The organism is Streptomyces sp. NPDC048523 (assembly GCF_043199815.1).
In the GTDB taxonomy this organism is placed as follows: Bacteria; Actinomycetota; Actinomycetes; order Streptomycetales; family Streptomycetaceae; genus Streptomyces.
Genome location: NZ_JBICWQ010000005.1, coordinates 1 through 57,095 on the forward strand (window position 1 = coordinate 1; position 57,095 = coordinate 57,095).

The window sequence follows — 57,095 nt, forward strand, 5'->3', positions numbered from 1 at the left end:
GCTTTCCAGGTTCCCGCTCTCGCGTTTCCCTTTCCGGCGGTTCCGACTCTATCAGATCCTTTCGGGCCTGATTCCCAGTCAGGGGGCTTGTCTTCCTGGCTGTTGGGCCGTTCCGACGTCGCAAACCTTAGCGGACTCTCGCTGCGGTCCCAAATCGAGGAGCCGCACCCAAATCGAATTGAATTCGGGCACACCGAATTCATCCCGGCTGGGAGATCGTTCTGATGGTTTGAGTGGCCGCTCTCGCGGCGGAGGCGCTACCGCAGAACCGTTACGGCCCCGTGGCAACCCGAAGAACTCTACGGATCCGCCAGGGGGCTGTCAAGCACCCTCTGTCAAGATCTTTTCAGTCGAGGTCGCTGAGTCGCCCGCCGGCGTCCGGCTGTGCGTGCTCCACCCTACGCAGGAGCCGGGTGAGAACGTCCCCGAGGGTGTTGCGCTCCTCCGCGGACAGGTCCTGGAGCAGGTCCTCCTCGAAGACCGTGGCGAGGCGCATCGCGTCCAGCCACTTCTCGCGGCCCTCGGCGGTCAGCTCCACGATCACCCGCACGCGGTTGGACTCGTCCCGCTCCCGGGTCACCAGTCCCTCGGCGAGCATGCGGTCGATCCGGTGGGTCATCGCCGCCGGCGTGAGGCCGAGGCGCTTGGCGAGGTCGCTGGGGCCCAACTGATAGGGGGACCCGGAGAGCACGAGCGCCTTGAGGACCTCCCACTCGGCGTTGCTGATGCCGAGGGCGGCGGTCTGACGGCCGTAGGCGACGTTCATACGGCGGTTCAGCCGGGAGAGCGCCGAGACGATCTGCTCGACCTGGGGGTCGAGGTCCTTGAACTCGCGCTGGTAGGCGGCGATCTGCTCTTCGAGCGTCGGCTCGGGGGCGCCGGGAGTCTCGGCCATGGCCGAAGTATGGCACGCAGCTGCTTTGCCTCGAAGTCCTTCAGTATGTACTCTTCAACTTCGAACTTTAGCTTTGAAGTCTTCACTCCTAACTAGTGAGAGAGGTGAACGTGACCAGGGCGAGGGGCGCAGCGATGCGTCGGATCCACGTGGGCAACGCGCTCAGCGCGTTCGGGCTCGGTTTCACCGTCCCCTACCTGTACGTCTATGTGGCGCAGGTGCGGGGCCTTGGGGCCATGACGGCGGGGCTGGTCCTCGCTGTCTTCGCCGTGGCGGCGTTGATCGTGCTGCCGTTCGCCGGACGGGCCATCGTCGGACGGGGCCCGCTGCCGGTGCTGCTCACCGCTCTGGTGACGGCCGCGGTCGGATCGCTGAGCCTCGGGCTCGCGGGCCACGCCTCCACCGTGCTGCTGTCCGCGGCCGCGCTCGGGGCGGGCCAGGCCGTGATGCAGCCGGCGCTGGCGACGATGATCGTGGACTGCTCCACCTCGGAGACCCGGTCGCGGGCCTTCGCGACGCAGTTCTTCCTGCAGAACCTCGGGCTCGGCGTCGGCGGTCTCATCGGCGGGCACCTCGTCGACACGTCGAGCGCGGCGTCCTTCACTGTGCTGTTCGCGATCGAGGCGGCGATGTTCCTGCTGCTGGTGGTCGTGATGGCGACCCTGCGGCTGCCGCACGCGCCGCGCATGGAGGCCGCGCCCACCCGGTCCGCCAAGGGCAGCTGGAAGCAGTTGCTCGGCAACCGGGCCATGGTGCAGCTGTGCGTGCTGGGCTTCGTGCTGTTCTTCGCCTGCTACGGACAGTTCGAGTCGGGCCTGAGCGCGTACGGCGTAGAGGCGGCCGGTATCTCCACGTCCGCGCTGGGCACTGCTCTGGCCGCCAATACCGCGATGATCGTGGTCGCGCAGTTCGCCGTGCTGAGGTTCGTCGAGCGGCGGCGGCGGTCCCGGGTGATCGCCCTGGTCGGACTCATCTGGGCCGTGGCATGGGTCACCGCCGGCTACGCCGGGCTCGGACACGGCAGCCCGGAGATGGCCACGGCCGCCTTCGTCTCGACGTACGCCTTGTTCGGACTGGGCGAGGCGATGCTGTCGCCGACGGTGGCGCCGCTGGTCGCCGATCTGGCGCCGGAGGGGATGGCGGGCCAGTACAACTCCGCCTTCGCCCTGGTGAAGCAGCTCGCCCTGGCCGTCGGTCCGGCGGTCGGCGGCCCGATGGGAGCCTCGCTGCACACGCCGTACATCGTGACGTTCCTGCTGTTCTCGCTGGGCATCACGTACCTGGCCGTTCGGCTGGGCAGGCAGCTGACCCCCGTACAGAACCAGCCGTCACTGAGCCGGAGCCGGGTGGTGGCCCAGGGTGGGAAGCGGCCGGAGTCCATCAGCGCCTGACCTGCACGGCGCTAGCCCTTCGGCAACACGAACTCGCACCACACCGCCTTTCCGCCCCCCGGCGTCCGCCGGGACCCCCAGTTCGACGCGATGGTCGCCACGATGGCGATCCCGCGGCCGGACTCGTCACCGGGTTCCGCGCGTCGGCGCCGGGGCAGGTGGTCGTCCCCGTCCGTGACCTCGACGATCAGTCGCCGGTCGGTGCGGCGCAGTCGTAGCCGCATGGGCGGGATTCCGTGCTGGAGCGAGTTGGCGACCAGTTCGCTCACGGCCAGCACACCCAGGTCGTGCAGCTCGACCGGGAACCGCCAGCTCGTCAGCACGCCGGAGGCGAACGCACGCGCGCGTGGAGCCGCCTCGACGCCGCCCAGCAGTTCCAGCGCGGCGTTGCGGAAGAGCTCGCTGTCGGGGCCCGTGTGGGCCGGGTGCTGGAGGACCATGACGGCCACGTCGTCGTCGTGTTCCGCTGTGACGCCGGCCGAGCGGATCAGTCGGTCGCACATCACCTGGGGGGTGCCGGTGGCGCCGGCCAGGGCGCGTTCCAGGGCCGCGATGCCCTCGTCGAGGTCTTCGTTGCGGCGTTCGACCAGGCCGTCCGTGTACAGGACGGCCGTGGAACCGGGACCGAGCGGGATGGAGCCCGAGGCGTGCATCCAGCCGCCGGTGCCGAGCGGCGGGCCGGTGGGTTCGTCGGCGCGCAGGACGACGCCGCTCTCGTCGCGGACCAGGATGGGCAGGTGCCCGGCCGAGGCGTAGACCAGCTTGCCCTCGTTCGGGTCGTGGATGGCGTAGACGCAGGTGGCGATCTGGTTGGCGTCGATCTCCATGGCGAGGCCGTCCAGGAGCTGGAGGATCTCGTGCGGCGGGAGGTCCAGGCGGGCGTAGGCCCTGACCGCCGTGCGGAGTTGGCCCATGACGGCTGCCGCGCGCACCCCGCGGCCCATGACGTCGCCGATGACCAGGGCCGTACGGCCGCCGCCGAGGGTGATGACGTCGTACCAGTCGCCGCCGACCGCGGCCTCCGTGCCGCCGGGGTGGTAGGTGGCGGCGACGCGCAGGTCGTCGGGTTCTTCGAGTTCCTGGGGGAGCAGGCTGCGCTGGAGGGTGACGGCGGTCTCGCGCTGGCGGCGCTCGCTGGCTCTGAGGCGCTCGGCGGCCTCGGCGTGGTCGGTGACGTCGGTCGCGAAGACGAGCACACCGCCGCCGCCACCGCCGCTGTTTCCTTCCGTCACCGGAGTGCAGGTGAAGGTGTAGGAGCGGCCGTCGGGGGCCTTGCGGGACTTGACCGTGCGCGGTTTGCCGCTGCGCAGGACCTGGTCGAGGAGAGGGAGGAGGCCGAGCTCGTGGAGCTCCGGGAGGGCTTCGCGGGCCGGTTCGCCGATGGGGCGCAGGCCGAAGGCGATCACGTAGGCGTCGTTGACGTAGGCGAGGCGGTGGTCGGGGCCGTGGACCAGGGCGACGAGGGCGGGGACACGGTCGAGGACTGCGCGTACGGGCAGTTCGTCCACGGCGGGGGCCGGCACGGTCAGTTGCTCGGCGCGGGCGGCGGGGACGGCGCCCTCGCTCAGGCGGTCATCGGTGACCAGGTCGTCGGTCCGCGCTGCGGCGCGGCGCTGCGTTCCGGGGAGGCGGGCGCTCCAGCGCGTGAAGTTCACGAATCCTTGCCTCGTGTCGTCGTCTTCGGCGTCTTCGGGCCGGCGCCGGGCCCGGCCGGGGGGCTGGGGGCGGCAGCCCGAGGGTGCAGCACGGTGGGAAAACCTCTGGGTTCGAGGGGCGGGCGGCTGCCCGTCCGAAGTCGGGCACCAGTCTGGCAGGGTGACCGACCCGGTCGACATCGGTCAGACGCCGGGGCGGTCCATGGAGTTCCTCGGTCCGGTCAGGACGACCCCTTCGGGTCGTTCGTCGGGTCGTGAGGATGCTTTCCACCGGCCGCGAGTTCGAACTCCGCTCGGGGATGTTCGAGTGAACCGAGAGAGACGATCTCCCTCTTGAAGAGTCCCGACAGGGTCCATTCGGCCAGGACCCGGGCCTTGCGGTTGAAGGTGGGGACCCTGCTGAGGTGGTAGACGCGGTGCATGAACCAGGCAGGGTAGCCCTTCAGTTTGCGTCCGTAGACGTACGCGACACCCTTGTGGAGGCCCAGGGAGGCCACCGAGCCGACGTACTTGTGGGAGTACGTCTCCAGGGGCTCGCCCCGCAGCGCGTGCGCGATGTTGTCGCCGAGGACCTTCGCCTGGCGTACGGCGTGCTGGGCGTTGGGGGCGGTCTCCGCGCCGGGCTCCTCGGCGGTGACGTCGGGGACGGCGGCCGCGTCTCCGGCCGCCCACGCGTGCGTGGTGCCCTCAACGGTGAGCTGGGGGGTGCATTTCAGCCGACCTCGCTCATTGAGCGGGAGGTCGGTGGCGGCGAGGAGCGGGCTGGGTTTCACGCCGGCGGTCCACACGACCGTACGGGTGGGAAAGCGGTTGCCGTCGCTGAGGACGGCGACGCGGTCCACGCAGGACTCCAGGCGGGTGTTCAGCCGTACGTCGATGTTGCGGCGGCGCAGTTGGCTGACCGTGTAGCGGCCCATGTCCTCGCCGACCTCGGGAAGGATGCGGTCGGAGGCCTCGACGAGGATCCACTTCATGTCCTCGGGGAGGACGTTGTGGTAGTAGCGCGCGGTGTAGCGGGCCATGTCCTCCAGCTCGCCGAGCGCCTCCACGCCCGCGTAGCCGCCGCCGACGAAGACGAAGGTGAGGGCCGCGTCGCGGATCGCGGGGTCGCGGGTGGAGGAGGCGATGTCCATCTGTTCGATGACGTGGTTGCGCAGGCCGATGGCCTCCTCGACCGTCTTGAACCCGATGCCGTGGTCGGCGAGTCCGGGGATCGGCAGGGTGCGCGCGATGGAACCCGGGGCGAGGACGAGTTCGTGGTACGCCAGCTGCTCGCCGCCCGTGTGCTCCTCCTCGGTGGCGAGGGTGGTGACGAAGGCCGTGCGTTTGGCGTGGTCGATCGCGGTGACCTCGCCGACGACGACGCGGCAGCGGTCGAGGACGCGGCGCAGCGGTACGACGACGTGGCGTGGGGAGATGTTTCCTGCGGCCGCTTCGGGCAGGAACGGTTGATAGGTCATGTACGGGTCGGGGGCGACGATGGTGATCTCGACTTCGCCCCGGTCGAGTTCCCGTTTCAGCTTGCGCTGCAGACGCAGAGCCGTGTACATCCCGACGTAGCCACCGCCGACAACCAGAATGCGCGCACGTTCCTTCACCATCCCATGACGCACCCGTCGCTTGAGTTTGTCCACAGCCTCGACAATTTGTGTGACCGGAAGTCGTCGGTGTGCCGGGCGGGCCCCCTCGCCGGAGGGCGCGGAGTATTCGCAGGTCAATGGGTGTGCGCCGGGCGGGCGGAGGGGGTGCAATCGGGGCGTTTGGCACCCGTACTCCGATCGGGGGGCGCTCCGTGCGGAACCTGCCCCTTCTGAATTGACCCCCACTCAACTATGTTCGTGTGTCGACGGGGTGTAGGGGGATGCGCTCCGGGTCCGCGACGGGCGGACTCGCGAAACGGGCTTGTTCCGCACGCTCCGGCTTTCGATGGCGGGGAGAGTCTCCGGGGGGAGACGTCATTACCGGGGGATTATTTATGCACATTCAGGACTCTCATTGGTCCACCGCGTCCACCATCGCACCCGGTGGCGGGGCGATGGGCGGCGCGATGGGTTCGGCGATGAGCGCGGCGGGCAACGGACGGGACGGATCGCGTTCGGCCCCGCTGCGCGTGGACGCACAGCGCAACCTGGAACACGTACTGCGCGCGGCGCGCGAGGTCTTCGGCGAGCTGGGTTACGGCGCGCCGATGGAGGACGTGGCGCGGCGCGCCCGGGTCGGTGTCGGCACGGTGTACCGGCGCTTCCCGAGCAAGGACGTCCTGGTCCGGCGGATAGCCGAGGAGGAGACCTCCCGGCTGACCGACCAGGCACGGGCGGCGCTCGGTCAGGAGGACGAGCCGTGGTCGGCACTGTCGCGCTTCCTGCGCACGTCGGTCGCGTCCGGTGCCGGGCGGCTGCTGCCGCCGCAGGTGCTGCGCGTCGGGGTCGCCGACGAGGTGTCCGACGGCTACGACGGGACGCGGGTGCCGCAGCAGCGGACGACGCCGGGCTCCGGCGAGCTGCGGCTGGTCTCGGAGGAGGCCCCGCTGATCGCCGCCGACGACGACGCCGGGGCGGCGGCGCTGCTGGAGGTCGTGGGCCAGCTCGTGGACCGGGCGCGGGCGGCCGGTGCGCTGCGCACCGACGTGTCGGTGTCGGACGTCCTGCTGGTGATCGCGACCGCGGCACCCTCGCTGCCGGACGCGGCGCAGCAGGCGGCGGCCTCGGCGCGGTTGCTGGACATCCTGCTGGAGGGGCTGCGGTCCCGACCGGTGTGACTCGAACGGGTGACAGCGGGGTGCGGTCGGCTGCCGACCGCACCCCGTACCGTTCCGGCGTCTTCCGAGTGCGTGATCCAACTCCCGCGGCGGCCGCGACAGTTGAGTCTTCCCCATATCGGTGATGCTCAGTACTGCCGTGCGGGAAGTCCCCACGGACGAGTGGATGCGCCGCACGCAGGGCACTGACCAAAAGCCAATATGGCACTCTGACCCGGTGTTGGGACTGGTTGGGCCGGCGGCGGGGGCATTCCGCGATGAGCGTTGACGGGCGGAACGAACCCCTCGGTGAGGGTGACGGGGAAGCCGGAGGCACCCCGCAGGTGCCGGGCCAGGGCGGCCGCGCGGGCATCCCGCAGGGTGGCATCCCGGCCCAGGGTGGCGAACCCGTCGAGGGCACCGTCCCCGCGCAGCGCGACCGGCGCGAGGACGGCGGTGTCCTGCCGCCGCCCCCGCAGATGCCACCGTCCGACGCCGGCCTCATCGAGCGGCTGCGCGCCGGCGACGACACGGCCTACGAGGCGCTCTACCGGCGCCACGCGGACGCGGTGCGCCGCTACGCCCGCACCTGCTGCCGCGACGGCCACACCGCGGACGACCTCACGGCCGAGGTCTTCGCCCGCGTCCTCCAGGCCGTACGCCGCGGCCACGGTCCCGAGCACGCCGTACGCGCCTATCTGCTCACCAGTGTCCGCCGCGTCGCCGCCGACTGGACGAAGTCGGCGAAGCGCGAGCAACTCGTCGACGACTTCGCGGTGTTCGCCGCCCAGGCCGCGCGCACCTCGGAGGTCTCCGACGACGACACCGTGGACCTCGGCGCCGACGTACACGCGATGCGCGTGGCCGAGCAGTCCATGGCCATGCAGGCCTTCCGGTCGCTGCCCGAGCGCTGGCAGGCCGTGCTGTGGCACACCGAGGTCGAGGACGAGTCGCCGAGCGAGGTCGCCACCCTCTTCGGGCTCGACGCCAACGGCACGCGCGTGCTGGCCAGCCGGGCCCGCGAGGGCCTCAAGCAGGCCTACCTCCAGGCCCACGTCAGCGCGAGCCTCGCCGGCGACGAGGAGTGTGCCCGCTACGCCGACCGGCTCGGCGCCTACGCCCGTGGCGGGCTGCGGACCCGTGCCGAACGGGGTCTGCGCAAGCACCTGGAGGAGTGCGCCAAGTGCCGGCTGGCCGCGGGCCAGATCAAGGAAGTCGCCGGTGGCATCCCCGCCGTCGTACCGATCGCGGTCATCGGCTGGTTCGGGGCCGCCGGGTACGCCAAGGCCGCCGGGCTCATCGCGGGCGGCGCCGGGGCCGGAGCGGCTGGTGTCGCGGGCGCGGCCGCCGCGGCGAGCGGGGGCTCCTCGGGCGGGGCGGGCGCAGGCGGCGCCGCGGCCTCGGAGGGGCTCGGCGCACCGGTGAAGGCCGGCATCGCGGCCGGTGTGGTCGCCGTGGCCGCCGCCGCGGTGGCGCTCGCGCTGATCGGCGACGACAGCCCGGCCAGGAAACCGGATGCCAAGCCGCCGGCATCGGCACCGGTGGTCGAACCGGCCAACCCCTCGCCCAGGCCTTCCCCGAACAGGCCCGACCCCCCGGTGGTCCCGGTCGCGGCGGTCGCAGCATCCCCGACCCCGCCACCGACACCGACTTCGACACCAACAGCGACCCCCACGCCCACACCGCCCACGAAGGGCACCCCGGCTCCTACGCCGACCCCCACCCCGCAACCGACACCGCCCCCGAAGCCCACCCCCACTCCCACCCCCACACCGCCGCCGACTCCCCCGGCTCCCGCCCCGCCGGCCGTCTACCAGTGGAGCGAGCTGGCCTACAACGTCTCGGGCGACGGCAGCGAGCCCGAGATGCGGATCGGCGAGAGCAGCTGGGTGTGGCAGCGCTACGGCGTCTCGATCGCCGACCGGACGTACGCCCACGGCGTGACCGTGCACGGCCGCTCCTCCGTCACGATCGACCTCAACCGCACCTGCTCCTCCTACGACGCGATGGCCGGCGTCGACGACATGACGCTGGGCCTCGGCAAGGTCTCCTTCTCCGTGTACGCCGACGGGGTCCGGCTGTGGAGGTCCGGGCTGGTCGAGGGCGGTGACCCGGCCGTGCCCGTCCATGTGAACCTCGCCGGGCACAGGACCGTACGGCTGGTGGTCGAGCCGCACAGCCCCTTCGACGACCTGACGCTCGCGGACTGGGCGGAGTCGAGGTTCAGGTGTTCATGAGGCGCCGCGCCCGCGCCACCTCGTCGAGCTCGGCGAGGGCCTCGTCCGGGGTGAGAGCCGTGCCCCGGGCGTGTTCCGCCGCGTAGCGCACGGGGCCGAGGCCGGTACGGGCGTCGGCCTGGGCGCGCTCCACCTCCACGCACTCGGGGTGGGGACGCGGGTAGCCGCCGCGCCACCGCTCGGCGGCGGCGATCAGCCGGACCGCGCGCGAGAGGTCGCCGAGGTCGCAGAGCAGGACCGCCGCGCCGTCCACGAGTGTCGCCACGACCATGTCGGAACACCGCTTCTCGATCGCCTCCCGGACGGTGTCCGCCACCAGGGGCAGGCCATGGGCCGGGCCCGACTCGGCGGCCGTCACCATCGCGGCGATCGACTTCACCATTACCGCGAACTGGGGCGGCGAGGCGGACTGGCCGACCTGCTCGCGCACCGCGTCGACCAACTCACGCGCGCGGGCGGTGTCCTTGTCCTCCAGGGCGATGTGAGCCCGCATCATCCTGACGAACGCCCGGGTCTCCGGGACGCCGTACAGGTCGCCGGCGGCGCTCGCCTCGTCCAGGGTGGTCAGCGCGGTGGCGCGGTCGCCCATGCGGTAGGCGACCTCGGCGAGCCGGGCGACGAGGAACGGCGTCTCGGCGTACGCCCCCACCTCGTGGGCGAGGCGCAGTGACTCCTCGTACTCCTCCTTGGCCTCGGCCGAGCGGCCGCGGGCCATGGCCGCCTCGCCGGCCGCACTGCAGACCTGTGCGCGAAGCCAGCGGTCGCCCACGCGGCGGCTCAGCATCCGGAGTTCCGCCAGGTCGTCGTCCACACCGGCCATGCCGCCCGGGGAGTCGACCACGAGGTGGGTGCGGAACATCAGGGCGACGGCGACGGCCCAGCCGTCGCCGTGGGTCCGGCAGTGGGCGACGCAGGTGTCCATCATGGGGCGGATGTCCACCGGATCCTTCAGCGTGAGGCTGATCATGGGCCAGACGATGCCGGGGAGTCGGGCCGCGTCGGGGCCGCCCTGCGCGAAGTGGTTCTGGACGAGTTCCACATAGCGGTGGAGGCGGGGGTCCGGGTCGCCGTCCATGGACTCTGTCTCGGACTTGAGGAAGAGATGGAGCATGCGCAGGTTCATCCGCAGGCGGTGTGCCGGGTGGTGCGTCTCGGTGTCCGCGGTGGCGAGATATGCGTCGACCGGATCCTCGGCCTCACGGTCGGACGTTGTCGGGTGCGGGTCCTTCAGGGCGGCCCCCCTGTCCAGGGCGGCCCCGAGGCGCAGGACGCCTTCCACCCAGGTCACGCCCTCGCGGCGGTAGTTGCGCAGCCACCAGAACCAGCCCATGCCGAGCGCGAGAGCAGCGGCCTGCGTCTCGTCGCCCGCGCCGAGCGTGCGGTCGAAGGCCGCGCGGATGTTGTCCAGCTCGGTCTCCAGGCGGGAGATCCACGGGAGTTGCCCGGCCGAACGCAGCTGTGGTTCCGCCTCCTCGACGAGGGCACGCGCCCACGCGCGGTGCCGGAGCTCGGCGGCGGCGCGCAGCTCGGGGCACTCGGCGGCGCGCTCCACGGCGTACTCGTGGATGGTCTCCAGCATGCGGTAGCGCATGCCGTCCGAGCCGTCGCGCTCGCTCGGGGTGGCCACGATCAGGGACTTGTCCACGAGTGCGCCGAGGAGCTCGGCGGCCGGCCCGGTGCACACCGCCTCCGCCGCCTCCAGCTCCCAGCCGCCCGCGAACACCGACACCTCGCGCAGCAGGGTTCGCTCCGGCTCGTCGAGCAGGTCCCAGGACCAGTCGACGACGGCCCGCAGGGTCTGCTGGCGGGGCAGCACGGTACGACTGCCGGAAGTGAGCAGCCGGAAGCGGTCGTCGAGCCGGTCGGCGATCTGACGAGGGGTCAGTACCCGTAGCCGGGCGGCGGCGAGCTCGATACCGAGGGGCAGCCCGTCGAGACGCCGGCAGATCTCGGCGACGGCCTCCTTGTCGGCGAGCACGGCGTCCGTGTCGGGGCGGACGGCGGCGGCGCGCTCGGCGAAGAGACGGTGGGCCTGGTCGGGCAGGAGGGGCTCGACCGGGCGCACGGACTCGCCCGGCACGCCCAGGGGTTCACGGCTGGTGGCGAGAACGGTGAGCCCCGGGCAGCGGGTGAGGAGGGTCTCCGCGAGGTGGGCCGCCGCCTCGATGACATGTTCGCAGTTGTCAAGGATCAGGAGTTGGCTGCGCGGGGCGCAGTACTCGACGAGCAGGCCGAGCGGGTCGTCCTGCGGGGCCGTCAGCTCGGTGGTCATGAGCACGGTCTCGCGCAGACCGAGCGCGCTGACCACCGCGCCGGGCACCGCCTCCGGCCGGTCGAGCGGGGCGAGCTCGACGAGCCACGCCTGCGGGAGCCCGGCGGCGGCTTCCTCGGCGAGACGGGTCTTTCCGGATCCGCCCGGTCCGGTGAGGGTGACGAGGCGGGCCCTGTGCAATTCGGAACGGATGGCGTCGAGCTCGGGTTCCCGGCCCACGAAAGAGGTAAGACGCGGACGGATGTTGCCGGTGCGTTCGGCGCGGGGGTGGGTGAGAGGGACCGTGAGCAGCTCGCGGTGCAGATCTCGCAACTGCGGGCCCGGATCGGTGCCGAGGCCGTCGGCGAGGGCGCGGCGGGCGCGCTCGTAGGCGGCGAGGGCATCGGCACCCCGGCCGCTGTCGCGCAGGGCGCGGATGAGCAGAACGTGCAGCGGTTCGTCGTACGGATGCGCTCCGGTCAGCTCCTTCAGCTCCGGTAGGACGTCCTGGGCCCGGCCGAGCAGCAGATCCGCCTCGATGCGGGCCCGGATGGCCTCCGTGCGCAGGGCCTCGGGGCGGGTCGCGGCGGTGCGGTCGGGGAGGTCGGCGAGGGCGTCACCGCGCCACAGGGCCAGGGCGGCGGTGAGTTCCCGGCCGGCCGTGAGCGCGTCGCCGCGTGCCAGGGCTGCGGTTCCTCGCCGTACGAGCTGTTCGAAGACATACAGATCCACGTCGTCCTCGCCGGCGGCCAGCCGGTACCCACCCGGGCCGGACACGATTGCGTCCCTGCCGACGGTACGACGCAGCCGTCCGACGAGAGCCTGGAGCGCGGCCGGGGCGTCCTGCGGCGGCTCCTCACCCCACACCTCGTCGATCAGCGTCTCGACGCTCGCGGCACGGCCGGGGCGCAGGGCGAGGGCGGCGAGCAGGGCACGAAGACGCCGGCCACCGAGGGGTATGACGGTGCCGTCGTCGTCCGTTGCCTGGGTGACCCCCAGAATCCTGTACCGCACCGGTTCATTGTCACCGGGTTCAGGGGGATGGCTGTGCCTTTTACCCAGGGTGCCGGGTCAGGTTGTCGGGCGGCTGCGGGCCCGTGGGGGCTGGTCGCGCAGTTCCCCGCACCCCTAGGGGGTCGCAGTCACCTGCGCCAGGAGGGACACCCTCTGCCCCGGAGCCAAGCGGGCCGCCGCAGGCATCCAGGGGCGCGGGGAACTGCGCAAAAACGCCCGCCCCCACCGAGCCCGCGGACGAACACCGCTCAACCGCCGGAGGCCCCCGCCCCCAACGCCCCCCGCTGCGGCCGAATCCCCGCCGGCACCGCACGCGCGCGTGCCGGGGTTCCCGTCCAGCACGTGCCCCGGCGGGCCAGCAGCCGTCCCAGCCACAGCTCCAGGGAGACCAGGTCCGCCAGCCCGTCCAACGGCAGCGGTTCGCCCTCCGCCGCCGCGCGGAGCGCCTTGCGGACCACCCGGGCCTCCACCAGCCCCGCCTGCGCCAGCAGCGGCGTGCTGAACAGGGACATCAAGGAGTCCGCCGCCACCCGCAGCCCCGTACGGGTCGCCGCGGCCGTGGAGGCGTGGGACGGGGCGCCCCAGCCCGGCGGGAGGTCGGAGACACCGGCGCCCTCCAGGACCGTACGGAGGATCTCCGCACGGGCCCCCGGCCGGACCCGCAGCGCCTCGGGCAGGGCCCGGCAGGCCCGCACCACCTGGTTGTCCAGGAACGGCGCGTGCAGCCGCTGGGAGCGAATCTCCACGGCCTGCTCCAGGACGCGCAGATCGGACGCGGAACGCGCGAGCGCCGCACGCGCGCGGAAGTCGCCGGGATGCTGCCCCGGACCCACCCCGGACCGGTGCGTGGCCCCCTGCAGGCGAACCGATACTTCAGCCAGCGCCTCACCGGTCAGCCACCGCGCCGCAGGACCCGGTCTGGCCCAGGTGAGCGCGGCGAGAGAGGCCCCCACCGCGCCCCCGGGCTCGTCGAAACGCTGGTGCATGAGCCGGTCGGCCAGCATCTCCAGACCGACCCGGTACGGCGTACGGGCCAGTCGCCGCGCGGCGCCGTACACACGCGCGGGGACGAGCACCGAACCGTCCGCCTTGGTCAGGGCGGCCACCGGCCGGACCAGATGGCGCCGCTTGCGGTCCATCAGCAGGTCCGCGAGGCGTGCCGGATGCGCGTCGAGCACCTGCCGGGCCCCGTACCCCGTGAAGTGGTCGGCGCTGCCCGCGGCCAGCCGGGCACGGTGCCGTGCGGCCGTCACCAGGCACGGCCCGGGCTCGTCGGTCAGGGGTCCGTCCAGTTCGGCGTACGGAAGCGTCTCCTCGCCACCGGTCACCACCACGTGGTGCAGCCGGGGGTTCGCCGCGAGCGTCCCCGCCCGCTCCAGCTCGGCCTCCCGGCCGCCCACGGCGAGGTCGTTGAAGGTGACCGCGAGCAGCCGCTCGCCGGCCCCGGTGCCGTGTCCGAGGACGGTCCCCGGCATGCCCGGAAGCCCGGCGGCCAGCAGGGCGAGCGTGCCCGACGCGGGCCCCCCGGACAGGTCGGCCCCGATCCCCGGTACGGGCATCCCGCGCGCGGCACGGCGTTCGGCGGGCCCCATGCCGGGCACCGGGCCGGGGTCGATGTCGGGCACGTGCCGGGGCGCGGACAGCCGGGCCCGCACGGCCTCGACGAGCGCGTCCCGCACCGCGTCGACCGCGCTGTCCGCGTCGGCGGTGGGCGCGGCGACCGCGAGGGAGGCGACCGGCTCGTAGCCGGCGATCTCGCGGGCGCCGTTGCGCAGGATCAGGGCGTGCCCCGGCGGAATGCGCCGTACGCCCTCGTAGGGCGTGGAGTCGTGGAGCGCGGCCGGTACGTCGGGGGCGGCGAGCAGCGCGGCGAGGTGCCCGAAGTCGAGGTTGGCCTCGATGAGGTCGGCGAGGGGCAGGGCTGCGGTCGCGTAGGCGGTACCGCCGGCCCAGGGCGTGTGGAACACCGGCCGGGCGCCCGCCAGGTCGCCGCCCACGGTGATCCGGCGGCCCACCTGGACCACCGCCGTGTACGCCCCCGACCAGGCCGTCAGATGCCGAAGTGCCCCTCCGCGCGCGGCGAGCAGTCCGATCCGCAGCTGCTCGTCGGAGGCTCCGCAGGTGCCGAGGACCGCGATCCGGGTCTGCGGGTCGACCGTGAGCACGCGCACCTCGTCGGGGCGCCAGTCGCCGACCGCCCACAGCGGATCCGGGTCACCCCACAGCAGGTGGGAACCCACCGGGTGCACGGTCTCGCCGTCGCTGCCGGTCGCCCCCGCCGCACCGATCTGGGACACGCCCGCGGCGGTGCTGCTCCATCCCACCAACCACCGCATCGACGCCTCCACAGGCTGTGGACAACCAGTGCACCGTTCGAACCGGTCACCATGCTGCCATGAAGGAAGCGTGCCGGAGGGCCGGTGGAGCCGCTTGGGATGCGGGGAACGCGCCCCCGGGAACACCCGCGTACGCCTGCGAACACCCGCACGGGGCAAGGGGAGTGCGACGCGAATGCGCCCCCGATACGCTCCCCAAAAACGCCTAACGCGCCCTCAACTGCCATGGTAGGAGGGCTGACAGCCCACAGGAACGGGGTCGATTTTCGGCCAAATCGGCGGCATCGAAGCAGGCTTGCGCACGCTCCGTACACGTCCGCGCGCCGCACGACAGGCGCGCAGCCCGGGAGACGCCACTTCGCCCCCCGGGCCGGTCCGCCGCCCGCGGGGATGTAGGCGGCGGTGTCCCCCAGCCCACTGGATCCAGTACAGCGGGCCGACCCACGCAGCATCCATGGAAGCGCTCCCCCGGTGGCCGGAGAAGAGCGCACGGACAGGCGCACGGCCACACAACGGGAGCACGACGCAACTGCGCGTATCGGACCCGTACTTCAGTACGGACCACAATCCCGCCATCCGGAACAATGCCCCTTAACGCTTGGGATGCGGCGAACTACGCTGGGTTTACGAATGCCGCGTGGTTATGCCAGCGCGGCAGCCGTCTGTGTCGAGGGGTGGCGCATGTCCAGGGAGCAACGCGGGCCGAACGAAAAACTCGGCGCCGTTCTCGCCCTCGCGGGAATCAGCAACGCAGGACTCGCGCGTCGCGTCAACGATCTTGGCGCTCAACGCGGGTTGACTCTTCGCTACGACAAGACGTCGGTGGCGCGCTGGGTGTCGAAGGGGATGGTGCCACAGGGCGCTGCGCCGCACCTCATCGCCGCCGCCATCGGCCAGAAACTCGGCCGCCCGGTGCCGCTCCACGAGATCGGCCTGGCGGACGCGGATCCCGCGCCGGAGGTGGGCCTCGCCTTCCCCAGGGACGTCGGACAGGCCGTCAGGTCGGCCACGGAGCTCTACCGTCTCGACCTCGCCGGCCGCCGGTCCGGCGCGGGCGGCATCTGGCAGTCCCTCGCCGGTTCCTTCGCGGTGAGCGCATACGCAACGCCCGCCTCACGGTGGCTGATAACCCCGGCCGACAGCTCGGTCGCGCGCGAGGTGAACCACTCCGAGGGCTCCGGCGCACCGCTCAAAGTCGGCCACAGCGATGTGCAGAAGCTGCGGGAGGCCGCCGAGGACGCCAGGCGCTGGGACTCCAAGTACGGGGGCGGCGACTGGCGTTCCTCCATGGTGCCCGAGTGCTTACGGGTGGAGGCGGCACCGCTGCTGCTCGGCGCGTACACCGACGAGGTGGGCCGGGCCCTGTTCGGCGCCTCCGCCGAACTGACCCGGCTCGCGGGCTGGATGGCTTTCGACACGGGACAGCAGGAGGCCGCGCAGCGGTACTACATCCAGGCGCTGCGGCTGGCCCGCGCGGCCGCCGACGTCCCCCTCGGGGGCTATGTACTGGCGTCGATGTCGTTGCAGGCGACCTACCGGGGCTTCGGCGACGAGGGCGTCGATCTCGCGCAGGCCGCGCTGGAGCGCAACCGGGGGCTGGCGACCGCCCGCACCATGAGCTTCTTCCGGCTCGTCGAGGCACGGGCACACGCGCGTGCGGGTGACGCCGCCGCGGCCGGGGCGGCGCTCAAGGCGGCCGAGGGGTGGCTGGAGCGGTCCCGGGACGGGGACAACGATCCGTCGTGGCTGGGCTTCTACTCGTACGACCGCTTCGCCGCCGACGCGGCCGAGTGCTACCGCGACCTGAAGGCACCGCGTCAGGTCCGCCGCTTCACGGAGCAGGCGCTGTCGAAGCCGACGGAGGAGTTCGTACGCTCGCACGGGCTGCGGCTCGTCGTCTCCGCGGTCGCCGAGCTCGAGTCGGGCAACCTGGACGCGGCGTGCGAGCAGGGCGTGCGGGCGGTGGAGGTCGCGGGGCGCATCTCCTCGGCCCGTACCACCGAGTACGTGAAGGACCTTCTGCACCGGCTGGAGCCGTACGGGGACGAGCCCCGGGTGGTGGAGCTCAGGGAGCGGGCCCGGCCGCTGCTGATGGCGCCGGCTTGAGCCCCGGACGGCGGCACCGCCCCCCGCGTTTGAAGTGACTGTCAGTGGTGCAGTGCACTATCGGGGGTGGGAGGTGGTGCAGGTGCTGTCCGGGATCGCTTACGACTGTGACGTGCTCGTGATCGGTGGGGGCATTGTCGGGTTGTCCACGGCGTATGCGATCACGCGTGGCGCGCCCGGCACTCGGGTCGTCGTGCTGGAGAAGGAGGCGGGGCCCGCTCGGCATCAGACCGGGCGCAACAGCGGGGTGATCCACAGCGGGATCTACTACCGGCCGGGCTCGCTCAAGGCGCGGTACGCGGTGCGGGGCGCCGCCGAGATGGTCAAGTTCTGCGCGGAGTACGGCATCGCTCACGCCGTCACCGGCAAGCTGATCGTCGCGACCGAGCGCAGTGAGCTGCCCCGGCTGCACGGGCTGGTGCAGCGCGGCCGGGAGAACGGCATTCCGGTGCGGGAACTGGGCGGCGCCCAGATCGCGGAGTACGAACCCGAGGTGGTGGGGCTCGCCGCGATACACGTCGGGACGACCGGGGTGTGCGACTTCGTCGGGGTCGCGCGGCAGCTGGCCGAGTCGTCGGGTGCGGAGATCCGGTACGGCGCCGAGGTGCGGCGGATCGACCGGCGCCCGGAGCTCGGGGTCGCCGTGCAGACGGTTGCGGGGGACGTCGTACGGGCGCGGGTGCTGGTGAACTGCGCCGGGCTGCACTGTGACGAGATCGCCCGGCTGACCGGGGATGAGCCGGGGATGCGGATCGTGCCGTTCCGGGGGGAGTACTACTCGCTGGCGCGGCCCGAGCTGGTGCGGGGGCTGGTGTATCCGGTGCCGGATCCGGCGTTTCCGTTCCTCGGGGTGCATCTCACGCGCGGGATCGACGGAGGGGTGCACATCGGGCCCAACGCGGTGCCGGCACTGGCCCGGGAGGGATACGACTGGGGGACCGTACGGCCCCGGGAGCTCGGCGCGACGCTGGCGTGGCCGGGGTCCTGGCGGATAGCCCGGCGGCACTGGCGCTACGGCACGGGGGAGCTGCGGCGGTCGGTGTCGCGGAGGGCGTTCACCACGGCGGTGCGGCGGCTGCTGCCCGCTGTCACGCCGGACGACCTGGTGCCTTCGGCGGCCGGGGTGCGGGCGCAGGCGGTCCTGCGGGACGGGACGCTGGTGGACGACTTCCTGATCCGTGAAGGGCCGCGGTCGGTACACGTCCTGAACGCACCCTCACCAGCGGCAACAGCGTCCCTCCCGATCGGCCGAGAGGTGGCCCGACGGGCCCTGGAGGCGCTGCGCTCGGCGTGACGGGGCCGGCGTGGCCCTCCGGACGTGACGGCCGGAACATCCCTGAGCCGCATTCCTCCCCGCGGTCACCGTAAAATCGACCCCACTGTGTCTGACTCCCTCAACGCCTCCGAAGCCCCCCGCTCCCGGCCCCCCGCCTCCGGCGAGTCCGTTCGGCATGTTTCCGGGGTGTCCGTGCGGCACAGCCGGGCCAAGGGGGAGCCACGGTTTCCCGATGGGCCCAGTGCTGATCCCGCGGGGTCGCACTTCGAGCGGCGGATCCGGAGTTTCCAGCCGCGGCGGAGCCGGGTGACGGCGGGGCAGGCGGACGCGTTGCAGCGGCTGTGGCCCACGTGGGGGCTCGACATCGACGGGCAGCACACGATCGACCTCGGTGAGATGTTCGGGAACGACCGTCCCGTCGTGCTGGAGATCGGGTTCGGGATGGGTGAGGCCACCGCGCAGATGGCCGCCGCCGACCCCGACACCAACATCCTCGCCGTCGACGTGCACACCCCGGGCCAGGGCAACCTGCTCAATCTCGCCGAGCAGCAGAAGCTGTCCAACATCCGGGTCGGCAACGGCGACGCCATCATCCTGCTGCGCGAGATGCTCGGCGAAGACTCGCTCGACGGACTGCGCGTGTACTTCCCCGACCCCTGGCCCAAGAAGCGACACCACAAACGGCGGCTGATCCAACCCGAGTTCCTGGACCTGGCCGCGACCCGCCTGCGGCCCGGCGCGCTGGTGCACTGCGCGACCGACTGGGAGCCGTACGCCGAACAGATGCTCGACGTACTCACCGCGCACCCGGCCTTCGAGAACACCCGGACCGGCGGCGGTTTCGCGGCGCGTCCGGAGTTCCGGCCGCTGACCCGTTTCGAGGGACAGGGACTGGAGAAGGGACATGTCGTGAACGACCTGCTGTTCCGCCGCGTACAGCACGGCGACCGACCCGACCGACCCGACCAGTCCCCCACCGGCGCCTGAGCATCCCGCCCCGCCTGCGGGCGGCGCCTCTGTCTCGTTAAGGTCGATGCCGTGGCCACCTTTCCCCCGTATCCGACGTACTCCGGTGACCCCACCGGTGGCGGTGCACTGCGGCATGCGCACTGGTGGCAGCGGAAGTGGGTGCGCTACGGCGCGCTCATCACCCTCCTCACCCTGTCCGGGCTCGTCATCCTCGCCCTGGTCCGTCAACAGACCGGTACCGAGGGGTTCCTGGTCGGCCTGGGGCTCGCCGTCCTGCCCGTACCGCTGCTCATAGCCGCGTTCCGCTGGCTCGACCGCGTCGCACCGGGGCCCTGGCGCAATCTGCTGTTCGCCTTCGCCTGGGGCGCCTGCGCGGCCGCGCTGATAGCGATCATCGCCAACAGCTTCGCGACGAAGTGGATAGCGACGGCGACCGCCGACCCGTCCGGCGCGGACACCCTCGGCGCGACCGTGATAGCGCCGATCGTCGAGGAGTCCGCCAAGGCCGCCGCCGTACTGCTCGTCTTCCTGTTCCGCAGACGGGACTTCACCGGGATCGTCGACGGCGTGGTGATAGCGGGGGTCACCGCCACCGGCTTCGCCTTCACCGAGAACATCCTCTACCTCGGCACCGCCTTCGGCACCGACCAGCTCACCGGTGACCGCGGCATCGCCTCGGTCACCGCCGCGACCTTCTTCGTGCGTGTCGTCATGTCGCCGTTCGCGCACCCCTTGTTCACCGTCCTGACCGGCATCGGCTTCGGCATCTCCGCGCTGTCGGCGGAACGCCAGCACGTACGGCGGGTTCTCGTCCCGCTGTCCGGACTGCTGCTCGCGATGGGCATGCACGCGACGTGGAACGGCTCGTCGACATTCGGGGAGTACGGCTTCTTCGCGGTGTACGCGATGTTCATGGTGCCGGCGTTCGCGCTGCTGACCTGGCTGGTCATCTGGACACGGCAGCGGGAGCTGAAGACCGTGCGCGAGGAGCTGCCCGCGTACGCCGTCGCCGGGTGGCTGACGCCGACCGAGCCCCATGTGCTGGGCTCGATGCGGGCGCGGCGGGTGGCGCGGGACTACGCGCGGCGGCAGTTCGGCGGGCGGACCGCGGCGCGGGCGGTCTCGCAGTACGAGGCGTACGCGACGTCGTTGGCGTTCCTGCGGCGCCGGGGGCGGCTCGGGCGGGCGAACGCGGACTTCGTCGTACGGGAGCGGGAGTTGCTGCACGAGCTGTGGCGGCGGCGGGATGTCGCGCGGCCCGCGCTGGACCACGCGGCCCGGATCACGGCACCGCCGGTACCGGTGGCCGCGCCGCCCTGGCCGGTGTACGGGGCGTACGGATACGCCCCTCACCCGGCCCGGCCGACGCACCACGGCCACCCCGGCCAGCCGACGCCCCCGGTCCACCCGACGGTGCCGTACCCCGCCTACAACCCGTACCGCACATAGACCGTGCGGCGGAGGGTCAGGCCGACGCCTCCGTCAGGCGCGCCAGCTCCTCCTCCGTCAGGGTCAGGTCGGCCACGCCCAGCAGCGCCGGCAGCTGTTCCACCGTGCGGGCGGACGCGATCGGGGCCGCGACCGTCGGCTGGGCGGCGAGCCAGGCGAGGGCGACCGTGGCGACCGGGACGGTGTGGGCCTCGGCGATGTCGTCGAGCGCCGCGAGGACCTTGCGGCCGCGCTCGGTGTCCAGGTGCTGGCCGGCGCCCGCGGCGCGCGCACTGTCGACCGTCGTACCGGGGCGGTACTTACCGGTGAGGAACCCGGAGGCGAGGGCGTAGTACGGGACGGCGGCGAGGCCCTCCCGGGCCGCGAGCGCCTCCAGTTCACCCTCGTACGTGTCGCGCGAGACCAGGTTGTAGTGGGGCTGGAGGGCGACATAGCGCGCGAGGCCCTCGCGGTCGGAGAAGGCGAGGGACTCCGCGAGGCGCGCGGCGGAGATGTTGGAGGCGCCGATCGCCCGCACCTTGCCCGCCTTCACCAGTTCGTCCAGCGCGCCGATGATCTCCTCGACCGGCACCTCGGTCTTGTCGAAGTGGGTGTAGTACAGGTCGATGTGGTCGGTGCCCAGGCGCTTCAGGGAGGCGTCGGCGGCGGCCTTGATGTTCGCCCCGGACAGGCCCTGGAAGTCGGGGTGCTGGCTGACCTTCGTGGCGATGACGACGTCGTCACGGTTGCCGCGAGCCGCCAGCCACTTGCCGATGACGGTCTCGGACTCGCCGCCGGAGTTTCCCTCGACCCACGCCGAGTACACGTCGGCCGTGTCGACGAAGTTGCCGCCGGCCGCGGTGTACGCGTCGAGGACGTCGAAGGAGGTGGCCTCGTCGGCGGTCCAGCCGAAGACGTTGCCGCCGAGGGTGAGCGGGAAGACCTCGAGGTCGGAGGAGCCGAGCTTGCGAAGAGAAGTCATGCCAACGTCAACGCCCGTGCCGGACGCCGGTCTTCCGCTGCGGCCGCAAAGTCCTCGTAAACAAGCGGAATCAGCTCCTCCGGCGCACCGGCACAAACCTCAGGGGCGCTTCAGTTGGCGCCTCAGGGAGTGAGCCCCTTGCCGCGCAGCCACGCCATCGGGTCGATCCCGTCGGCCGAGCCGTTCGGGTGGACCTCCAGGTGCAGGTGCGCGCCGGTCACGTTGCCCGTGGCGCCCACGCGGCCGATGACGTCACCGGTGCCGACCTTCTGGCCGACGCTGACGCTGATCGAGGACTGGTGGCAGAACCACAGCTCGGTGCCGTCGTCGAGGGTGAGGATCGTGCGGTAGCCGTAGGAACCGGCCCAGCCGGCCTCGGTGATGGTGCCGCTGTGGATCGCCTTGATGAGCGTGCCCGTGGGGGCGGCGAAGTCGAGGCCCGTGTGGTAGCCGGAGGACCACAGCGAACCGGCCTGACCGAAGGTCGAGGTGATGGTGTACGACGAGGTCGGCAGCGTGTACTGCTTGGCGAGCTCGGCCAGGCGCGCGGCCTCGGCCTTCTTCGCGGCCGCCTCCTCCGCCTTCTTCTTCGCGGCGGCGGCCTTCTCCTGGGCCTCCTTCTCCGCCTTGGCGGCGGCCGCGTCGGCCTCCTTCTCGGCGGTGTCCGCGATGGCCTGGGCGGCCTTGGTGTCGAGCTGGTCCTGCTGCAGCTCGGCCTGGGCCAGGATCCGCGAGCGCAGCGCCTCACCGGCGTCCGAGGTGCCCTTGGCGGTGTCGGCGGTGGTGGCACCGACGCTGCTGAAGGCGCTCGTGTCGTCCGCGGTGGGGGCGGAGTCGTCCGAGATGAGCGAGCCCACGTTGGGCAGGTCGGGCATGGAGATGGAGACCGGCGGCTTGCCGGTGTTGGCGCTGGCCATCCCGCCGGCGCTGACGGCGGCTATGACACCGACGCCCAGAACGGTGGAGCTACGGGCGAACCCTCCGCCACGCTGCTTGGCGACGCGATGCCGGCCTCGTACGGGAGCGAGGGAGTCCGCGGTGGGGTTCCACTCGCCGAGCGGGGCCTCGTCGTCGGCGCGGTAACCGCCGTATACGAGGGTGTCGCTCGGGACGTACGGCGCCTCGGGGGCAGGCGGGTTGGACGCCACGTGGGCGCGCTCCTTTCCTTCCTTCTCGCCTACCGGGTTAGCTGACGGGTTCGGAGCAGGAAGGTCTCCTACGCGCGTATACCGACCGTGCTGCCACGGTGGCGTACGAGCGATTCACCCCAAGTTGGTGGTTCCCCGGTTCCCTTGCGGAATTCGGCGCGTGAGCACGGAGCCGTCTCTTGTGACGGCTGGGACGACCGCGCTGCGTTATCGAACGTTAATAGACGCGGGGGCCCGATTCCAAGCCGTTCCGCTTGATCATTAACGAAATCACGCTGGACTTACGGCCCATGAACGCCTAAAAACGGGCGAGTTGACCTTCACTCAAGCCACACAAGGACATTGACGGTATGTCAGCTGTAACGCGGAGGGCGGTCGCGCGCTCACCCCGCGTCACATCACGTCACGAAGGGGAAAACACTCAGGGCCGGAGTCCAGTGAACTGGACTCCGGCCCTGAGCCGTGAGTAGCGGGGACAGGATTTGAACCTGCGACCTCTGGGTTATGAGCCCAGCGAGCTACCGAGCTGCTCCACCCCGCGTCGTTGTGTAACCAGCATACGTCATCCGGAGAGTGCTCCGCGCCAGGGTTGTTTCGGGACCCCTCCCGCTGGAGCGGCGTACCGTGGCGGCCCTCACCAGAACCAGGAGGGAACCATGGCGGCAGCCGACGAGCGACCGGCGGAGATCGGCGAGCGGGACATCCCGCTCTCCGGCGGGCGAACGCTGCGGGTGACGGAGTTCGGCAACGGCGGCATCCGGCTGGCGGTGCGGGCCGGCTCGCCCTATGTGGTGACGAGCCTGGAGCAGTTCCACGACGGGACCGTGCTGAAGCTCTCTCCCGGCCGTGAAGGGTCCAACGCCCACAGGAACTGGGTGCGGGACCACGGCGGCGGCGAGGACGGCGGCGGCGGGGAGTGATCCTCGTCCGGGCCCCGATGGTGTAGCGGGCTACACCGTGCGCCCGGGGCCGTTCGTCTAGCGTGAGCGGCATGGGGAAGTCGGTGCGGCGTGCGGCGATGGCGAGCGTGCATCTCGTCGTGGCCGCGGCGATGTGCTTCGGCATGTACCTCTTCATCACCGTGCTGCTGATCGCCGCCATCGGTACGGTCGCCGTGGTCGGCTGCTGGCTGCTGCCCGAGGCCGTGCTGCTGATACGGCGGATCGCCGGCGCCAAGCGGAACCTGACCGCCCTGTGGACGGGCCGGGAGATCCCCGAGGCGTACACACCGATGACCGGCACCCTGCGCGAACGGCTGCGCATCTCGGTGCGGGACCCCGGCACGCTCAGGGACCTCCGCTGGATGCTCGCCCACTACCTCTACGGCGCCCTCCTCGCGCTCGCCCTCCCGCTGTGGCCCCTCGGCCTGGTCGTCGACGGCGTGTGGGCCGGGGCGCTGCGCCGCGACCCCGTCGTCCTCCCGCTGATCGTGCGGCTCGCGGACACCGAGGCCCGCTGGTCGACCGTGCTGCTCATGCCCTCCCCCGAGGCCAGGCTGGCCCGGCGGGTCGAGGAGCTGCGGGAGACCCGGGCCGATGCGATCGCCGCGCACGAGGCCGAGCTGCGCCGCATCGAGCGGGACCTGCACGACGGCGCCCAGGCCAACCTGGTGGCGCTGTCGATGCGGATCGGACTCGCCAAGCGGGCCTACGAGCGGGACCCCGACGCCGCCCGCAAACTGCTGGACGACGCCCAGGACCAGGCCGAACAGGCGCTGGCGGAGCTGCGGCAGGTGGTGCGCGGCATCCACCCGCCGATCCTCACCGACCGGGGTCTCGTCGGCGCGGTAAGGGCGCTCGCCGCGAGCGGCGGACTCTCCGTGGTCGTGGACGACGGCGGCCTGGACGCGGGCACCCGGGCGCCCGCGGCGGTGGAGGCCGCGGCCTACTTCGTGGTGGCCGAGTCGCTCACCAACGTCGCCAAGTACAGCGGCGCCGACCGGGCCGAGGTCCGGCTGGCCAGGACCCGGCGCGGTCTGACCGTGCGGGTGCGGGACGAGGGCCGGGGCGGCGCCGACGAGTCCGCTGGCTCGGGGCTGCTCGGTATGCGGCGCCGGGTCGCCGCGCTCGACGGGACCTTCGAAGTGACCAGCCCCATCGGGGGCCCGACCGTGATCGATGTGGAGCTGCCGTGCGTGTGGTGATCGCCGAGGACAACGCCCTCCTGAGAGAGGGGCTCGTCCTCCTTCTGACCTCCTCCGGGCACGAGGTCGTGGCCGTCGTCGGCACCGGCCCCGAGATCCTGCCCGCCCTGCTCGAACACCGCCCTGACGTGGCCGTCCTCGATGTGCGGATGCCGCCCGGGTTCCGCGACGAGGGTCTGCGGGCCGCCCTGGAGGCGAGGGAGCGGATCCCGGGACTCCCGGTACTGGTGCTCTCGCAGTACGTCGAGGAGTCGTACGCCGCCGAGTTGCTGGCCGGTGGCACCAGCGGGGTCGGCTACCTCCTCAAGGACCGGGTCGGCCGGGTCGACGAGTTCCTCGACGCGCTGGAGCGGGTGGAGGCCGGCGGTACGGCGCTCGACCCCGAGGTCGTCACCGAGCTCCTGACCCGGCGCCGCGACACCCCGCTCGGCTCCCTCACCCCGCGCGAGCGCGAGGTGCTGAAGCTGATGGCCGAGGGCCACGACAACACGACCATCGCCAAGACCCTCGTGGTCACCGAGCGCGCGGTCAGCAAGCACATCGGCAACGTCTTCCTCAAGCTGGGCCTGCCGCCGAGCGACAGTGGCCACCGGCGGGTCCTGGCCGTGCTGGCCTATCTGGCGCACACGCCCAGGTGACGGTCAGCCGACGCCGAGTTCGGTCAACTCCCCCAGCGGCAGCGTGTGCTGGGTCTGCAGGACCTTCGCACGCAAGTAGCGGACGTTGTGGGCGGTGGTGAAGACACCGGTGGGGACCCGGTCGCGGACGTCGATGCCGAGGTCGCGCAACTGGCCCGCCTTGTCGGGGTTGTTGGAGAGCAGGTCGAGCTCGGCGATCCCCAGTGCCTGGAGCATCTGCGCGGCCGCCGTGTAGTCGCGGGCGTCCTCGGGCAGGCCCAGCGCGGTGTTCGCGGCGTAGGTGTCGAGGCCCTGGTCCTGGAGGGCGTACGCGTCGAGCTTGTTGTAGAGGCCTATGCCGCGGCCCTCCTGGCGGAGGTAGAGCAGGACGCCGCCGCGCTCGGCTATGCGCTCGACCGCCTCGCGCAGTTGCGGGCCGCAGTCGCAGCGGGCGGAGCCGAAGACGTCGCCGGTGAGGCACTCGGAGTGCAGCCGCACCAGCGGGGTGGTGCCGGGGGCGGGGTCGCCGAGGACGACGGCGAGGTGCTCCCGCCCGTCGGCCAGGCCGTGGAAGGTGACGAGTTCGGCGTCCACGCCGTAGCCGTCCCCGAAGCGCAGCGGGACGCGGACGCGGGAGCGCTGGGTGGCGGCGGGCAGGTCGGTCATGCGGGTACTCCGCTCCGTAGGCACACCTGCTTCAGATTTGAAACAGTTCTACTGATCGAGACCCTACCCCATGCTTTAAATTTGAAGCAACGCCTTTATGGCGCTTGTCACTGGCCTTTATGGCGCTTGTCATCCACAGGGCGGCGACGACCGACGGCGCCACGGAACCTCCCCGGAGGCGCCCTCCTCGCCCTGGAGCCCCTCGGTGACGCTCGTGAAGATCTCCTCGAGCTGCCCCACCTGCTCCGGGGTGAGCCGGTCGAAGAGCGCGGTGCGGACCGTGTCCACATGTCCCGGGGCCGCCCGCTCCAGCACCGCCATCCCCTCGTCGGTGAGGACCGCGACACTGCCCCGCTTGTCCCACTGGCAGCTCTCGCGCCGCAGCAGCCCGTCCTTCTCCAGCCGGGCGACGGCATACGTCAGCCGCGGCCGGGTGATCTTCAGAAACTCGGCGAGCTCGGTCATCCGCAACCGCCGCTCCGGGATCTCGGAGAGGTTGGCCAGGATGGAGTAGTACAGGTGGGGCATGCCGGCCTCCTGCTGGAGCTGCCGGTCGATGGTGTCCTCCAGGAGGAGCGAGGCGGCGATGTACGCACGCCAGGCTCGCTGCTCGTCGGGGCTGAGCCAGCGGGTCGTCATGCCCCCAGTGTAGGTTTGCTTCAAACTTGAACCAAGCCCCGCCATCCGTTTTCGAGAGGGACCGCGCCGATGCCCCACCCCTACGTCCTGCTCTCCGCCGCGGTCTCCCTCGACGGCTACCTCGACGACACCGGCCCCGACCGGCTCCTTCTCTCCAGCCCGGCCGACTTCGACCGCGTCGACGAGGTCCGCGCCTCCGTGGACGCGATCCTCATCGGCGCGGGCACGATCCGCGCCGACAACCCCCGCCTGCTGGTGAACTCCGAGACGCGCCGCGCGGCCCGGGTCGCCGCCGGGAAGCCGCCGTATCCCCTGAAGGTCACGGTCAGCGGCTCGGGAGAACTGGACCCGGCCGCGAACTTCTGGCACACGGGCGGCGACAAGCTCGTCTTCACGACGGACAAGGGCGCGGAGCGGGCCCGCTCCCTCGGCCTGGCGGCCGACGTGGTCTCCCTCGGCCCCGAGCTGGACTGGCGCCGCCTGCTGGAGCACCTGCACGAGGAGCGCGGAGTGGAGCGGCTGATGGTGGAGGGCGGCGGCCGGATCCACACCCAGCTCCTCCAGCAGGGCCTGGCGGACGAGGTGCAGCTGGTCCTCGCCCCCCTCTTCGTCGGCACCCCGGACGCCCCCCGCCTCTTCGGCCCGGGCGGCTACCAGTCCGGCCGGCTGCGGCTGCTGGAGAGCCGCCGTATCGAGGACGTGGTCCTGATGCGCTACGAGCCCACCGCCCCCGGCACCGGCCCGCTCCCCACCGCCGCGGACCACCAATGGCTCGCGCGGGCCTGCGAGTCGGCGGCGCAGTGCCCGCCTTCGGAGACCGCGTTCAGCGTGGGCGCGGTCGTGGTGGCGGCCGACGGGACGGAACTCGCCCGCGGCCACTCCAGGGAGGCCGGCGCCCCGGTCGTCCACGCGGAGGAGGCGGCGCTGGCGAAGATCGCCCCGGACGACCCCCGCCTGGCCACGGCCACCGTCTACACCAGCCTGGAACCCTGCACCCACCGGGCCTCCCGCCCGGCCCCCTGCGCCCGGCTGATCCTGGACGCGGGGGTACGCCGGGTGGTGACGGCGTGGCGGGAGCCGGACACCTTCGTGGCGGGAGCGGACGGGACGGGACTGCTCACGGCGCAGGGCGTGGACGTGGTGGTGCTGGGCGAGTACGAGGACCGCGCCAAGGCCCCGAACCGCCACCTGCTGTGACCCCGCCCCGCCGGCCTCAGCCGATGGCGTACGCCCGGTAGACCGTCTCCACCGAGCGGTCCCCGGCCGCGTCGGTCACCTCGGAACGCAGGGCGACCGCACCGGAGGCCGGGTTGTGCACGGACGCCTGCCAGGTCGACCCGGAGTGCCTGACGGTCGCCGCCTTCCAGGTCCTGCCGCCGTCGGCGGACGACCAGACGCGGACGGACTTGGCGGTCACCGTGGTGAACTTCAGGTCGGGGTCCTGGGAGCCGCGCCCGGCACTCACGTCGACCGTGGTCGTGCTGTTCGCGGCGGCCTGGTTGTGGCTGTTGAGCCCGGTCGGCAGAAAGCGGGTCATGAAGACGGGCGCGACCATCGGCCTGGCCGGGTCGGCCTTGAAGTGCCAGTCGAGGGTGACGCGCGACGACAGCATGCCGGCGGGGAAGGTGACGCCCGGGCGGTAGCGGTGGGCGTCGACGGTCAGGTCGTACCAGCCGGCCGAGCGGATGCCGGCGGAGAACTCGGCGTCGCTGCTACCCCAGTTGGTCAGGGTCTGCTTCTTGACGGTGGTGCTTCCCTTGGACAGGACCACCGTCTCCTTCGTCGGGTCGGCCCCGCTGATCCCGACATCGGGGTCGCCGATCAGGGCGTCCGGTATGAAGCGGACGGACTTGCGCGCGACCGTCGGCAGATAGTGCATCGGACTCCACGCGGCCCGGCCGAAGGACTGGGTGAAGCTCTGTCCCGCCTTCAGGGTCCTGACCTTCGGGAAGCCGCCGCCGATGTCGTCGCCGTTGCTCGCGAAGAGGTCGTCGCGCGGCTGCCAGGTCCCCGGCGTCACATGGACGGTGGCGCTGTACGGTGCGCTGTCGTCGCGGACCTCGGTCATCATGTCGGTCGTGCAGTTGTCGGTGCTGGGGCTCGCCTGGAGCGCGGTGTCGTTGTCCTGGGCCATCTGCGTGCCGCTGCGCACCGAGAAGCGCATCGTGGCCAGCCCCGACCGCTTGAACGACCCGCCGGGCGCGGCCGGGATGCCCGTGGTGTTCTTCACGGCGACGTAGCTGTCGTGACCCGACCACTGCGCCAGGTACCCGAACTGCAGCAGCCTGGAGGAGTTCGGGATGGCGTAGAGGGAGCCCTGGTAGTTCCAGCCGCCCGTGCTGAAGGCGGAGGGCATGTTGCTGACGGTGGCCGCGCACACCTGTGCGCTGATCCGCGGCGCGTCGGTCACGTCGGCCGGCGTGTCGAGCGACACCTTGACGGCCTTGCCCTTGCGCGCGTCGAGCGTGACCGAGGTACTCCCCGACACCTGCACGACCTCCGCGCCGAGGGTGTCGGTGCCCAGCCCCTCCGAGCTGTGCTCCCAGATGTCGGTCATCGCGAGGTAGCGCCCCGAGGGCAGGGTGATCCGCTTGCCCGAGGCGACGCTGTACGTCTGCCCGGACGGCACCGCGACGACGGTGACCGTCGTCGCGACCTTGGCGCCGTGCCGGCCCAGCGTGGTGACGGCCAGTGAGCCCGACGCCGCCTGCGCCGGGACGGCGGAAGCGAGCAGCGGCACCAGCGCGGCCACCCCGACGAAAGCGAGCGATCTGCGTCGCACGGTCATGAAGTCCCCCTCCGAACCCCGAAGTCGGCCAAGCCTAGGCACGCAACGGGCCTGGGAGATCAAAGCGAGGAGATACGTCTGACCAAGCTGCGGCCAAGAAACGACCCGCAAAACGCCGGGGCCGCGCGGCGTGCGCCGCGCGGCCCCGAACGTCACGTGAAAGGTCAGGCGGGGGTGATGTTCTCCGCCTGCGGGCCCTTCTGACCCTGGACGACGTCGAACGTCACGGTCTGGCCCTCCTGGAGCTCACGGAAGCCCGAGGAGTTGATCGCGGAGTAGTGCGCGAAGACGTCCGGACCGCCACCGTCCTGCGCGATGAAGCCGAAGCCCTTCTCCGCGTTGAACCACTTCACAGTTCCCGAAGCCATAGTCATGCCTTCCAGTCGATGAACGCCCTCCCCCGGTGGGGAAGACGGAGGTTGATCGCCCTGGTCCCTGCGGCACAGCACAGCAAAGCGCCCACACCCGAGGCGTGGGCAATGGGGAACTCCGAACCACGACAGCCGGCACAGACGCTACCCGTCCGCACCCGCTGCCACCACAGAAAACGTCGGTCAGACGGGAATGGGGCTGCCGAGCAGTGCGGAAGCCCGCTCCAACGGGCTTTCGCTGCGCACGGGCGCGGGCGCGGGAAGGGCGCGGCAGGTGAAGCCGAGCTGGGACATGGCCCGAAGGACCTCGCCGGCACTGAAGTCGCGGCGGTCCTGACGGGTGATGACCTGGCCGACCTGCTTGAGGGGATAGTGGCGCCGCCCGATGATCACGGACTCGCCGGTGACCGGTTCGGGTTTGACACCCTTCATCGATTCCAGCACGCCGCTCTTGGTCAGGTCGAACGGGAAGCGGGCGATGACACAGCGCATGATGCCTCACAGGGAGAAGGGGAGAAGCGGTTCAGTCGGCTTCCTGGTCACGAAGGTGCCAGGTGCTAGGCCGCCGCTACGACGGCGGGCTGCCGTACGGACACCCGGCGGGCCGCCGAGGCGGGGCGGCGTCGGCCGCGTGAGGTGGCGCCGCGCTTCTTGGGGCGTTCGACCACCGGTGCCGTGATGACGACCGGGATGCCGGACGGGGCCTGGGCGCCGGTGATGCGGTGCAGGGCCTCGTCGCCGACGCGGACCTGGGTGGTCACCGGGACGATGCCGGCCGCCGCCATGAGGCGGGTCATGTCGCGGCGCTGGTTCGGGGTGACCAGGGTGACGACACTGCCGGACTCGCCGGCGCGGGCCGTACGGCCGCCGCGGTGCAGGTAGTCCTTGTGGTCGCTCGGCGGATCCACGTTGACGACCAGGTCGAGGTTGTCGACGTGGATGCCACGCGCCGCGACGTTGGTCGCCACCAGCACGTTGACGTGGCCGGACTTGAACTGCGTCAGCGTGCGGGTGCGCTGCGGCTGGGACTTGCCGCCGTGCAGGGCCGCGGCCCGTACCCCGCTGTTCAGGAGGTGCTCGGTGAGGCGGTCGACGGCGTGCTTGGTGTCGAGGAACATGAGCACGCGGCCGTCACGGGCGGCGATCTCGGTGGTGGCCGTGTGCTTGTCGCCGCCGTGGACGTGCAGCACGTGGTGCTCCATCGTGGTGACCGCGCCGGCCGAGGGGTCGACGGAGTGCACGACGGGGTCACTGAGGTAACGGCGCACGAGCAGGTCGACGTTGCGGTCCAGGGTGGCGGAGAACAGCATCCGCTGCCCGCCCGGACGCACCTGGTCGAGCAGGGCGGTGACCTGCGGCATGAAGCCCATGTCGGCCATCTGGTCCGCCTCGTCCAGGACGGTGACGGAGACCTGGTCCAGCCGGCAGTCGCCGCGGTCGATGAGGTCCTTGAGCCGCCCGGGCGTCGCCACGACGATCTCGGCACCGCCGCGCAGCGCGCTCGCCTGCCGGCCGATCGACATCCCGCCCACGACCGTGGCGAGCCGCAGCTTCATGGAGCGGGCGTACGGGGTGAGGGCGTCGGTGACCTGCTGTGCCAACTCGCGCGTCGGTACGAGGACCAGCCCCAGCGGCTGCCTGGCCTCGGCCCGCCGACCGGCCGTACGGGCCAGCAGCGCCAGCCCGAAGGCGAGGGTCTTGCCGGAGCCGGTGCGGCCACGGCCGAGGACATCGCGGCCGGCGAGGGAGTTCGGCAGGGTCGCGGCCTGGATCGGGAACGGTACGGTCACGCCCTCCGAGCCGAGCGCGGTCAGCAGTTCCCCGGGCATGTCGAGCTCGGCGAAGCCCTCCACGGCGGGAAGCGCGGGGGTGACGGACTTGGGGAGGGCGAACTCCCCCTGGATCGCGGCGGGTCGGCGACCCTGGCCACCGGACCGGCGCGGGGCCGGCGAACCGAACCGGCTGCCGCCCCTTGTGGAGTCGGCACTGCCGTTACGGGTGCGGGTGAAGCGGTCGTTCGTGCGTGTGCGGTTCATGCGGGACCTTCCTCGATGCGGCACATATCAAGGAATTCCCGCAGCGATGAGCAGCACGGTGAATTGCAAGAAGGGCCGGTGGAACGGGCAGCGAATCTGGCCGACGAAAAATTCGTACAGGCACAGGAGCTGAAACGAGTGGTGCGATGCGGCGCGGAGGCGATATTCATCGCTGCGGGAAACGCCGGAAATGCGTGCAGCTGGGGCCCGCACCCCGAAGGATGCGGGCCCCAGCTGAAAGTGCGCGTGAGCGTCAGGCGGGAACGATGTTCTCGGCCGTCGGGCCCTTCTGGCCCTGTGCGATGTCGAAGGTCACCTTCTGGCCCTCGAGCAGCTCGCGGAAGCCCTGGGCGGCGATGTTCGAGTAGTGGGCGAACACGTCAGCGCCGCCACCGTCCTGCTCGATGAAGCCGAAGCCCTTTTCCGCGTTGAACCATTTAACGGTACCGGCAGCCATGCATATCTCCTTCAACCACACCTTCAACTGAGATCGACAGTAGCACGCCGAAGCGACCCGTGTGCGCTAAGAAGTCCCGCTTTGCATTTTGGTTCGCTTTTAACGCCAGAGAACCTGTCCGCGTGTCCAACTGAAATCTCACCTCACGGGCACAGCTATTGAATAATTCGGAGCGCAGACGTTCAGCGGCCCGACGTGATTTCACCGGTCATGGTGGGTACGGCCGCGACCGCGGCCCCCGTCGCGGTGGTCCCGTCGTTCGCCGGCGGTCGGCCACTCAGACCGGTCCGGTCCCACCGGGGGCTGTGGCGTGGCGCGTCCGCTGCGGCGGGGCAGAGGGGTGCTGTACCGGTGCGCGGCGATTCTGTCGGCGTGCTCGATGTTGAGCCGGTGGATCACGTATGCCGCAGCCGCGATGAGGACGATGAAGGCGGTGACCGTCAGGAAGGCGTTCATGGCGGCCGCCTCACTTGCCGACGATCAGGCGGCTGGGCGGACCGGACTGTTCCGGGACGGCCATCGCGGCGACGCCGTGCCGGGCCTCGTCCGCGGCGATGAGGGCGCTCGCGGTCAGGGGCGGGCTGTCGTGGTCGGACGCGGCAGCCATCAGCCGGGCCGCCGACTCCGCTCCGGTTTCCGGCGGGATGGTCAGCAGATCCCAGCGGCCGGTGCCGTAGGAGAGCAGGAGCAGCTTGTGCGGGTCGATCTCCGGCGTGAACCAACCGACCTTGACGACATGGCCGTTCGCCGAGACCTTGCGCGGGATGACGGGCCAGTACTCGGGGTTGACGGCGATGCGCGTGATGCGGCCCCACAAGGAATCCAACGCGTCGGTCAGCGCGGGCAGTTCACTCAGCAGATCCCGGGAGCGGGGCCACCAGGCGCCGTCCAGGAGTCCGCGGGAGGCGCCGTACGGCTTCAGGGCGAGACGCGCGGCCGGGGGTGCGACGGGTTCGGGGTGGGCCAGGGCGGGATACAAGGTCGCCGACATGATGCGGACCCGTCTCCGGGCCGCCTCTGCGGCGACCCGGGTTTCATCTCTCGCCGAGAACGACCCGGCGTGAAAGCCGGTGTGCGAAGTGCTCTCGGTACGGTCCACACTACTCCGCGCCCCGCCGCGACGCGGAGCGACGGCCGCCTAGAATTGGAGCAGTCGCTGGGTGATCTCCCGGTACTGCCTCAGCGCGAGCCGGAGTTCGTCGGACTGCGTCTCGGGATCCCGGTCCTGCCAGCCGGCGCGCAGGACCTGCCGCCGTTCCGCGAGGGCGTTCACGAGCTGGGCGATGGCTTCGTCGTAGGCGCTTTCGGCCTCTTCCAGCGCCTCGCGCGGTGTGTCGGCGAAGGCGTTGAGGGCATGTCGGAGGCGCTGGAGAACCTTGTCCTGTCCGTCCGACGGGACCAGTGGCTCCGGGCCCGTCCGGCGACGGTCGGCGGAGACCCGGGCCTGACCCTCGGGCTGCTGGGCGCGCGTCTGGTCGTACATCATCGGGCGTCGCCTCCGTTCCGTGTGAAGGCGGCCTTGGCCTTGTCGACGGCCTGTTTCACGCTTGCGGAGACCCGGTCGGCCCTGCCCCGGCGTTGCAGCCGCCTGTTGTGGGTGACCCGGCCGAGTTCTTCGGTGACCCTGCCCTTCATCACTTGCGCCTGGTTCCTGGTGGTCCGTGAAACGGTCATGCCGACCTCCCTGTTGTCCGGTGGGCGGACCCTCGCGGGGGTTCCGGGGATCGCGCCCCTGTGCCGTGCGGGCGGTTCGTGTCGGGCCATGACCCGTGGCGACGCGGTGCCGCGCAGGGTCACTTCCCTACCGCCAGTCAGGCGGCCTGTGCGGTGTCGGCGTGGTACGACGAAGAGGTGTGCCCGGTCTGTTCCGCCGTCATGAGAGCGGTCGCGGTCGCCTGCGGGTCGGTGCTCGCGCTCGCGGCGGCCATCAGCCGGGCGGCCGAGGGGGCGACGGTCTCGGGGGGAACCACCAGAAGGTCCCAGGGGCCCGACGTGCCGGACAGCAGCAGGATCTTGTGCGGGTCCAGCTCCGAGGTGAACCAACCGACCCTCACCGTACGACCGTTGACGAAGATCCTGGGCGGGATGACCGGCCAGTAGCGGGGGTTGACGGCGATACGGGTGATCCGTCCCCACAGCGGGTCCAGTACGTCGGCCAGCGAGGGGAGTTCGTGGGCCAGGTCGCGTGAGCGGGGCCACCAGGCGCCGTCCAACTCGGCATGTTCTGAAGCGGGGTTCACGAGTTTGAGCGCGAGACGCGCGGTCGGTGCCCTGAAGGGCACTGCGCGCGGCGCGGGATGGTCGGTGGTCGCGGACATCGTGCGGACCCGTCCCCGGACCCCTGCGCGCGGGCAGATGTCCGGTGTCGTTGCTCACCAGGAACGGAACCGGCGTCGGGGCCGGTGCGCGAGGTACTCCCGATGACTTCACGCTACTCCTCGCCGAGACCGACCGGACGGCCGGACGGCTCCAGGAGGTCTCCTCACGTCCAGTGGTCGTCCTCGCCCGAGGCGCGGCTGGTCTCGAGCCAGGAGCGGGCCGGCCCTGCCGCGCGGGCGGCAGCTGCGCTGTTCACGGTGAAGGAGACGCTCCGGCATCCCACCATCACGCTGTCGCAAGCGGCACCTGATCCGCAGGCCATGGGCACATCCGCTCACGCATCGCTCACGCAGTGGCTTGAGAACGAAGCAGCGCCCGAGCCAACCGAAGCCGACTCAGGCGCTGCATAGCAGGTCAGAGGGCATATCCCCCGCCTACGAGCCGTAGGCCCTGTGGGACTCGAACCCACAACCAATGGATTAAAAGTCCACTGCTCTGCCAATTGAGCTAAGGGCCCAGGCGATGTTGCCTCCCCGAGCATAGCCGGACGTGGCCGTGTCTCCGATCGGGTATCGGGGACACGGCCGTGTCGGGCGGGCGGAACGGGCGGGAAGATCAGGGATCGACCGGTTCGGGGGCGTTCGCGCGGGCCGCCTCGCGGGCCTTGGTGCGCTCGTGTTCGGGGTTGAGGAACCAGTGCCGGGCCGAGGCCGCCCACCAGGTCCAGGCGAAGCCGAGGACGACCAGGACGGCGATCGGGGCGTAGTTGAAGGTCTCCCAGGTGACCGGGGAAACCTGCGGGAGCATGAAGAGGATCGTGATGACGGCGACCCACGCCACCGAGACCACGCCGATCGCACGGGACCAGCGGCCCAGGTGCCACGGCCCGCGCTGGAACCCCTCGCCCTTGCGCAGCCGCAGCAGCGTCGGGATGACGTACGCGATGTACAGCCCGATCACCGCGACGGACGTCACCGCCGCGTAGGCCGTGTAGTTGATCAAGTACGGCAGCCCGAGCAGCAGTGCCCCCGCCGCCGCCAGCCACACCGCCGCCACCGGGGTCCGGGTGCGGGGGCTCACCGTGTGCCAGATGTGCGAGAACGGCAGCGCTCCGTCGCGTGAGAAGGCGTAGATCATGCGGCTGTTGGCGGTCACCGAGGCCATTCCGCAGAACAGCTGGGCGCCGATGACGACCAGCAGCAGGAGCTTGCCGGCCGTGGCGCCGAGCGCGTCGAGGAGGATCTGGGCCGGCGGCGCGCCGGTCGGGGAGTTCAGGGCGCCGTCGTAGGACTGGATGGCGAAGGTGAAGCCGAGGAGCAGGACGAAGCCGGCTATCCACGACGTCCAGATCGACTGGACGATGCCCTTCGGGCCCGCCGTGGACGCGTCGTGGGTCTCCTCGGTCATGTGGGCCGAGGCGTCGTAGCCGGTGAAGGTGTACTGGGCCATCAGGAGGCCGAGCAGGACCACGTAGAAGCCGCTGCCCCAGCCCGTGTTGTTCACGAACTCGCCGAAGACGAAGGACGCCGACTGGTGGTGGTCCGGGGCGAAGGTGAGGGCTCCGACGATCACCGCCACGCCGACCACGTGCCACCACACGCTCACGCTGTTCAGCAGCGCCACGATCCGCACGCCGAAGGTGTTCAGCAGGCCGTGCAGGACCAGGATCGCGGCGAACAGCAGCACGGTCCGGCCGGGCGTCACCTTGAAGTCGAACTGCAGGTTCAGATAGGCGCCGAGGAAGGACGCGGCGCCGAAGTCGATGCCTGCCGTCACCGCCACCTGGCCGAGCACGTTGAACCAGCCCGTGAACCACGCCCAGGCGGCCGCGGTCCGGGGCGGCGCCAGGCGGTGGGCCCAGAAGTACAGGCCCGCGGAGGTCGGGTACGCCGAACAGATCTCGGCCATCGCCAGGCCGACGAACAGCGTCATCAGGCCCACGCCGACCCAGCCCCAGGTGATCACGACCGGGCCGCCCGTGTTCATGCCGAAGAGGTAGAGGGTCAGACAGCCCGACAGGACCGAGATGATCGTGAAGGAGACCGCGTAGTTGGAGAACGCCGACATGCGGCGGGCGAGGACCTGCGTGTAGCCGAGCTGGGCAAGCCGTTCTTCGTCGGAGAGCCCACTCACTCTGTCGTCATCTGTCATGCCCCCAGCGATTCCCTCACCGGGGGCGTGACATGCATCACAACTTGGCTAGAAAATGCCCTTGTAGCCCTGCCAGCCGGTGGCGATCTTCACCCGCGCCCCGAACGACCCCTTGCCGTTGCCGTCGTTGCGGTACAGATTGCCGCCGGTGTCCCGGGAGACCAGGTCGTTCTTCCCGTCCCCGGTGATGTCCCCGACGCCGACCACGGTGTTGTACGAGGTTCCCCAGTTGGAGAAGACCTTCACCCGCTCCTTCACCTGGCCGGTGCCGGTGCCGGTGCCGTCGTAACGCCACAGCGTCCCGGCCCTGTCCTGCACCAGGACGTCACCGAATCCGTCGCCGTTGAGGTCACCGGCGCCGACGATCTTCTTGTACGTCCCCCAGCTGCGGATCTTCACCCCCGGCTTGAGCTTGCTCGCCCCGTCGTTGGCGAAGAGATAGACGTCCCCCGTCGAGGCCTTGCGGGCCAGCAGATCGGTACGTCCGTCACCGGTCAGGTCGCCGGGGGCGGTGAGGACGTTGTACGCGTTCCAGCCGGTGCCGAGGGAGGTGTGGCTGCTCGCCGGGGCGTACGACGACTCCCCACACTTGCCCGCGTAGCGACGCAGCTCGCCGTTCGGCATCCGGACCAGCAGCTCGGCGCAGCGGTCCTTGCCCATGTCGCCGAAGGGAACGGCGACGGTCCCGGCGGGCCAGCCGGACGCGTTCTGCTTCCTGTCGAACGTACCGCCGCCGTTGGTGAATTGGAGGCTCAGGGTGCCCGAGGAGTTGAGGGTGACGAGCTCGCCGTAGGCGTACCCGCCCTGGTCGTGGTGACCCTGGCGGCCGCCGCTGAGCGTGAACGTGCCGCTCGTCGTGTAGGTGCCCGCGCCGTCGGCGGCCTTCGCGGTCAGCGTCCAGCTCTTCTGGCCGTTGTACGCGTAGGCGCCCGACTCCGTCGTCCCGTCCCACTCCAGGTCGATCTCCGTACCGCTGCCCTTGAGGGTTCGGTCGGTGCGGCCCTGGGCGTCCTTCACCGTGAAGGTCCAGGTCGCGGGCTTGTTCAGCTGCCAGGTGCTCATCCAGGCCATGTTGCCGCCGTAGCGGCCAGCGGCGTCGAAGTAGGCGTTGTCCAGATCCGACTCGATCTTCCCGAGGGGCTGGGCGGGCACTCCGCTCGGCACGATCCGGATCGCGTGGTCCGTACCGACGTAGGCGACGCCTCCGCCGAACTTGTCCACGGTCCAGCTCAGCCGCCGCTGGTCGGCCGTGTTCCCGCCCGGCAGGTCGGCGATCGCGCGCGCGGCGGCGGCCGTACCGGAGTGGAAGTCGGTGAGCATGAGCTTGCCGGCGCTCCGGTCGTGCTGGACGAGGTAGCCGTCACCGACGAGGGCGGGGCCGGAAGGCACGGTGATGTTCTTCTTCGCCGTACGGTCGTACACGCCCGCAGCGCCCGTGGGACCGCAGTTCCAGTAGATCCAGCGGCCGACGACCTGGAGCTCCTTGACCGTGCAGGGGGCTCCGGTGGAGACGGTCGTGACGGTCTTCTTCGACTCCAGGTCGTACTGGGTGACGACGCCGTTGCCCGAGCCCGGCGTCCACAGCGCCGAGCCCCAGACGGAGGCGGCGGTGACGGAGCGGGTCAGACGGACGTCCTGGTCGCGGTACCGGTTGACGGCGTCGACGTACTGCTTGCCGGTGGAGGCCGCGTTGTAGACGAAGTAGCGGCCGGTGGCGTCCACGAACCGGCCGCCGGTGACGGCCGGTTCCGTCCCGTGGTAGCTGTTCGGCGTCCCCCAGACCTGGGCGCGCTCCTTCCCGTACTCGTCCACCTGGAAGTAGCCGACGCTCTGGTTACCGGTGGAGCGCATGGGCACGCAGTCGCCCGCCTCGCACGGCACCCGCTGCAGGTGGGTGCCGTCGGCGAAGATGCCGGCGAATCCGCGGGTGTCCTGCTCCAGCACGGTGGAGCCGTCAGGTGAGAGCTGCCGTCCGACGACGTACTGTTCGCCGTTCGGCCGGTACTCGACGCTGGTCAGATAGCCGGCGGCGTAGTCGATGCCCCACACGCCGTCCGTGGCGATCGGTGTCGGGGTGGTGTCCGCGGCGGCCGGGCCCGCGGTCGTCAGGGTGCCGGCGCTCAGCGCGGCCAGCGAGACAAGAGTGAGTGCGATCCGGGCACGCCGGGTCAAGGGTCCCTCCCCAGGGAAGTCAGAAAAGGCGCGGCGGCAGGCCTTGTCTTCCCCCTCGGCCACACTCCGTCACGCGATCAACGGATGGTAACAACTGCCCCCTAGGGTTCGGTAGTCGAATAGGGATACGAAAAGGGCCCGCACGACCGAAGTCGTACGGGCCCCAGCTCAGCTCACGCTGTGTCAGCCGTTGCGCTTCCAGCGCGGCTTGTCGTCGCGGCGGCCGAAGGAACCGGTGCCGGTGCCGGTGCCGGTGGTGCGGTGGTCGTCACGACGGCCGGTGGGGCGGTCGTGGCCGCCGGAGCGGAAGCCACCGCCGGTGGGGCGGTCGCCCTGACGGTCGCGGTTGAAGGGACGGTCGCTGCCACGGTGGGTGGACGGACGCTCGTCACGACGGTCACGGTTGAAGCCACCGCCGGTGGGGCGGTCGTCGCGACGGAAGCCGCCCGAGGGACGCTCGTCACGACGGTCACGGTTGAAGCCGCCGGTGGGACGGTCGTCGCGGCGGTCGCGGTTGAAGCCACCCGAGGGGCGGTCGTCGCGGCGGTCACGGTTGAAGCCACCGCCGGTGGGGCGGTCGTCGCGGCGGAAGCCGCCCGAGGGACGCTCGTCACGACGGTCACGGTTGAACCCGCCCGAGGAGCGGTCGTCACGGCGCTCGAAGGAACGGCCACCACGGTCGTCCCGACGGTCGTCACGGCGGAACCCGCCACGCTCGCCGTCACGACGGTCGCGGTTGAAACCACCCGAGGAACGGTCGTCACGACGCTCGAAGGAACGGCCACCACGGTCGTCCCGACGGTCGTCACGGCGCTCGTAGTTGCCCCGCTCGTCACGGCGCTGACGCGGCTGCTCGTACGCGGGACGCTCGGCGGGCTGCTCGGCGACCACGGCCTCGGCCGGAGCCTGCGCCTCCTGGGCCACGGCCGCCTCGGCGACCGCGGCGACCGCGGCCTCCGGGTCCTCGCCGCGCTCACGGGCGGCGCGGGCGACCAGACGGTCGGCCTCCTCGCGCAGCTCGGTCGCGCGGCGCTGCGCCCGCTCCAGCTCCTTGGTGAGCTGGGCGACCTCGCGCTCGGCCTGCTGAGCCACGTTGACCGCGGACTCGGACTGGACCTCGGTCATCGAACGGGCGCCGGTGATCTCGGCGACCTCGGGCTCGAAGGCCGTACCGGAGTTGATGATGTGACGCCCGGCGTCGACGCCCGCGTCCTCCATCAGCCGGAAGATCTGGCGGCGCTGGTGCGGCAGGGACAGCGATACGACCGTGCCGGTGCGGCCCGCGCGAGCGGTACGCCCTGCGCGGTGCAGGTAGTCCTTGTGGTCACCGGCGGGGTCGACGTTCAGGACGAGGTCGATGCCGTCGACGTGGATGCCACGGGCGGCGACGTCGGTCGCGACGAGCGCGTTGACGTAGCCCTTCTTGAAGTCCTCCAGCACCCGGGTGCGCGCGCCCTGCGTCATACCGCCGTGCAGCGCGTCGGCCTTCACACCGGAGTCGCACAGCTGCTCGGCGATGCGGTCGGCGCCCAGCTGGGTGCGGACGAAGATGATGGTGCGGCCCTTGCGGGAGGCGATCGCGGCGGTGACCGGCGCCTTGTCCTTGGGCTTCACGATCAGGATGTGGTGCGACATGGTCGTGACGTTGCCCTGGGCGCTGTCGACCTCGTGCGTGACCGGGTTGCTCAGGTAGCGCTTGACCAGGGTGGAGATCTCGTTCTCCATCGTGGCCGAGAACAGCATCCGCTGGCCGCCGGCCGGGACCTGGTCGAGCAGCTCGGTGACCTCGGGCAGGAAGCCCAGGTCGGACATCTGGTCGGCCTCGTCGATGACGGCGACCTCGATGTCCGCCAGGGAGCAGGCCCCGCGGTTGATGAGGTCACGCAGCCGGCCCGGAGTGGCGACGAGCACGTCGACACCGCGCTCCAGGGCGTAGATCTGGTTGCTCATGGACGTACCGCCGCAGACGACCTTCATCTTCAGGCCGAGGACGTCGCCGTAGGGCTGAAGCGCGTCCGCGACCTGCATCGCGAGCTCACGGGTCGGGGTGAGGATGACGGCGCGCGGCTTGTGCTTCTCGGTGCGGCCGCCGGAGAGGCGGGCCAGGGTCGGCAGACCGAAGGAGAGGGTCTTGCCGGAGCCGGTGCGGCCACGGCCGAGGATGTCCTTGCCGGCCAGGGCGTCCGGGATGGTCGCGGCCTGGATCGGGAAGGGGGTGGTCACGCCGTTCTGGGCGAGCTTGCGCACAACGCCCTCGGGGAGACCGAGGCTCTCGAAGGTGACTTCGGGAGTGGTGGCCTCGGTGACGTCCTCGGTGCCCTCGTTCTCGGGCACGACGACGTGATCAGTACTGGAAATGGACATGCGTATGCGAAACCTTCCGGAGTCTCGTCGGCACGCGCCCGTCAACTCCGTGATTCGCAATACGACCGCCTCAATGCGGTCAGCCACGGTAAGGGGAGAGAACGCGCCACACGGCGCTCTTCTGCTTTGGCGCCGGGCAAATGATCAAACGATCTATAACCATACGCACCCATCACCCCCGAAGGCAAACGGATCCCCTCGTATGTATCCGAGGTCACTCGGGGCCTGTCACGGGGGCCTTTCACGGGGTCCTTCACGGGGTCCGTCACACCGGCGATCCGGCGGTGGGCGCCGGCTCCCGCTGGCTCAGCTGCGTCCCCGTCTCCGGCTGCGCGGAGGAGGACGGTTCGGCGGGCGGCGGCGACGGCGTGGGCGAGGCGGGCGGCTCGCTCGGCGCCGGCGGCTCCGGGTCGGGCGTACGGGTGGGTGCCGGTTCGGCCCACGTCGCCGAGGGCACCGGCTTCACCGAACTCCCCGGCTCCGCCCCCGCCGGGGCCGACGCGCCGGCTCCCGACGAGGCGGATGCCGACGGCGAGGCCGGCTCCTTGCCGTCCTTGCCCTTGCCGCGCTTGCCGTGTTTGCCGTCCGAGCCCGTCCCGCCGAGCCGCACGGAACCGCCCGAGGCCGCGGAACCGCCGTCCGGCGCCTCCCCGCCCCGCTCACCGGCGGAGTGCGACGGCTTGGCGCTGCCGTCACCTTCGTCCCCGCCCACGCTCATGCAGCCCGCTGCGGCGGCGACGGCCATGACCGTGGCGGCCAGACGGACGGGTACGTACAAGGGGCGCACGAGCAGCCACCTCCGAGGGCGGTCGTCAAAGAGTCAACCTGCCCAACTCCCGCCGCCCACAAGAGGACACGCGCCCCGTTCGAAAGCCACTCACCCGTAACCGAGCGCGTGCAGCCGCGCGTCGTCGATCCCGAAGTGATGGGCGATCTCGTGCACGACCGTCACCTCGGTCTCCGCGACGACCTCCTCGCGGGAAGCGCACATCCGCAGCGTCGGCCCCCGGTAGATCGTGATCCGGTCCGGCAGCACCCCGGCGTACCACTCGCCCCGGTCGGTCAGCGGGGTGCCCTCGTACAGCCCGAGCAGCTCGGGATCGTCCGCCGGCGGTTCGTCCTCGACGAACACCGCGACGTTGTCCATCAGCCGCGTCAACTCCGGCGGAATCCGGTCCAGCGCCTCGGCGACCAGTTCCTCGAACTCCTCGCGCGTCATCTCCAGCACAAGCCCATTCTCCGGTACGGGCCATCCGTACGAGAGCCATGAGCACGCCGCATATCCGCGGGCGGACTTGGGCATACGGGATCAATGGCCCGCGTCCCCGCCGCAGTCCTGAACGTCCGGAGCATCCTGAACACCCTACGAAGGCCCCCGCGAGCCCTCGCCCGCCAGTACGGCAGGCGCCGGTCCAACCCGTCCGTCGAGCTCGTCCACCAGCCGCACCCCTGGGCCCGCGCCCTCGGCCTGGTCGCCGTCGTCCTGCTGGGCGCCTGGCTCGGTCTGCTGATCGTCGGCAACGTCCGGGTCCCGGTCGGCCCCATGAACACCACGATGACCCTGCGCCCGTCCCTGACCGGCGGCACGAAGATCAACATCTCTCCGCTCGGCGCGCTCCAGCTGGACAGCCACCAGGCCCCGGTCCGCCTCGACGTCAACGTCGACCAGCTCGACCCGGAACGCTCCCAGGCCCTCGTCGACCACCCCGAGCGCCTCTCCGGCCTCCAGGACGAGGTCGCCACGGACGTCGAGCACGGCACCCTCGATCTCGCCCTGCGCTCCTGCGTCGCCGTGGTGGCGGGCGCCACGGCCCTCGGCCTCGCGGTCTACCGCCGCCCCCGCCGGGCCCTCGCCGCCGGCGGACTCGCCCTCACCCTCCTGGCGGCCTGCGGCGGCACGGCGTACGCCACCTGGAACCCGGAATCCGTCCTGGAGCCGAAGTTCTCGGGACTGCTCTCCTCCGCCCCTTCCCTGGTCGGCAACGCGCGCAGCATCGTCACCGAGTTCGACGTCTACCAGAAGGAGTTGGCCCGCCTGGTGACGAACGTGACGAAGCTCTACGACGTCACGTCCACGCTCCCCGCCTACCAGCCGGACCCCACCACCATCCGGGTCCTGCACGTCTCCGACATCCATCTGAACCCGGCGAGCTGGAAGATCATCGCCTCGCTGGTGGAGCAGTACAAGGTCGATGTGATCGTCGACTCCGGCGACACCATGGACCACGGCACGGCGGCGGAGAACGGCTTCCTCGACTCGATCCCCGACCTGGGGGCGCCGTACGTCTGGGTCCGGGGCAACCACGACTCCCTGACCACCCAGCGCTACATGGAGGGCCTGAAGCGGGTCCACGTCCTCGACAACGGCAAGGCGGAGACGATCGCCGGACTGCGGTTCGCGGGGATCGGCGACCCCCAGTTCACCCCCGACCGCTCCACGAACCCGGGGGCCGACGAGTCCCAGGAGGCGGCGGGCGACCGTCTGGCCGCCGCCCTGCGCGCGCAGCGGGCCGCGGGCACCCCGGTCGACCTCGCGATCGCCCACGAGCCCTCGGCGGCCCGCGAGGTCGACGGCGAGGTCCCGATGATCCTGTCCGGCCATCTCCACCACCAGGAGATGGAGGTCATGAAGAAGGGCACGCGCCTGCGCGTGGAGGGCTCGACGGGCGGCAGCGGGCTGCGGGCCGTCGAGGGCAAGTACCCCGACCCCATCGAGGCCTCGATCCTCTATATGGACCGTGACACCCGCCGCCTACAGGCCTGGGACGAGATCAAACTCGGCGGCCTCGGCCTCACCACGGCAGAGGTCAGCCGCCACCTCCCGGAGGACAACCAGCCGGGAGCGACCCCCTCCCCCACGGGTTCGGGCACGGGCTCCTCCACGGCCTCGCCCACGGGCAGCCCCTGAAACCGTTTTGGCGATACCTCCCGGCATCCCATATGCTTCTCACGTCCCCGACGCGCTGAGAAGCGCCCAGGCGGGCCGATAGCCCTCATCGTCTAGCGGCCTAGGACGCCGCCCTTTCAAGGCGGTAGCACGGGTTCGAATCCCGTTGGGGGCACGCATCACCGTGTGCGACACTGTTCGTGCACAACGCTTGGTCCTGTGGAGCAGTTTGGAGTGCTCGCCACCCTGTCAAGGTGGAGGCCGCGGGTTCAAATCCCGTCAGGACCGCTGAGGTTTCCCCGGAAGCCTCTCGGCTGGGTAGCTCAGTTGGTACGAGCGACCGCCTGAAAAGCGGTAGGTCGCCGGTTCGACCCCGGCCCCAGCCACAGCACAGACCCCGATCCCCGGATCGGGGTCTTGTTGTATGTGCCGTGACACCAGCCCCCTGGACCGTGACACCGACCCCCGGGACAAAACCGTTCGCCAGTAATTTCCCGAGGATGAGATCCTGGACCGCGTATGTCTACGCACCCTGCCCCCGCCCCCGGCTCCCCCGGCTTCGGGGAACTCGCCGCCCGCCTGACCGAGCTGTCCCTGCGTGACGCGCACCGGCTCGGGCGCAGGCTCGAAGGCGCGCGCAAGATCCGCAAGCCGGAGGCGCGCGCCGCCGTGCTGGCCGAGATCGAGGCGGAGGTCGGCAAGGGCGAGGAGCGCGTGGGCGCGCGCCGTGCGCGGGTGCCCGCCGTGTCGTATCCCGAGCAGCTGCCGGTCAGCCAGAAGAAGGACGACATCGCGGCCGCCATCCGTGATCACCAGGTCGTGATCGTGGCCGGTGAGACCGGATCCGGCAAGACCACCCAGATCCCGAAGATCTGCCTGGAGCTCGGCCGGGGCGTCAAGGGCATGATCGGGCACACCCAGCCCCGCCGGATCGCCGCCCGTACCGTCGCCGAGCGGGTCGCCGAGGAGCTCGACACCCCGCTCGGCGAGGCCGTCGGCTGGAAGGTGCGCTTCACCGACCAGGTGAACCCGGACGCGACCTTCGTGAAGCTGATGACGGACGGCATCCTGCTCGCCGAGATCCAGACCGACCGCGAGCTGCGCGCCTACGACACGATCATCATCGACGAGGCCCACGAGCGGTCCCTCAACATCGACTTCCTGCTCGGGTACCTGGCCCAGCTGCTGCCGAAGCGCCCCGACCTCAAGGTCGTCATCACCTCGGCGACCATCGACCCCGAGCGGTTCTCCCGGCACTTCGGGGACGCCCCGATCGTCGAGGTCAGCGGCCGTACGTACCCGGTGGAGGTGCGGTACCGGCCGCTGCTGGAAGACGACTCGGAGGACTCCGACCGCGACCAGATCACCGCGATCTGTGACGCCGTGGAGGAGCTCCAGGGCGAGGGCAAGGGCGACATCCTCGTCTTCCTCTCCGGCGAGCGGGAGATCCGCGACACCGCCGACGCGCTGGAGAAGAGGCAGTACCGCTTCACTGAGGTGCTGCCCCTCTACGCCCGGCTCTCGCACGCCGAGCAGCACCGGGTGTTCCAGCCGCACACCGGACGCAGGATCGTTCTGGCCACGAACGTCGCCGAGACCTCCCTCACCGTCCCGGGCATCAAGTACGTCATCGACCCCGGCTTCGCCCGCATCTCCCGCTACAGCCACCGCACCAAGGTCCAGCGGCTGCCCATCGAGCCGGTCTCGCAGGCCAGCGCCAACCAGCGCAAGGGCCGCTGCGGCCGTACCTCCGACGGCATCTGCATCCGGCTGTACAGCGAAGAGGACTTCAACGCCCGCCCGGAGTTCACGGACGCCGAGATCCTGCGGACGAACCTGGCCTCCGTCATCCTGCAGATGACCGCGGCCGGCCTCGGGGACATCGAGAAGTTCCCCTTCATCGACCCGCCGGACCACCGCAACATCCGTGACGGCGTGCAGCTGCTGCAGGAGCTCAACGCCCTTGATCCGGAGCAGAAGGACGCGCGCAAGCGGCTCACCGAGACCGGCCGCAAGCTCGCCCAGCTGCCCGTCGACCCGCGCCTGGCGCGCATGGTCCTGGAGGCCGAGAAGAACGGCTGTGTCCGCGAGGTCATGGTCATAGCCGCCGCGCTCTCCATCCAGGACCCGCGCGAGCGCCCGGCCGACAAGCAGACCCAGGCCGACCAGCAGCACGCCCGCTTCAAGGACGAGACCAGCGACTTCCTCGCCTACCTCAATCTGTGGCGCTACGTCCGCGAGCAGCAGAAGGAGCGCGGCTCGTCGTCCTTCCGCCGGATGTGCAAGCAGGAGTACCTGAACTTCCTGCGCATCCGCGAATGGCAGGACATCTACACGCAGTTGCGGACCGTCGCCAAGCAGATGGGCATCCATCCGAACGAGGAGGACGCGGCCGACCAGAGCGTCCACGTCTCCCTCCTCGCCGGTCTGCTCTCGCACGTCGGCATGAAGGACGTGAAGGACGGCAACAAGAACGAGTATCTCGGCGCCCGGAGCGCCAAGTTCGCGATCTTCCCGGGCTCGGCGCTCTTCAAGAAGCAGCCGCGTTTCGTGATGTCGGCTGAGCTGGTGGAGACCTCGCGCCTGTGGGCCCGCGTCAACGCCAAGATCGAGCCGGAGTGGGTCGAGCCGCTCGCGGAGCACCTGCTGAAGCGGACGTACTCCGAACCGCACTGGGAGAAGGACCAGGCCGCGGTGATGGCGTACGAGAAGGTCACGCTGTACGGCGTACCGATCGTCGCCCAGCGCAAGGTCAACTACGGCCGTATCGACCCGGAGACGGCCCGCGAGCTGTTCATCCGCAACGCGCTCGTCGAGGGCGACTGGCGCACCCACCACAAGTTCTTCGCCGACAACCGCAGACTCCTCAGCGAGGTCGAGGAGCTGGAGCACCGGGCCCGGCGCCGGGACATCGTGGTCGACGACGACACCCTGTTCGACTTCTACGACCAGCGGGTGCCCGAACACGTCGTGTCCGGGGCGCACTTCGACTCGTGGTGGAAGCGGAAGCGGCACGAGGAGCCGGAGTTCCTGGACTTCGAGCGGGAGATGCTCATCCGGGAGTCGGCGGAGGCGGTCACGAAGGCCGACTATCCCGACTCCTGGCGGCAGGGGCCGTTGAAGTTCCGGGTGACCTACCAGTTCGAGCCGGGGGCGGACGCGGACGGTGTGACGGTCCACATCCCGCTCCAGGTCCTGAACCAGGTGAAGGACGAGGGCTTCGACTGGCAGATCCCGGGCCTGCGGGAGGAGTTGGTGACGGAGCTGATCCGTTCCCTGCCCAAGCCGATCCGCCGCAACTACGTGCCGGCACCGAACTTCGCGAAGCGGTTCCTCGATACGGCGGTCCCGTTGCAGGAGCCGTTGACGACCACCATGGCGCGCGAGCTGAAGCGCATGGTCGGTGTGCCCTTCGACGCGGAGGACTTCGACTGGGCACGGGTCCCGGACCACCTCCGCATCACCTTCCGGATCGTCGACGAGCGGCGCCGCAATCTGGCCGAGGACAAGGACCTGGAGTCCCTGCGCCTGAAACTGAAGCCGAAGGCACGCCAGGCCCTCTCGCAGGCGGCGGCAGCGACCGCGTCCCGCGAGGGCGGCGAGTCCCTGGAGCGCAAGGGCCTGACGGACTGGACGATCGGCACGCTCACCCGCGTCTTCGAGACCCGCCGGGCCGGCCAGCCGGTGAAGGCGTACCCGGCGCTGGTGGACGACGGCGACACGGTCTCCGTCCGCCTCTTCGACACCGAGGAGGAGCAGACCGAGGCGATGTGGAAGGGCACGCGGCGGCTGATCGTGCGCAACATCCCGGTGAGCCCGGCGAAGTTCGCGTCCGAGAAGCTGACGAACCCCCAGAAGCTGGCCCTGTCGGCGAACCCGCACGGCTCCATCCAGGCGCTGTTCGAGGACTGCGCGACGGCGGCCGCGGACAAGCTGATCGGGGACTTCGGGGGGCCGGCGTGGGACGAGGAGTCGTACCGGAAGCTGTACGACAAGGTGCGCGCCGAGATCGTCGACACGACGGTCCGTACGGTCGGGCAGGTGCAGCAGGTGCTCGCTGCCTGGCATGCCTGTGAGCGGCGCCTGAAGGCCGTACGGAGCCCGGCGCTGCTGGCGAACCTGGCGGACGTGCGAGCCCAGCTGGACGCGCTGGTGAAGCCGGGGTTCGTGACGGCGACCGGGCTGCGGCGGCTGCCCGACCTGATGCGGTACCTGGTGGCGGCGGACCGCCGGCTCCAGCAGATGCCGACGAACGTCCAGCGGGACACGACCCGTATGGAGAAGGTCCACGAGATGCAGGACGAGTACGCCTGGCTCCTGGAACAGCTCCCGCAGGGCCGGCCCGTGCCCCAGCAGGTCCTGGACATCCGCTGGATGATCGAGGAGCTGCGGGTCAGCTATTTCGCCCACGCGCTCGGCACGGCGTACCCCATCTCCGACAAGCGGATCGTGAAGGCGATCGACACCCTGGCTCCGTGACGGACCCTGCACGGAGGGTGAGTTCGACCAGGACCCGCCAGCTCCTGTACAGTCCTTCTCGCAGCGCAACGCACCAGTAAGCGCCGCAAAACCTGGTCCTGTGGAGCAGTTTGGAGTGCTCGCCACCCTGTCAAGGTGGAGGCCGCGGGTTCAAATCCCGTCAGGACCGCAGTAAAAGAAAGGCCCGCCTCCCGGCAACGGGACGCGGGCCTTCTTCGTGCGCCACCCTCGCTCTCCAGGGGAGGCCACGCCCGCAGCGGAGCCTCACATTCCGTCAGGGCTGCGGCGAGAAACACGGCCAGCATCCCGCACACCGAGGCGTGGGCCTTCTTCACACACCGCCCCCGCGCCCAAGGAGAGACCGCGCCCGCAGCGAAGCGGCCCGCCTCCCGGTAACGGGGCGCGGGCCTCTTCGGCCACCACGCCCGTGCCCAGAGAGAAGCCGCGCCCGCAGCGAAGCCGCACGTTCCGTCAGGAGCGCCGCGCGAAATACGGCCCGCATCCCGCGCGGGCTTTCTTCGTGCACCGCCCCCGCCCCCAAGGAGAGGCCACGCCCGCGGCGGAGTCGCCCAATCCGTCAGGAGCGCCGCAAGAAGTACGGGCCCATCCCGCACATCAGGGCGTGGGCCTTCTTCCTGTGCCATCCCGCCCGCGCCCACGGCCCGGCCGCTCGTACACGCAACGCCAGGCCGGGCGATCAGCGCCCGACAGCGGGGCAGGGCGGTCTCCGTGGAGGCTCGCGCCATCTTGACGGCGTCTCCGAGCCCGGGTACCCAGAAACCAGGCCCCCGTTCCCGTGGAGCCCGGAGGTGGCGTATGGCGGCATCGGTCAGGCACGAGACGCGGGCGTTGCTGCGCGCACACCTGGCGGCCGCGTCGTCGTATCGGCATCTGACCCGCCACTGCGCGATCTGCCACCGCCTGTTGCGGCTGGCGATGGACTCCGGGCCGGCGGTCGGCCCACCACCGGAGGAGCCCGTGGAGGACGGAACCCCCTCCCCGGCGTAACGCCCCTAGCGCACCGGGCCCGACGGCAACAAGGACTCTGACATGTGACGGGAGTCACCGCATGAGTTTTTGAAACCGTGGAACTTACCGCTCACTTACAACAGGTCAATTTAATATGTGCAATTGCACCCCTGATCGCACACCGGCCAGGGACCGCCCCACAGGAGATCCGACACCCCTCCCCAGACTCCGACAAGCCCGCTCACAGGGCCGCCGGACGCCCACACTCCGCGCACAAAAAAGATCGCGCTGGACTCGGCGGAGTCCAGCGCGATCGACGACGAGGTTGAGAATGGGCCCTGTTGGGGCAGGACCCGCGTCGCTTGGAGCCAGTGTCCGGACGTGGCGACCGGCTGGGGGGCCGACCGGTTTGTCCGGTTATTCAGTTGTTCAGGCCTCGCTGCGCTGCTGCGGGATGCCCGCGAGCAGAGCGCGGACCTCAGCCTCGCGGTAACGGCGGTGCCCGCCGAGCGTACGGATCGACGTGAGCTTGCCGGCCTTCGCCCACCGCGTGACCGTCTTCGGGTCCACGCGGAACATCGTGGCGACCTCAGCCGGGGTCAGCAGCGGCTCGGCATCAGGGGTGCGAGCGGTCATGAGCGGCCTCCTCGGGAGAACCGAACCTTCTCGGTTCTTTCCTCTAAATTCTGCACCTTGACCCGCGTTGCCCGAAATGGCGGATGCGGGTCGAGTCGGTTATAGGACGAACGGCTTGTCCTCGGCACTACAACTACACCATCTGTCCAGCCGCGTCGGCCAAACCGATGGAATTGCCCCCCAGGTGTTCATCGGCGACGGAAGCCGATGGACCATGCCATAGCGGACAGTCACACCCCTGTGACGATCAGTCACAGGGGTGATCAGGAGTCATCAGACCCCCCAAAGCGGAACCTCCCCCGGGCCCCTTGTCCTATTTTGGCATGAGGAGGGGCAAGAGATGCAAGAGCCGGGTACGTGCGGTCCATCACGCTTGACACTCCGTGAGGCGTACGCCCGGATCGGGACCTACGTCCCTTGTCGGTGAGACTTCAGGGGAAGTTGAACACCTTGAGCCAGGACGAAACCCCAAAACGGGCGTCAGGTCAAACGCCTGTTCGTGACCTGGCGCACATCAGTTCGCCGAGCGACGGTCCCTGACGGCCCGCCAGCGCTCCACGAGCCGCCCGTAGGCCTCGCCCGCCGCGGCCCCGTCACCGTGCCTGAGCGCCTCGATGCCCTCGGCCACGTCCGCCGCCGAGTGGTCGTCCTCCAGCTCGCCCGGCGGGAGCACATGCACCAGACCGCCGTAGTCGAGCTCGACCAGCGAGCGCGGGTGGAACTCCTCCAGCCAGCGCCCGACGTCGATCAGGCCGTCGATGAGCGGCCCTTCGTCGACGGCGTCCTTCAGGGCCCGCAGAGCCCGCGCCACGCGCCGCCGCGCCTGCACCATGGGGGTGCGGTAGCGCAGCATCGGCGGGATCTCGCCGGACCCCTTGTCGAAGCGCCGCTCCTCGTCGGAGACGAGCACGAACCAGTTCACCGGCACCTGCCAGGTCGCGGTGCGGATCCAGGGCCGGGCGTCCGGATTGCGGGCGAGCCAGCGCTCGTAGTCCTGGGCGGTCTGGCGGCGTACGACCTCGGGCAGCACCGCGTCCAGGACCGGCCCCGGCAGCTCCTCCCCGAGCTCTTCCAGGGCCAGCCAGCCGCGCAGCCGGGTGCGCCACGGACACACGCACACCACGCCGTCCACGTCGAGCACGAAGGCGTCGCTGCTCTCGTGCACCGGCACCGGGATCGGCGGGGTGGGCAGCAGGTCGGCCAGGGAGCGGCGCAGCTCGTCCTGGTACGAGGGGCGGTCCGGGCGGCGGGCGTAGCGCGCCCAGTGGCTGCGCTCGGGCTCGGGGAAGGCGGCCAGCGGTTCGTACACGCGCAGATAGGTCGCGTACGGGACGGTCACCGAGGACACCTTGGGCACGCCTGCTCTCTCCCCCGCCGCCTGCCGGGAAAACCTGCGAAACCCGCACACAAACGCGCGGGAAAACTATGCAAATCGTCGCACGCCCGCCCCCCGCGGGAAGGTGATCCTGAGCACTGCACGGTCATGGGCCCCCACAGGCCCTAATCTCGTGCCCACAGGCCCCGCCACCCTTACGGGCGCCTGTGTCCCATCGCCGCAATGGACCCAGGAGTCACCACAGTGACCGACGTAACCGGCGCCGCTGCCGACGTGCTGCACACCCTGTTCAACTCGGACCAGGGCGGCCATGAGCAGGTCGTGCTCTGCCAGGACCGCAAGAGCGGCCTCAAGGCCGTCATCGCCCTCCACTCCACCGCGCTCGGCCCCGCCCTCGGCGGGACGCGCTTCTACCCGTACGCGAGCGAGCAGGAGGCCGTCGCCGACGCGCTGAACCTCGCGCGCGGGATGTCGTACAAGAACGCCATGGCCGGGCTCGACCACGGCGGCGGCAAGGCCGTGATCATCGGCGACCCGGAGCGGGACAAGAGCGAGGAACTGCTCCTCGCGTACGGCCGTTTCGTGGCCTCGCTCGGCGGGCGCTACGTCACCGCGTGCGATGTCGGCACCTACGTCGCCGACATGGACGTCGTCGCCCGTGAATGCCGCTGGACGACCGGCCGCTCCCCCGAGAACGGCGGCGCCGGCGACTCCTCCGTCCTCACCGCCTTCGGCGTCTACCAGGGCATGCGGGCCAGCGCCGCGCACCTGTGGGGCGACCCGTCGCTGCGCGGCCGTACCGTCGGCGTCGCGGGTGTCGGCAAGGTCGGCCACCATCTGGTCGAGCACCTCCTGGAGGAGGGCGCCCAGGTCGTGATCACCGACGTACGGCAGGACGCCGTGGGGCGGATCGCCGAGCGGCACCCCTCCGTCGCCGTCGTCGCCGACACCGACGCGCTGATCCGGGTCGAGGGCCTCGACATCTACGCGCCCTGCGCGCTCGGCGGCGCCCTGAACGACGGCACCGTGCCCGTACTGACCGCGCGCGTCGTCTGCGGCGCCGCCAACAACCAGCTCGCCCACCCGGGCGTCGAGAAGGACCTCGCCGACCGCGGGATCCTCTACGCGCCGGACTACGTGGTGAACGCCGGCGGGGTCATCCAGGTCGCCGACGAACTCCACGGGTTCGACTTCGAGCGGTGCAAGGCGAAGGCCGCGAAGATCTACGACACCACTCTCGCAATATTCGCACGTGCGAAGGAGGACGGGATTCCGCCGGCCGCCGCCGCCGACCGGATCGCCGAGCAGCGGATGCACGAGGCGGCCGTGAAACCGGCGCGCTGACGTTTGAGCGGTACCCGTCGGCGCACTCTTGGAGAGAACTCTCACGTTCGTCGGCGGGTCGGCCGCGAAGAAGTGGTTAAAATCGCGGTTGACCAGCGAGGACGGGGCTCCTCGCGGGACCTGGGTGCGGGCACGTGGTGCGGGCGACGTACCGTATGGCCGTGGGCTCAGGTACCGTGGAAGCCCTACGGACCGGTCTCTCTGCGGAGAGCCCGTTCCAGATCATGAACGCGTGTCAAGACTCTGGGGCCATCGAGCCCCGTATCCGAGGGGGTCGAGCCATGGGGCGCGGCCGGGCAAAGGCCAAGCAGACGAAGGTCGCCCGCCAGCTGAAGTACAGCAGCGGCGGGACTGATCTGTCGCGTCTGGCCAATGAGCTGGGCGCTTCGACTTCGAGCCAGCCGCCGAATGGCGAGCCGTTCGAGGACGACGAGGAAGACGACCCGTACGCCCAGTACGCGGATCTCTACAACGACGACGGGGACGAGGACGACGAGTCCGGTCCTGCGTCTCAACGCCGCGGAGCGTAATGCCTGCAGCGGCCTAGCCGTTGGCTCACCCGGTCCGGAGCTCTCAGCGCCGGACCGGGTTTTGTGCTGACGTCGTGGGGCACCGCCCCGGATCCAGCTCCTCGTACGCCGAGGGGCTGGATCTCTGCGTACGGGATCTACGCGTAGTCGCCGACCAGCTCCGCACCCGTGGTGTGGTCGCCGCGGTCCGTGATCTCGCCCGCGATCCAGGCCTCGACGCCGCGGTCGGCCAGGGTCTCCACAGCCACGTCCGCCGACTCCTCGGGGACGATCGCGATCATGCCGACGCCCATGTTCAGGGTCTTCTCCAGCTCCAGGCGCTCGACCCGACCCGTCCTGCCGACGAGGTCGAAGATCGGGTCCGGGGTCCAGGTGGTGCGGTCCACGACGGCGTGCAGGCCGTCGGGGATCACCCGGGCCAGGTTGGCCGCCAGGCCGCCGCCGGTGACGTGGGAGAAGGCGTGCACCTCGGCCGTGCGGATCAGTGCCAGGCAGTCCAGCGAGTAGATCTTGGTGGGCTCCAGGAGCTCCTCGCCGAGGGTGCGGCCGAGTTCGTCGATCCGGGCGTCCAGGGCGAGGCCCGCCTCGTTCAGGAGCACATGCCGGACCAGCGAGTACCCGTTCGAGTGAAGACCGGAGGCCGCCATGGCGATGACGGCGTCACCCTTACGGATGCGATCCGCGCCGAGCAGCCGGTCGGCCTCCACGACGCCCGTACCGGCGCCGGCCACATCGAAGTCGTCCGGGCCCAGCAGACCGGGGTGCTCGGCCGTCTCGCCGCCCACCAGGGCGCAGCCGGCGAGCACACAGCCCTCGGCGATGCCCTTGACGATCGCGGCGACCCGCTCGGGGTGGACCTTGCCGACGCAGATGTAGTCGGTCATGAACAGCGGCTCGGCACCGCAGACCACGATGTCGTCCATGACCATCGCGACCAGGTCGTGGCCGATGGTGTCGTAGACGCCCAGCTGACGCGCGATGTCCACCTTGGTGCCGACACCGTCGGTGGCGGAGGCGAGCAGCGGACGCTCGAAGCGCTTGAGGGCGGAGGCGTCGAAGAGGCCGGCGAAACCGCCGAGGCCGCCGAGGACCTCGGGGCGCTGCGTCTTCTTCACCCACTCCTTCATCAGCTCTACGGCGCGGTCGCCCGCCTCGATGTCGACGCCCGCGGCTGCGTAGCTGGCACCAGTTGTCTCAGACATGGCAGTAGAGAACCTTCGTGTCGTACGGCAGGTATGGCGGGCTGTCTACGGGCGACGGATCGCGTCGGCCGCGGCCGTGGCGGCGGGCCCTGCGGCCAGCTCGGTCTCCAGCAGCTGCTTGCCGAGCAGCTCGGGGTCCGGGAGGTCCATCGGGTACTCGCCGTCGAAGCAGGCACGGCACAGGTTCGGCTTGGCGATGGTGGTCGCCTCGATCATGCCGTCGAGGGAGATGTACGCCAGCGAGTCGGCGCCCAGCGAGGTGCCGATCTCGTCGATGGTCATGCCGTTGGCGATGAGCTCGGCGCGGGTGGCGAAGTCGATGCCGAAGAAGCAGGGCCACTTCACGGGGGGCGAGGAGATCCGGATGTGGACCTCGGCGGCGCCCGCCTCGCGGAGCATGCGGACCAGGGCGCGCTGGGTGTTGCCGCGCACGATGGAGTCGTCGACGACGACCAGCCGCTTGCCCTTGATGACTTCCTTGAGCGGGTTCAGCTTCAGGCGGATGCCGAGCTGGCGAATGGTCTGCGAGGGCTGGATGAACGTACGGCCGACGTAGGCGTTCTTCACCAGACCCGCGCCGAAGGGGATTCCGGACGCTTCCGCGTAGCCGATGGCCGCCGGGGTGCCGGACTCCGGGGTCGCTATGACGAGGTCGGCCTCGACGGGCGCTTCCTTCGCGAGCCTGCGGCCCATCTCCACGCGGGAGAGGTACACGTTCCGGCCGGCGATGTCGGTGTCGGGGCGCGCCAGATAGACGTACTCGAAGACACAGCCCTTGGGCTTCGCTTCCGCGAATCGGGAGGTGCGCAGGCCGTTCTCGTCGATGGCGACGAACTCGCCCGGCTCGATCTCGCGGACGTAGGCGGCGCCGCAGATGTCGAGGGCGGCCGACTCGGAGGCGACGACCCAGCCGCGCTCCAGGCGCCCGAGGACCAGCGGGCGGATGCCCTGCGGGTCACGGGCGGCGTAGAGGGTGTGCTCGTTCATGAAGACGAGCGAGAAGGCGCCCTGGACCTGGGGGAGGACCACGGGGGCGGCCTCCTCGATGGTCAGGGGCTTGCCGTCCTCGTCGACCTGGGCCGCGAGGAGCGCGGTGAGCAGGTCGGTGTCGTTGGTGGCCGCGACGCGGGTCGAGCGGCCGTTGGTGTCCTTGGGCAGGTCGGCGACCATCTCGGCGAGCTGCGCCGTGTTGACCAGGTTGCCGTTGTGGCCGAGCGCGATGGAACCGTGCGCGGTGGCACGGAAGGTCGGCTGGGCGTTCTCCCACACGGAGGCGCCGGTGGTCGAGTAGCGGGCGTGACCGACCGCGATGTGACCCTGGAGCGAACCGAGCGAGGTCTCGTCGAAGACCTGGGACACGAGGCCCATGTCCTTGAAGACGAGGATCTGTGAGCCGTTGCTGACCGCGATTCCCGCGGATTCCTGGCCTCGATGCTGGAGGGCGTAGAGCCCGAAGTAGGAGAGCTTGGCGACCTCTTCGCCCGGAGCCCAGACACCGAAGACGCCACAAGCGTCCTGGGGGCCCTTCTCACCGGGGAGCAGGTCGTGGTTGAGTCGTCCGTCACCACGTGGCACGCTTCCGAGTGTAGGCGAGATCGACCACTGGTCCGAATTCGCGGAGAGTGGGCTTTCTTACTCCGCGCGGGCCGTGACGCTCTCGCCGGGCCCCTTGGTGATCTTCAGGGAATCGCGTTCCTGCTGGTAGGAGACCTTGCCGGAGAGGATTTCGGCGAGTTGGCGCTCGGTCTTCATCACCGGGGGCGAACACATCATGCGCGTGGTCGCGAGGGGCCCGAACTCGATGGTGCGGCCCTTGACGGTCGCCTTGCCGCGGAAGGTGTTGCAGCCGAGGCTGCCGGTGACGGTGTTGTTCCCGGTGAGGGTGAGATGGGCGTTCTCGCCGAGGGACCAGCGAGTGCCCTTCAGGGCGGGCGGCTTCTCCTCGCGGAGGGTGATGCTGTCGTGCCGCGGGCTGGTCAGGGTGAGGGTCCTTGCACCGGAGGGCCCGGCCAGGCGGGCCCGGAGGTCGTTGTCGAAGACATCGACGAACTTCTGCTCGAACTCCCCTACGGCACCTGGGCAGCCCATCAGTGTCATGACGAGGTCGGAGACCCTCACGGTGTCGCCCTCGATGGCCACGTCGACGCCGATGCTGTTGCAGCCCACGGAACCGCCGGACTCACCGCCGTCGCCGTCCGGTTCGGCGGTCGTCGGCTTGAAGGTGATCCGGGCCTTGTGCCGGGCACCCTTCACGGGCAGGACGTAGTCCCTGCCGTCGACGGTCACCTTCTTGGGCACCCAGGAGACGTCCTCGATGGCGGAGAGGTCCTGGGTCGAGGTCCCGGCGGGCTCCGTGCCGCAGGCGGCCAGGACGGTGGTCCCGGCCAGGGCCGCAGCAGCGTACTTGGCGCATGTCGTCCGCTGTGTCGTCCGTTTCGTCGTCCGCTTCATGGCTCTTTGACGCACGAACCCCGTGAAGGGTTCAGCTCATCAGCGGGAGCAGCCCGCCCAGGTCCGCCCTCTCCCCGCTCGCGCTGACCTCGGCCGCCTCCAGCGCGTCCTGC

General features: G+C 70.8%; 46 protein-coding genes, 6 tRNA genes and 1 riboswitch (1 of these 53 running past the window's edge). Of the genes, 20 read left to right on the forward strand and 32 right to left on the reverse strand.

Annotation, left to right across the window (positions count from 1 at the left end; genetic code table 11):
• Window positions 1-346: 346 nt before the first annotated feature.
• Window positions 347-895, reverse strand: coding sequence for a MarR family transcriptional regulator (locus tag ACGFWE_RS25545; protein WP_352391805.1), 549 nt, complete (start codon window positions 893-895; stop codon window positions 347-349).
• Window positions 896-1,029: 134 nt separating this feature from the next.
• Here ACGFWE_RS25545 and ACGFWE_RS25550 point away from each other — a divergent pair, with 134 nt between their 5' ends.
• The gene (locus ACGFWE_RS25550) at window positions 1,030-2,286 is read left to right on the forward strand and encodes an MFS transporter (protein ID WP_393602006.1); all 1,257 of its coding nucleotides are present in this window, start codon (window positions 1,030-1,032) and stop codon (window positions 2,284-2,286) included.
• 11 nt (window positions 2,287-2,297) lie between these two features.
• On the opposite strand, the gene ACGFWE_RS25555 is transcribed toward ACGFWE_RS25550, so the two are convergent.
• On the reverse strand, window positions 2,298-3,941 hold the full coding sequence (locus ACGFWE_RS25555) for a SpoIIE family protein phosphatase (RefSeq protein ID WP_352391807.1): 1,644 nt from the start codon (window positions 3,939-3,941) through the stop codon (window positions 2,298-2,300).
• Between the two features lie 221 nt (window positions 3,942-4,162).
• Window positions 4,163-5,542 (reverse strand): NAD(P)/FAD-dependent oxidoreductase, encoded by a 1,380-nt coding sequence (locus tag ACGFWE_RS25560; protein ID WP_352391808.1) that lies wholly within the window; start codon window positions 5,540-5,542, stop codon window positions 4,163-4,165.
• Between the two features lie 374 nt (window positions 5,543-5,916).
• Here ACGFWE_RS25560 and ACGFWE_RS25565 point away from each other — a divergent pair, with 374 nt between their 5' ends.
• A complete protein-coding gene (locus ACGFWE_RS25565; protein WP_352391809.1) occupies window positions 5,917-6,699 on the forward strand; it encodes a helix-turn-helix domain-containing protein in 783 nt (260 codons plus the stop codon).
• Between the two features lie 257 nt (window positions 6,700-6,956).
• Window positions 6,957-8,915, forward strand: a complete 1,959-nt coding sequence (locus ACGFWE_RS25570; RefSeq protein WP_393602009.1) for a sigma-70 family RNA polymerase sigma factor — start codon at window positions 6,957-6,959, stop codon at window positions 8,913-8,915.
• Here ACGFWE_RS25570 and ACGFWE_RS25575 read toward each other — a convergent pair.
• Complete coding sequence (locus tag ACGFWE_RS25575) at window positions 8,902-12,180, reverse strand: BTAD domain-containing putative transcriptional regulator (RefSeq protein WP_393602011.1); 3,279 nt, start codon at window positions 12,178-12,180, stop codon at window positions 8,902-8,904. The genes ACGFWE_RS25570 and ACGFWE_RS25575 overlap by 14 nt on opposite strands.
• A gap of 248 nt (window positions 12,181-12,428) precedes the next feature.
• Window positions 12,429-14,516 carry an asparagine synthase-related protein gene (locus ACGFWE_RS25580; protein ID WP_352391812.1) on the reverse strand — a complete coding sequence of 696 codons (2,088 nt, stop codon included), beginning with the start codon at window positions 14,514-14,516 and terminating at the stop codon, window positions 12,429-12,431.
• A 681-nt stretch (window positions 14,517-15,197) separates the two neighbouring features.
• Between ACGFWE_RS25580 and ACGFWE_RS25585 the strand changes: the two genes are divergently transcribed.
• The 4 genes from ACGFWE_RS25585 to ACGFWE_RS25600 all read left to right on the forward strand — a co-directional run bounded on the left by ACGFWE_RS25585 (window position 15,198) and on the right by ACGFWE_RS25600 (window position 20,316).
• Window positions 15,198-16,622 carry an MFS transporter gene (locus ACGFWE_RS25585; protein WP_352391813.1) on the forward strand — a complete coding sequence of 475 codons (1,425 nt, stop codon included), beginning with the start codon at window positions 15,198-15,200 and terminating at the stop codon, window positions 16,620-16,622.
• 73 nt (window positions 16,623-16,695) lie between these two features.
• Window positions 16,696-17,916 carry an L-2-hydroxyglutarate oxidase gene (gene lhgO, locus ACGFWE_RS25590; RefSeq protein WP_393602014.1) on the forward strand — a complete coding sequence of 407 codons (1,221 nt, stop codon included), beginning with the start codon at window positions 16,696-16,698 and terminating at the stop codon, window positions 17,914-17,916.
• An 87-nt stretch (window positions 17,917-18,003) separates the two neighbouring features.
• Window positions 18,004-18,885: a tRNA (guanosine(46)-N7)-methyltransferase TrmB gene (gene trmB / locus ACGFWE_RS25595; protein ID WP_393602016.1), complete on the forward strand. Its 882-nt coding sequence runs from the start codon at window positions 18,004-18,006 to the stop codon at window positions 18,883-18,885.
• Window positions 18,886-18,936: 51 nt separating this feature from the next.
• Complete coding sequence (locus tag ACGFWE_RS25600) at window positions 18,937-20,316, forward strand: PrsW family intramembrane metalloprotease (protein WP_393602018.1); 1,380 nt, start codon at window positions 18,937-18,939, stop codon at window positions 20,314-20,316.
• Window positions 20,317-20,332: 16 nt separating this feature from the next.
• On the opposite strand, the gene ACGFWE_RS25605 is transcribed toward ACGFWE_RS25600, so the two are convergent.
• The 3 genes from ACGFWE_RS25605 to ACGFWE_RS25615 all read right to left on the reverse strand — a co-directional run bounded on the left by ACGFWE_RS25605 (window position 20,333) and on the right by ACGFWE_RS25615 (window position 22,966).
• Window positions 20,333-21,277: an aldo/keto reductase gene (locus tag ACGFWE_RS25605; protein ID WP_393602020.1), complete on the reverse strand. Its 945-nt coding sequence runs from the start codon at window positions 21,275-21,277 to the stop codon at window positions 20,333-20,335.
• Between the two features lie 122 nt (window positions 21,278-21,399).
• Window positions 21,400-22,425 carry a M23 family metallopeptidase gene (locus ACGFWE_RS25610; RefSeq protein ID WP_352391818.1) on the reverse strand — a complete coding sequence of 342 codons (1,026 nt, stop codon included), beginning with the start codon at window positions 22,423-22,425 and terminating at the stop codon, window positions 21,400-21,402.
• Between the two features lie 11 nt (window positions 22,426-22,436).
• A riboswitch (cyclic di-AMP (ydaO/yuaA leader) is annotated at window positions 22,437-22,594 on the reverse strand.
• 298 nt (window positions 22,595-22,892) lie between these two features.
• A tRNA-Met gene (locus ACGFWE_RS25615) sits at window positions 22,893-22,966 on the reverse strand.
• Window positions 22,967-23,081: 115 nt separating this feature from the next.
• Here ACGFWE_RS25615 and ACGFWE_RS25620 point away from each other — a divergent pair.
• The 3 genes from ACGFWE_RS25620 to ACGFWE_RS25630 all read left to right on the forward strand — a co-directional run bounded on the left by ACGFWE_RS25620 (window position 23,082) and on the right by ACGFWE_RS25630 (window position 25,206).
• Window positions 23,082-23,345, forward strand: coding sequence for a hypothetical protein (locus ACGFWE_RS25620; protein WP_352391819.1), 264 nt, complete (start codon window positions 23,082-23,084; stop codon window positions 23,343-23,345).
• Between the two features lie 71 nt (window positions 23,346-23,416).
• Entirely contained in the window at window positions 23,417-24,568 is a 1,152-nt protein-coding gene (locus ACGFWE_RS25625) for a histidine kinase (protein ID WP_393602022.1), read from the forward strand.
• The gene (locus ACGFWE_RS25630; RefSeq protein ID WP_393602024.1) at window positions 24,556-25,206 is read left to right on the forward strand and encodes a response regulator; all 651 of its coding nucleotides are present in this window, start codon (window positions 24,556-24,558) and stop codon (window positions 25,204-25,206) included. The genes ACGFWE_RS25625 and ACGFWE_RS25630 overlap by 13 nt, the downstream gene beginning before the upstream one ends.
• Before the next feature lie 3 nt (window positions 25,207-25,209).
• On the opposite strand, the gene ribA is transcribed toward ACGFWE_RS25630, so the two are convergent.
• Window positions 25,210-25,851, reverse strand: coding sequence for a GTP cyclohydrolase II (ribA, locus tag ACGFWE_RS25635; protein WP_352391822.1), 642 nt, complete (start codon window positions 25,849-25,851; stop codon window positions 25,210-25,212).
• A gap of 129 nt (window positions 25,852-25,980) precedes the next feature.
• Window positions 25,981-26,490 carry a MarR family winged helix-turn-helix transcriptional regulator gene (locus tag ACGFWE_RS25640; protein WP_393602027.1) on the reverse strand — a complete coding sequence of 170 codons (510 nt, stop codon included), beginning with the start codon at window positions 26,488-26,490 and terminating at the stop codon, window positions 25,981-25,983.
• 69 nt (window positions 26,491-26,559) lie between these two features.
• On the opposite strand from ACGFWE_RS25640, the gene ACGFWE_RS25645 reads away from it, so the two are divergent.
• Window positions 26,560-27,687: a dihydrofolate reductase family protein gene (locus tag ACGFWE_RS25645; protein ID WP_393602028.1), complete on the forward strand. Its 1,128-nt coding sequence runs from the start codon at window positions 26,560-26,562 to the stop codon at window positions 27,685-27,687.
• Between the two features lie 16 nt (window positions 27,688-27,703).
• Here ACGFWE_RS25645 and ACGFWE_RS25650 read toward each other — a convergent pair whose 3' ends face one another.
• The 16 genes from ACGFWE_RS25650 to ACGFWE_RS25725 all read right to left on the reverse strand — a co-directional run bounded on the left by ACGFWE_RS25650 (window position 27,704) and on the right by ACGFWE_RS25725 (window position 42,376).
• Window positions 27,704-29,278, reverse strand: a complete 1,575-nt coding sequence (locus ACGFWE_RS25650; protein ID WP_393602030.1) for a hypothetical protein — start codon at window positions 29,276-29,278, stop codon at window positions 27,704-27,706.
• Between the two features lie 164 nt (window positions 29,279-29,442).
• On the reverse strand, window positions 29,443-29,646 hold the full coding sequence (locus ACGFWE_RS25655) for a cold-shock protein (protein WP_057609368.1): 204 nt from the start codon (window positions 29,644-29,646) through the stop codon (window positions 29,443-29,445).
• Window positions 29,647-29,832: 186 nt separating this feature from the next.
• Window positions 29,833-30,141 carry an SCO5918 family protein gene (locus ACGFWE_RS25660; RefSeq protein WP_352391826.1) on the reverse strand — a complete coding sequence of 103 codons (309 nt, stop codon included), beginning with the start codon at window positions 30,139-30,141 and terminating at the stop codon, window positions 29,833-29,835.
• 65 nt (window positions 30,142-30,206) lie between these two features.
• A complete protein-coding gene (locus ACGFWE_RS25665) occupies window positions 30,207-31,685 on the reverse strand; it encodes a DEAD/DEAH box helicase (protein ID WP_393602032.1) in 1,479 nt (492 codons plus the stop codon).
• A gap of 253 nt (window positions 31,686-31,938) precedes the next feature.
• Window positions 31,939-32,142, reverse strand: a complete 204-nt coding sequence (locus tag ACGFWE_RS25670; RefSeq protein WP_023586116.1) for a cold-shock protein — start codon at window positions 32,140-32,142, stop codon at window positions 31,939-31,941.
• A gap of 201 nt (window positions 32,143-32,343) precedes the next feature.
• Window positions 32,344-32,598: a hypothetical protein gene (locus tag ACGFWE_RS25675; protein WP_352391828.1), complete on the reverse strand. Its 255-nt coding sequence runs from the start codon at window positions 32,596-32,598 to the stop codon at window positions 32,344-32,346.
• A gap of 10 nt (window positions 32,599-32,608) precedes the next feature.
• Entirely contained in the window at window positions 32,609-33,241 is a 633-nt protein-coding gene (locus ACGFWE_RS25680; RefSeq protein ID WP_393602035.1) for a DUF5994 family protein, read from the reverse strand.
• Between the two features lie 39 nt (window positions 33,242-33,280).
• Window positions 33,281-33,628 carry a hypothetical protein gene (locus ACGFWE_RS25685; protein ID WP_352391830.1) on the reverse strand — a complete coding sequence of 116 codons (348 nt, stop codon included), beginning with the start codon at window positions 33,626-33,628 and terminating at the stop codon, window positions 33,281-33,283.
• Complete coding sequence (locus ACGFWE_RS25690; protein ID WP_393602039.1) at window positions 33,625-33,816, reverse strand: CsbD family protein; 192 nt, start codon at window positions 33,814-33,816, stop codon at window positions 33,625-33,627. Before ACGFWE_RS25690 ends, ACGFWE_RS25685 begins: the two co-directional genes overlap by 4 nt.
• A gap of 137 nt (window positions 33,817-33,953) precedes the next feature.
• Window positions 33,954-34,460 (reverse strand): DUF5994 family protein, encoded by a 507-nt coding sequence (locus ACGFWE_RS25695; RefSeq protein WP_352391832.1) that lies wholly within the window; start codon window positions 34,458-34,460, stop codon window positions 33,954-33,956.
• Window positions 34,461-34,905: 445 nt separating this feature from the next.
• Window positions 34,906-34,978 (reverse strand) — tRNA-Lys (locus ACGFWE_RS25700).
• Window positions 34,979-35,076: 98 nt separating this feature from the next.
• Window positions 35,077-36,612 carry an amino acid permease gene (locus tag ACGFWE_RS25705; RefSeq protein ID WP_393602041.1) on the reverse strand — a complete coding sequence of 512 codons (1,536 nt, stop codon included), beginning with the start codon at window positions 36,610-36,612 and terminating at the stop codon, window positions 35,077-35,079.
• A gap of 48 nt (window positions 36,613-36,660) precedes the next feature.
• Complete coding sequence (locus ACGFWE_RS25710) at window positions 36,661-38,784, reverse strand: FG-GAP repeat domain-containing protein (RefSeq protein WP_393602043.1); 2,124 nt, start codon at window positions 38,782-38,784, stop codon at window positions 36,661-36,663.
• A gap of 183 nt (window positions 38,785-38,967) precedes the next feature.
• The gene (locus tag ACGFWE_RS25715) at window positions 38,968-41,148 is read right to left on the reverse strand and encodes a DEAD/DEAH box helicase (protein WP_393602045.1); all 2,181 of its coding nucleotides are present in this window, start codon (window positions 41,146-41,148) and stop codon (window positions 38,968-38,970) included.
• 265 nt (window positions 41,149-41,413) lie between these two features.
• Entirely contained in the window at window positions 41,414-41,935 is a 522-nt protein-coding gene (locus ACGFWE_RS25720; protein ID WP_352391836.1) for a hypothetical protein, read from the reverse strand.
• A gap of 90 nt (window positions 41,936-42,025) precedes the next feature.
• Window positions 42,026-42,376 carry a metallopeptidase family protein gene (locus ACGFWE_RS25725; RefSeq protein ID WP_109004752.1) on the reverse strand — a complete coding sequence of 117 codons (351 nt, stop codon included), beginning with the start codon at window positions 42,374-42,376 and terminating at the stop codon, window positions 42,026-42,028.
• An 84-nt stretch (window positions 42,377-42,460) separates the two neighbouring features.
• Here ACGFWE_RS25725 and ACGFWE_RS25730 point away from each other — a divergent pair, with 84 nt between their 5' ends.
• The 7 genes from ACGFWE_RS25730 to ACGFWE_RS25760 all read left to right on the forward strand — a co-directional run bounded on the left by ACGFWE_RS25730 (window position 42,461) and on the right by ACGFWE_RS25760 (window position 49,522).
• The gene (locus ACGFWE_RS25730) at window positions 42,461-44,056 is read left to right on the forward strand and encodes a metallophosphoesterase (RefSeq protein WP_352391837.1); all 1,596 of its coding nucleotides are present in this window, start codon (window positions 42,461-42,463) and stop codon (window positions 44,054-44,056) included.
• Between the two features lie 81 nt (window positions 44,057-44,137).
• Window positions 44,138-44,210, forward strand: a tRNA-Glu gene (locus ACGFWE_RS25735).
• A gap of 38 nt (window positions 44,211-44,248) precedes the next feature.
• Window positions 44,249-44,323, forward strand: a tRNA-Asp gene (locus tag ACGFWE_RS25740).
• Between the two features lie 24 nt (window positions 44,324-44,347).
• Window positions 44,348-44,421, forward strand: a tRNA-Phe gene (locus ACGFWE_RS25745).
• A gap of 133 nt (window positions 44,422-44,554) precedes the next feature.
• Entirely contained in the window at window positions 44,555-48,514 is a 3,960-nt protein-coding gene (hrpA, locus tag ACGFWE_RS25750; RefSeq protein ID WP_393602048.1) for an ATP-dependent RNA helicase HrpA, read from the forward strand.
• A 94-nt stretch (window positions 48,515-48,608) separates the two neighbouring features.
• Window positions 48,609-48,683: transfer RNA gene (locus ACGFWE_RS25755), tRNA-Asp, on the forward strand.
• Window positions 48,684-49,330: 647 nt separating this feature from the next.
• Entirely contained in the window at window positions 49,331-49,522 is a 192-nt protein-coding gene (locus tag ACGFWE_RS25760; protein ID WP_352391839.1) for a DUF6274 family protein, read from the forward strand.
• Between the two features lie 390 nt (window positions 49,523-49,912).
• Here ACGFWE_RS25760 and bldC read toward each other — a convergent pair whose 3' ends face one another.
• Window positions 49,913-50,119, reverse strand: coding sequence for a developmental transcriptional regulator BldC (gene bldC, locus ACGFWE_RS25765; protein WP_003949541.1), 207 nt, complete (start codon window positions 50,117-50,119; stop codon window positions 49,913-49,915).
• 514 nt (window positions 50,120-50,633) lie between these two features.
• The gene (locus ACGFWE_RS25770; RefSeq protein ID WP_393602050.1) at window positions 50,634-51,476 is read right to left on the reverse strand and encodes a hypothetical protein; all 843 of its coding nucleotides are present in this window, start codon (window positions 51,474-51,476) and stop codon (window positions 50,634-50,636) included.
• 222 nt (window positions 51,477-51,698) lie between these two features.
• Between ACGFWE_RS25770 and ACGFWE_RS25775 the strand changes: the two genes are divergently transcribed.
• Entirely contained in the window at window positions 51,699-52,799 is a 1,101-nt protein-coding gene (locus tag ACGFWE_RS25775; RefSeq protein WP_393602052.1) for a Leu/Phe/Val dehydrogenase, read from the forward strand.
• A 281-nt stretch (window positions 52,800-53,080) separates the two neighbouring features.
• The gene (locus ACGFWE_RS25780; RefSeq protein ID WP_352391842.1) at window positions 53,081-53,329 is read left to right on the forward strand and encodes a DUF3073 domain-containing protein; all 249 of its coding nucleotides are present in this window, start codon (window positions 53,081-53,083) and stop codon (window positions 53,327-53,329) included.
• 137 nt (window positions 53,330-53,466) lie between these two features.
• Here ACGFWE_RS25780 and purM read toward each other — a convergent pair whose 3' ends face one another.
• The 4 genes in view from purM to ACGFWE_RS25800 are tightly spaced (at most 57 nt apart) and all read right to left on the reverse strand, a layout consistent with a single transcriptional unit that may run on beyond the window.
• The gene (purM, locus tag ACGFWE_RS25785) at window positions 53,467-54,531 is read right to left on the reverse strand and encodes a phosphoribosylformylglycinamidine cyclo-ligase (protein WP_352391843.1); all 1,065 of its coding nucleotides are present in this window, start codon (window positions 54,529-54,531) and stop codon (window positions 53,467-53,469) included.
• Between the two features lie 45 nt (window positions 54,532-54,576).
• A complete protein-coding gene (purF, locus tag ACGFWE_RS25790; protein ID WP_352391844.1) occupies window positions 54,577-56,106 on the reverse strand; it encodes an amidophosphoribosyltransferase in 1,530 nt (509 codons plus the stop codon).
• 57 nt (window positions 56,107-56,163) lie between these two features.
• Entirely contained in the window at window positions 56,164-56,982 is an 819-nt protein-coding gene (locus ACGFWE_RS25795) for an META domain-containing protein (RefSeq protein ID WP_393602055.1), read from the reverse strand.
• Between the two features lie 31 nt (window positions 56,983-57,013).
• Window positions 57,014-57,095, reverse strand: the end of a protein-coding gene (locus ACGFWE_RS25800; RefSeq protein WP_393602057.1) for a sterol carrier family protein. The gene runs 713 nt beyond the window's last position; the window shows 82 of its 795 coding nt (coding positions 714-795); its start codon lies beyond the right edge, outside the window — the gene reads right to left on this strand; the stop codon is at window positions 57,014-57,016.

Excerpts from the sequence above, each read along its gene's own strand:
- ACGFWE_RS25545 (WP_352391805.1), bottom strand. The coding sequence starts at position 895 with ATGGCCGAGACTCCCGGCGCCCCCGAGCCGACGCTCGAAGAGCAGATC.
- ACGFWE_RS25550 (WP_393602006.1), top strand. The coding sequence starts at position 1,030 with ATGCGTCGGATCCACGTGGGCAACGCGCTCAGCGCGTTCGGGCTCGGT.
- ACGFWE_RS25560 (WP_352391808.1), bottom strand. The coding sequence starts at position 5,542 with ATGGTGAAGGAACGTGCGCGCATTCTGGTTGTCGGCGGTGGCTACGTC.
- ACGFWE_RS25565 (WP_352391809.1), top strand. The coding sequence starts at position 5,917 with ATGCACATTCAGGACTCTCATTGGTCCACCGCGTCCACCATCGCACCC.
- ACGFWE_RS25570 (WP_393602009.1), top strand. The coding sequence starts at position 6,957 with ATGAGCGTTGACGGGCGGAACGAACCCCTCGGTGAGGGTGACGGGGAA.
- ACGFWE_RS25580 (WP_352391812.1), bottom strand. The coding sequence starts at position 14,516 with ATGCGGTGGTTGGTGGGATGGAGCAGCACCGCCGCGGGCGTGTCCCAG.
- ACGFWE_RS25585 (WP_352391813.1), top strand. The coding sequence starts at position 15,198 with ATGTCCAGGGAGCAACGCGGGCCGAACGAAAAACTCGGCGCCGTTCTC.
- ACGFWE_RS25605 (WP_393602020.1), bottom strand. The coding sequence starts at position 21,277 with ATGACTTCTCTTCGCAAGCTCGGCTCCTCCGACCTCGAGGTCTTCCCG.
- ACGFWE_RS25620 (WP_352391819.1), top strand. The coding sequence starts at position 23,082 with ATGGCGGCAGCCGACGAGCGACCGGCGGAGATCGGCGAGCGGGACATC.
- ACGFWE_RS25625 (WP_393602022.1), top strand. The coding sequence starts at position 23,417 with ATGGGGAAGTCGGTGCGGCGTGCGGCGATGGCGAGCGTGCATCTCGTC.
- ribA (WP_352391822.1), bottom strand. The coding sequence starts at position 25,851 with ATGACCGACCTGCCCGCCGCCACCCAGCGCTCCCGCGTCCGCGTCCCG.
- ACGFWE_RS25640 (WP_393602027.1), bottom strand. The coding sequence starts at position 26,490 with ATGACGACCCGCTGGCTCAGCCCCGACGAGCAGCGAGCCTGGCGTGCG.
- ACGFWE_RS25645 (WP_393602028.1), top strand. The coding sequence starts at position 26,560 with ATGCCCCACCCCTACGTCCTGCTCTCCGCCGCGGTCTCCCTCGACGGC.
- ACGFWE_RS25650 (WP_393602030.1), bottom strand. The coding sequence starts at position 29,278 with ATGACCGTGCGACGCAGATCGCTCGCTTTCGTCGGGGTGGCCGCGCTG.
- ACGFWE_RS25655 (WP_057609368.1), bottom strand. The coding sequence starts at position 29,646 with ATGGCTTCGGGAACTGTGAAGTGGTTCAACGCGGAGAAGGGCTTCGGC.
- ACGFWE_RS25660 (WP_352391826.1), bottom strand. The coding sequence starts at position 30,141 with ATGCGCTGTGTCATCGCCCGCTTCCCGTTCGACCTGACCAAGAGCGGC.
- ACGFWE_RS25665 (WP_393602032.1), bottom strand. The coding sequence starts at position 31,685 with ATGAACCGCACACGCACGAACGACCGCTTCACCCGCACCCGTAACGGC.
- ACGFWE_RS25670 (WP_023586116.1), bottom strand. The coding sequence starts at position 32,142 with ATGGCTGCCGGTACCGTTAAATGGTTCAACGCGGAAAAGGGCTTCGGC.
- ACGFWE_RS25675 (WP_352391828.1), bottom strand. The coding sequence starts at position 32,598 with ATGAACGCCTTCCTGACGGTCACCGCCTTCATCGTCCTCATCGCGGCT.
- ACGFWE_RS25685 (WP_352391830.1), bottom strand. The coding sequence starts at position 33,628 with ATGATGTACGACCAGACGCGCGCCCAGCAGCCCGAGGGTCAGGCCCGG.
- ACGFWE_RS25690 (WP_393602039.1), bottom strand. The coding sequence starts at position 33,816 with ATGACCGTTTCACGGACCACCAGGAACCAGGCGCAAGTGATGAAGGGC.
- ACGFWE_RS25695 (WP_352391832.1), bottom strand. The coding sequence starts at position 34,460 with ATGTCCGCGACCACCGACCATCCCGCGCCGCGCGCAGTGCCCTTCAGG.
- ACGFWE_RS25705 (WP_393602041.1), bottom strand. The coding sequence starts at position 36,612 with ATGACAGATGACGACAGAGTGAGTGGGCTCTCCGACGAAGAACGGCTT.
- ACGFWE_RS25715 (WP_393602045.1), bottom strand. The coding sequence starts at position 41,148 with ATGTCCATTTCCAGTACTGATCACGTCGTCGTGCCCGAGAACGAGGGC.
- ACGFWE_RS25730 (WP_352391837.1), top strand. The coding sequence starts at position 42,461 with ATGGCCCGCGTCCCCGCCGCAGTCCTGAACGTCCGGAGCATCCTGAAC.
- hrpA (WP_393602048.1), top strand. The coding sequence starts at position 44,555 with ATGTCTACGCACCCTGCCCCCGCCCCCGGCTCCCCCGGCTTCGGGGAA.
- ACGFWE_RS25760 (WP_352391839.1), top strand. The coding sequence starts at position 49,331 with ATGGCGGCATCGGTCAGGCACGAGACGCGGGCGTTGCTGCGCGCACAC.
- bldC (WP_003949541.1), bottom strand. The coding sequence starts at position 50,119 with ATGACCGCTCGCACCCCTGATGCCGAGCCGCTGCTGACCCCGGCTGAG.
- ACGFWE_RS25780 (WP_352391842.1), top strand. The coding sequence starts at position 53,081 with ATGGGGCGCGGCCGGGCAAAGGCCAAGCAGACGAAGGTCGCCCGCCAG.
- purM (WP_352391843.1), bottom strand. The coding sequence starts at position 54,531 with ATGTCTGAGACAACTGGTGCCAGCTACGCAGCCGCGGGCGTCGACATC.
- ACGFWE_RS25795 (WP_393602055.1), bottom strand. The coding sequence starts at position 56,982 with ATGAAGCGGACGACGAAACGGACGACACAGCGGACGACATGCGCCAAG.